Genomic DNA, 53357 nt, shown 5'->3' on the forward strand with positions numbered 1-53357 from the left:
GAATTTGACAAGATTCTCGAGGCAATTAACGGTTTCCGCGAAAAAAGTACGAATGAGCAAATGGTGAAAGAAATAACCCCATGGCTTCATAGTTTGGAGAACGTGGTGAAGGCTGATAAACATGCAGTCCAGTCTGTTCTGGCATTGCAAAATGAGGATATGAATACAGCGTGGGAGGCACTGGGGGAGGCTTCTGCGGCATTAACTGCGTCTAAAACATTTACAATTGAAAAACTCAATTCCCCTGACGTGACAGTAGAAGCTGGTGCCAAGCGATTGGTCCCATTTGCGAAAGAGTTAATTAACAAGCTGGATGCTAAAATCTATCAAACTATCAATCCGGGAGCAACGGTAAGAGTTCCAATAACCTCCTATAATCATTCTGATTTAGGTGCAATGGTAGATGGTGATCCGGAGAGCCTGACATATATTAAAACATTGCAGGAAAACGGCGATTGGTATGGCGTGGATCTTGGAAAGAAGGTTCCGGTAACAGATATCCATATTTTACAAGGCAGAAATAATGACGACCATGATATTTTCCATAAGGGAATACTTGAATATTCAACGGATGGTGAGAGTTGGACAGCAATTGGTGAGGAGCGTTCCGGCTATAAGGTAGAGGCAGATCATCTTGAATTAGAAGCACGGTATATTCGTTATCGACTGACACATGCGGGCGTACCAGGTGGAAAGCCAGACTTGTGGACAGCTATCCGGGAATTTACAGTGAATAAAAATAGCGAGGAGGCACGTTTTTACTCCAATATCGATGGGCTTCAAGCGGAAGTGGAGAGTACAACCACGGAAGCAAGCTTAAAAAATCTGTCAGAGATAATGTTGAGGCCATCCGAATATGTGGGAATTGCGTTGCCGGGATTGGAGAAAATTAAATCCATTGAGCTGGACCGTTCCACAACAGATGCTACCCTTCAAGTATCGGAAAACGGTGTGGAGTGGGAAGAAATCAGCAAGGAAGGACCTTACCCAAATGCTGCTTATGTACGTCTGATAAATAACACCGAAGAAGAAATTACTTTTGATCTGCCAAAGCTGCAGATCGCCTTCAATAAATTTGTCGAGCCTACGGTGTCTCATAATTATGAAAGTATATACCAAGGCAAACAAGAGAATTTGTATGATGGTGATTTGACAACGAAAACTTGGTTCGGCGGGATGCAGGACAAGGGCAAATATGTCCAAGTAGATATGGGTGGTCTGGTTGACGTCAATGATATAGCTTTGGTGATTAACGACGGAGAAGGGGATTACTTTCGAAAAGGTGATCTGCAAATTTCTGAAGATGGGGAAACATGGGAAACCATTCACTCCTTTGAAAATCCAGGTGATCGCAGTTTGAATTTCCCTGATCATGAAGTCCCTTATCGTTATAAACGTGTAGAGGTGGGTGGCCAACAAGCACGCTATATCCGGTTGATTTCAACGGAAAGCCATCAAATGTGGTTAGGATTAAATGAAATCATTGTCAATGAAGGGATGGAAAAGCCTGGTCCAGAAAACCTCGCAGTGCAAGCAGAACCAAAAGGGACTGCTGGAAATGAAGAAGCTCATGTGATCGATGGCAAGCTAGCTACGTTCTATACACCGAAAGGCGATTCACAGGCTGGGCAGTTGATTTACAAACTTACACAGGAAACGAAGGTTGGAGAACTTTTGATTCTGCAAAATCCGCAAGCAATTTCAAATGCAGAGGTTTCCATAAGAGATTTGGATGGTTGGCATAAGGTTGGTAGCCTGTCTCAATCACTAACAGAGCTGGATACCTCTCGTTACGAGCATGTACTGGAAGTGAGGGTGGAATGGGCTGGAGATGTGAAGCCCCAGATCCACGAAATTATCCCAGTCAGTGAAAAGGTGGAGGAGCCAGTTGTAGCGAGCGTTGCTGATGTGAAAGCATTAGTGAAGCAATTTGCAGAAGCAGGAGAGATCACCGATGAGGAAGCTGTTCGGAGGCTGGACATGCATTTGACAACAGTAGAGCGCTTTGAAAAGGATGAGAATGTAGGGAAACTAGTAAAACATTTACAAGGCTTTAAACAGATGATTGCTTATTATTATCAGCAAGGGCAAATTAGTGATCTGGCAAATGCTGAATTGGATAGAGCGGCAGATGTGCTGATTGGGAAGTATGAGTAAGCTGTTGAGGAGGGCTTGTGCTGTCTCGGTAGTGAGAGTATGAGTCTCGGCAGGAGGGGCAAGTGTCTCAATTGAAGCGGTAGCTGTCTCGGTAGCGGAGTTCCCCGTCTCGGCTGTCTGCTCGGCAATGTCACCACAGCTCAGCACATTACTACTTAAACAGTTGGTTAATTTCCTGCAGTATTAACTCAAACAGGCTAGAGCGAAAGGAAAGAACAAACAAGGGAAGTGCAGATATTTCTCTGCATTTCCCATCCAAAAGGAGGATGTGTTCTTTTGAAAAAGCGGTATTTTTATTTGTTGATGCTTCTATTACTTTTGTTACCACTTTCCACTGCAGCTGAAAGTCAGGCAGAAGAAAAATATGAAATTTACCCTATACCTCAAAATGAAAAAGATTTAGGAACAGATTTTACACTTACAAATGAAGTGAACCTTGTGGCAGAGGATGGGATTGATACACCGACAAAGGAGTTTTTAGAGGGGATTCTTTCCTCTAAATCGATTGAGGTAAATACTTCAAACCAAATTGTCCCTGGTCAAACGAATATTTTACTTGGTACAAAGGGGTCCAATGGATATGTAGACAATTATTTTAATGAAAACATAGCCTATGATTCTACTATTTTTGAAAAAATCGATCCGTACGTGTTAGCAATGGCTACAGATTTAGAAGAGAATGGTACGATTGCCATTCTTGGAAAAGATACAGAATCCGCTTTTTACGGCTTGGAAACATTGAAAATGATCACGGATCAAATTTCTGGAAAGAAGATTCATGCAATGCAGTACGAGGATTATGCTGATAGCAAGTGGCGTGGATTTATCGAAGGATTTTACGGTTTTCCTTGGTCACATGAATCACGGATCAGTTTAATGGAGTTTGGCGGCAAGATTAAAATGAATGCCTACATCTACGGTCCGAAAGATGAAAAATATCATAACAGCCAATGGAGGAAGCCGTATCCGGAAGAGGAGCTTGCAAAGATTCAGGAGCTTGCCGAAGTTGGACATAAGACGAAGACACAATTTATATGGGCGATTCACCCTGGTTTTAGCATGATTGACTGGGACAATTATGATCAGGAATTAGAAACATTATTGGCAAAGCTGGACCAGGTATATGGTGCAGGTGTACGGCAATTCGGTTTGTTTATGGATGATATCAGTACTGCGCAATCATTAAAGGATACAGAAAAACATATGAAGCTCGTTAAAGATATCGCTGATTGGGTGGAGGCTAAAGGTGATGTAAAACCACTTATTTACACACCGCCATTTTACAATAAAGCATGGACGGGTGAGGCAGGAAAGCCTTATTTGGAAGCAATGAGCACACTGCCAAAAGATGTAGAAATTATGTGGACAGGCGACGATGTCATTGGCACTGTAAATCAGCCTGATATGCAATGGGTGAAGGATTTTATTGGTCGGGACCCGTTTGTATGGTTGAACTGGCCAGTTAATGGGTATGCAGGATCAAGGTTATTGCTTGGAGAAGGAGAGCATTTTCTTGAAAAAGGTACACATAATATTTCAGGAGTTGTTTCCAATCCACTTGAACAAGCTGAGTTATCTAAGGTAGCTATTTTTGCTGTAGGTGACTTTGCATGGAATGTCGATGATTACAATAGTAAGCAAAGCTGGGAGGATTCTTTTAATTATATTGCACCGAATGCTGCGTCAGAATTAAGAACAATTGCACACCATGCAAGTGATCCATCACCAAATCGACGAGGCGTTGTATTGGAGGAATCCGAAAATATAAAGGTTGAGCTTGATGAATTTATGAGTAAATTTCAACAAGAGGAACCCGTTGAGGTAATTGGAGAGCAGCTAATTGATGAATTTAATCAAATTTTGGATGCCATTACTGGCTTTAGAGAAAAAAGCACGAATGAGCAAATGCGAAAGGAAATAGAACCATGGCTGAACAGCTTGGAAGAAGTCGTTCAAGCAGATAAATATGCAGTTCAATCGGCAATCGCTTTTCAAGGAGATGATTTAAACACCGCCTGGGAAGAATTGGGGAAAGCAGCCAATGCCATGGATAGGTCGACTACATTTCCTATAGAGAAATATAACGGCAAGGATGTCCCAGCTGAAATTGGAGCGAAACGTCTTGTTCCATTTGCTAATAAACTGATTAAGCAATTAGATGCTGACATCCATCTCGAGATAGATCCGGAAGCTATGGCCAATATTCCCACCTCCTCTTATGAAGGTCAAAATCTGGATAATATGGTAGATGAAGATCCAGATACGTATGCATATGTAAAGGTTCTTCAGAAAAATGGGGACTGGTATGGTCTGGATCTTGGAAAAACGGTGGCAGTCAAAGATATTCAGATCGTTCAAGGAAGAAACAATAATGATCATGATATTTTTCATCGAGGAATCCTTGAGTATTCTACAGATGGTGAAAGCTGGCAGGCGATTGGTGAGGAACAATCTGGCTATAACGTAGAGGTGAATAATGTAGAAATTGAAGCACGCTATGTCCGTTATCGATTAACACATGCAGGCGTCCCTGGTGGCAAAGATGATTTATGGACAGCAGTTAGAGATTTTCGTGTTAATGGAAAACAGGCGACAAGTCAGATATATACAAATGTTGCCGCATTACAGGAGATAGAAGTGAAAACAGAGGAAAACCTCACAAAAATACAGGATGTTCCAGCAATTACGTTGAAACCGTCAGACTATATTGGTGTCTCCCTACAAACTATTGAGCAGATTAAGGAAATTTATTTTCAAGGAACAACAGATAAGTTAACACTTGAGGTCTCTGGAAATGGCGTCGAATGGCAGGAGATAGCTGAAGAAAATTCTTATCCAAATGCTGCGTATGTTCGGTTGATTAATAAAACAGATAAAGCAATTACCTTCGATTTAGAGCAATTCACTATCCAAACAGAAACATTTACAGAACCTGTTGTATCCCATAACTACCCAGGCACGTATACAGGGAAGGCACCTGATCTGTACGATGGTGATTGGGATAGTAAAGTTTGGTTTAACGGCAGTCAGGATGCAGGAAGGTATGTACAAGTCGACATGGGTGGACTCATTCATGTGAAAGATATTGCAGTCGTGATTGATGACGGTGAAGGTGATTATTTCCGGCAGGGAGACCTGCAGATTTCCAAGGATGGGGAAACATGGAAAACCATTCATACGTTTGAAAATCCAGGGGACAGAAGTTTAAACTTCCCGGATCATGAAGCACCATACCGACTCAAGCGGGTGCAAGTGGACAATGAAGAGGCAAGATTTGTCCGACTTGTATCGACAGAGAAGAACAGCAAATGGCTGGCGTTGAATGAAATTATCGTCAATGAAGGCATGGAAAAACCGGGAACAAAAAATCTTACTGTACAAGCAGAGCCAAAAGGTGCACCCGGAAATGAAGCAGCCCAAGTAATCGATGGCAAGTTAGCTACATTTTATACACCAGAAGGAGACGCTCAGGCTGGCCAGTTGAATTACAAGCTTTCTGAGAACACGAAGGTTGGTGAGCTCCTGATTCTGCAAAGTCCACAGGCGATTTCGGATGCGGAAGTTTTTATTAGAGACTTGGATGGTTGGCATAATGTCGGCAGCCTGTCTCAATCACTAACAGAGCTGGACACTTCTGGTTACGAGCATGTACTGGAAATAAAGATAGAATGGTCTGGCGCTGTGAAGCCACAGATCCATGAAATTATCCCTGTAAGGAAAAAGGCTGAGGAGCAGCTGTAGAAAGTGTTGCTGATTTGAAAGCATTAGTGAAGCAATTTGGTGAAGCAGGAGAGATCACGGATGAGGAAGCTGTCCGGAAACTGGATACGCATTTAACAACTGTAGAGCTACTTGAAAAGGATGAGAATGTAGGAAAACTAGTAAAACATTTGCAAGGTTTTAAGCAGTTGCTTGCTTATTATCATCAGCAAGGAAAGATTATTGATCTGGCATATGAAGAGCTGAATAAGGCTACAGAAGCATTGATTGTGAAGTATGAATAAATGGCTCAATCCAGTTTAATCGCATTCTTATAGAGAGGTGAATAACATTGAAAAAATGGATTGTACTTCTTTTTTGCATCTTGTTAATTGTTTTTCTTCGTCCATCACAGGAAGTAAAAGCCAAAGAACCAAATACAAAACCTAAGGTGATTCCGAGTTTACAGGAGTGGACTGGTTCGAATGGATATTTCACTTTAAATGAAGATTCACGTATTATCGTTGATCTGGATGGTAAAGGAAAATTAATGAATACGGCTAATGTCTTTCAAAAGGATTTAAAGGAAATGACTGGTAGTACTCTTCCAATTGAAACAGCAAAAACACCTGCTGAAGGAGATTTCTTTCTCACCCTAACAGAGGAGAAAGATCAAACAATTGGAGATGAGGGTTATCATTTTGTTGTGGAGAATGCAGTGACGATAAGAGCTAACACAAAGACTGGAGTGTTCTACGGGACAAGGACAGCACTACAAATTCTCGTTCAGGACCCAACAAAAAAGAAACTTCCTAATGGTACTGCCAAAGATTATCCGAAATATGGCGAAAGGGGATTTATGCTTGATGTTGGTCGAAAGTATTTCCCGATGGAGTTCTTAAAAGATTATGCAAAAGTGATGGCATGGTATAAGATGAATGATTTTCAACTTCATTTAAATGATAATGCAATTTTTAAAGATAACGACCGTAGCCATTGGGATAAATATTCTGCATTTCGAATGGAAAGTGACACCTACCCGAAATTGACTGCAGAGGATGGTCATTATAGCAAAGCGGAATTCAGGGAACTACAGGATTTAGCTGAAGTGAATGGTTTAACGATCACACCAGAATTTGATACTCCGAGTCACTCACTGGCATTAACGAAACTGCGACCAGATCTGGTACATCCGGATCTACCGGTAGATCATTTAGATATTACGCGCCAGGAGACCGTGGATTTTATTAAGTCTGTGTGGGATGAATATTATGATTTGTTCAGCACAGAAACGGTTCATATCGGTGCAGACGAATTTTACCGAAATGACAAAGAAATGAGCAATGTCTATCGTAATTTCATTAATACACTAAATGATCAGGCTAAAAGTAATAATAAGAAAGTTCGTGCGTGGGGTGGTTTATCATACTATAAAGGGGATGTGGTTGTTGATAAAGATGTGACCTTTAATATTTGGAATGTTGGTTGGTACAATCCAAACGAAGCCGTAAACAGTGGATATAATATTATTAATTCTGATGATGGCTTGCTCTATATTGTGCCGAAAGCAGGGTACTATCATGATTATCTTGACACAAAGTGGCTTTATAACAATTGGGAGCCTACCATTTTTAGTGGTGGAATTGCATTAGAAGAGAATAATGAACAGGTACTTGGTGGTATGTTCGCACTATGGAATGACATGCTTGGTAAAAAAGTAAGTATCTCTGATGCACACGATCGGATTAGCAAAGCTATGCCAACATTAGCTGAAAAAATGTGGCGTGGTCATTCAGATGAAACAACCTTTTCTCAATTTCAAGAGCTAACGAGTGAAATTGGGGTGGCACCAGGAACAAATCTTGATTATAACGTGAAAAGTAAGACAGATAAATTGATTGACTATCCATTTGATGAGGAGAAGGTTATTGACCATTCAGGAAATAATTATGATGGAGAGATACAAGGTGCGAAACTCATCAAAGAAGGAAAGCAAGGTAACGCATTATTATTTTCAGAGAAAACGGATCATGTAACAACAGAAGTAGACACAAAAGGTTTTCCATGGACTGTTTCGGCTTGGGTGAAGTTAGAGGATACAAAAGAACCAGAAGCAGTTTTAATGGAATCCAGTTATAGTAGTTTAAAACTTAAACAGAAAGAAACTGGTAATGCTGGATTTACAAGGGAAGGATTCGATTTCAGTTTTAATACAGCAGTTCCAACTGGAAGATGGGTACATGTTGCGTTTCGAGGGGATTTAAAAGGAACTTCTTTATTCATCGATGGGGAGTTGAAGGATACGCTAGCTGATAACACATTACTGCCAGTACAAACAATTGGAAGTAAAACAAATTCCTTTACTGGTGTGTTAGATGAACTGCAAATCTATAATCGTTACCTTTCTACAAGTGAAATAGCAGAGGTATCAAATGCACCAGCATGGACAATTAATATTGCCGCTGGCAAAAAGGCTACAGCTTCTTCAAATGAGACAGAAGCGTTTACACCCAATCTTGCAGTAGACGAGAATGATACAACACGCTGGGCATCCGGTTATACGGACGAAGAATGGATATATGTGGATCTATTAGACAAACAACCTATCAATAAAGTTGTGTTGAATTGGGAGAATGCATATGGCAAAGGGTATAAAATTCAAGTTTCTAATGATGCCGAATCCTGGAAAGATGTCTACAGCACTGAAAACGGTGACGGTGGGAAAGATATTATACACTTTCCAGAAGAAAATGCACGATATGTGCGTATGAAAGGCACAGAACGAGCAATTGATTGGGGATTTTCTTTGTATGAATTCGAGGTATACCAGCCTGTTACTGCTTCGGGAATGATTAAGTGGATTGAACAGCTGCAGGATAGAAGTGAAATAACGAATCAGACAGCTAGAAAATTAACTATGCACATGACAACAGTTAGCCGTTATGCCGATCAACAACGTACTGATAAGGTATTAAAGCACGTAGAAGGTTTTCTGAAATTGAATAAGAAACTGCTTGAAGAAGGCGATCTTACCGATGAGGTTTATGAGAAACTAAAAGCTGCTGCAATTGAACTTCAAATTAAGTGGCAGATGAATTAATGTGAGCAGGGGCATGGCGAGCTCGGTTTAATGTTTATAATTATGCTTCTCATTTAGATTAAATAATCCGAGCTTGCTTCACAGCCTTACATATCCATAGTTATATAGAAGAATATACCTACCAGTTGATGGTAGTTATACGTTACTAGTACGTGTAACTCTTTTGACAGACTTATCAAGACTTATTGACAGGGAGGGGGGATAAAATGAGTATAAAAAGTAAATTAATCTTTGGAACCGCAACAGCTATTTTAGGTTTATCCCTGGTAGGAGCACCAACTTACGCTTATTTCTTTCATTCTGAAAATCCTGACAAAATTTCGGAGGAGAATAAGATAGATTTGAATACGAGCACAAATACGATCATCCAGGTGGATCAGTTGAAGCCGGGAGATAAGATGACGCGTTCCTTTAAACTAAGTAATGATGGAAACACGAATATAAAAAATGTGTTATTAGATACAACTTATACAATTGAAGATGCAAATCATAATAATATAGAAGATTTTGGGAAACACATCCGGGTGAACTTCATGTGGAATGAGGATAAGGCGCTTAGTAGGAAGTGGCCCCCAGATAATATCATCTATAAAACAACACTTTATGATTTACAAAAAATGACACCAGATGCGGTCAACAACAAGCTTTTTATTCCGTATTTTGAAGAACGTGGTGGGATAGAAGCGGGTGATACAGATAAGCTATTCGTTCAATTTGAGTTTGTCGACAACAATCAAAAACAGAATGAATTTCAAGGAGATAAGCTGGAGCTGACATGGACGTTTGAAGGGATTGCTGAGTAACAATAGAAGATAATTAGATGAACAACAATTATGGTGAGCGATAAGCCAATCTAAATGTTTTATAGAAAATGAGCATTTTGAGTTTGTTTCGCAAGCTTCCGAAAGTAATCACCTAAGCTAGGAGGTAGAGAAATGTTTAACGAGCGAGGGAAGAAAGCGGGTAGAAAAAAGTTAGTAATAGCATCAAAACTAGTAGTAAGCATGTATGTGCTTTTATTTACCATCGGTTATTTAACTTCCAATACTGGAGCCTATTTCAATGACAAGGAAAAAGAGGAGCAAGTGATCCAAGCTGGAACGTGGTGGGACGGTAGTAAGCTTGCTTTTACTGGTGAGCAAGACCAATCAGGGACATGTCCAGGTAAAACAATTTCTGTGACATTGCAAAACGTAGGTGCCAAGATGCTTGGAAGTACAACATATAAAATTTATTTTGCAGAAACTGGCGATCCCAAAACAGGTGAGATAATAAAAAGCGGAACAATTGCGGAGTTAGAAGAAACTGGAAATAAAGTGTTGGACTATGAAAATGTGAAAGAAGGAACCTACCAATTTTCTGTTCTGCAACGAGAAGGATTTCCAGATGAAAAACACCAGGAAATCTGGAGTGAAGAGATTGTTGTAACTTGTGAAGAGCCCGAGGCACAGCCAACAGAGGACGATGTTAAAGCTTCAGAGGAAACCTCCTCTAACCAAGTAAAGGAAGACGAACCGAAGCAAGCAGACGAGTCAGAGAGTAATCAAAATCAAGCCTCCTATGAGCAAGAAGAGTTAAAGGATAAGAAAGCAGAGACTGAGGCGAAAGAAACAACAAAGAGTAAGCAAACAACAGATGCTCAAGCAAAACTGCAGGAGAAAAAAGCAACTGATGGTGCACAGCAAGAAAGCGAATCGAAGGAGCAAGATCAAGCTGCGTCTTTAGCGGATGAAGAGACAAAAAAAGGAGCAAATGAAGATACAGGAAAGGAGCAAAAAAATGAGCCGGCAAACTAAAAAGAAGATAGGCAGATGGTTAAATAGCCTCTCCACAGGAATTTTATTTGCTGTACTAATTGCTTTCATGCTTGTAGTCATTTCTGCCAAGGCATCTGGTGGAGAGCCTCAAGTGTTTGGCTATCAATTCAAAACTGTTCTTTCCGGATCAATGGAACCCGACATTAAAACAGGTTCACTTATTGCAGTTGAATCGATCAAGGATGCGAACGGGTTAACCAAAGGCGATGTCATCACATTTAAAAAAGATGAAAACATGCTCGTTACACACCGTATTATTGAAGTTGTGAAAAATGAAAGTGGAGTGAGTTACCGAACAAAGGGCGATAACAATGATGGTCCTGATTTAAAGCCAGTCCCTTCGGAAAATGTTGTAGCCACATACACTGGCTTTACTATTCCATATGTAGGTTATTTTATTAATTTTGCCCAATCAAAAAATGGCGCATTGTTGCTTCTTATTCCTGGGTTTTTACTACTTTGTTATTCAGGTATAACAATCTGGAGAGCATTAAAAGAAATAGACTCGAAATCATCAAATAAAATGGAAGCATAGAAAATACTGTAAAGGAATAATTTGCAACTGAAAAGAAGACTTTCTACCCGCTCCTGTGAAATTTTTCAGGAGCTTTTTTATATAAATTAACTTCGTGAATGAATTTTATCAATTGCATTAAAAGACTTATTACGTGATACCCTATTACTAAACCACTACGTAGGAGTCGGGAAACGACAAATACTGCCTAAATATTTCCTGGGAAATAAATTAGGAAATAGTGTCGAAGGTTGAGGGATATGTCGACGTTTGATATGGAAGCTCGTAATGCTACGATAGTGGACTGCTGAAGAAGCCTTCATAATTTACAATTTATGTATATTAATTGGTCTTAATCTGATTCGCGTATCTTTTGTTCCCACCTTTTGAAAATAAAAAATGAAAAAAGAATCGGTTTGCTTTGACCGATTCTTTTTTACTGTAAATTCAAGTAGTCGCTTATTTTCGAAGCCATTTTCTTGCTTCATCAACCTCTTCCAATGAAAAGCGTTCGATTTCTACACCAGGAATGACTTTATTTTGATCTAAGCTCATAAATGTATCATCTGCAACAATTGCACTCTTCTTGATGCTCTTTAAATGAACAACAACCTTAAATGCTTCCCATAATGCTTTTGGTGTATTACCCTCAATGTTTTTAAAAATAAATAAAATGTTGAGTGGTTCCTCTTGCAGCTTTTTCGCCTTTAATGCTTCTTTAAATAAATGCAAATCATCCTCTGTTGCTGTTCCCTCTGTCGTTACTTCCAACAATTCACCTTGTTTTTCTCCATCAAGTTTTAGCATGTTATTCATCCTTTCGAGTAGCTTTATATATTATTTTCCTTTCCAAGGAGGGAATGAAACGTAATTTGACAATTGTATCTTAGATGTGTGTAATTCATCTAATAATAGGATAGCTTTTTCAAGCTTCTTTCATACAAATTGGATAGTTGAATGTTATTAGAAGAAGATGACTTTGTCTTTAGACTCATAATTAAGCGAAAAACTATTGAGAACCATCTGAAAGAAAAAAGAATAAGCTTGATTAATAAACGGACAATTATAAAAGGCTGACAAAAATTTCACTTTTTGTCAGCCTTTTTTCACTTATTTGTCTACTAGTTTCTCTTCTACATCATCTAACATGAGATTAGCTGCGATAACTCCACCAGCAGTGTTCCATATTGTATCACTCACTTCATATGCTTTACCTGCTTTTACAGCACTTAGGTTTTTCCATAATGGATCATTTACCCATTCATCTTCTACTTGCTGTCCTTCTCCTTCTTCCGGTTCATATGTGAAGTAGAAAATAACGTCCCCGTCCATTTCATCAATTCTTTCTTTCGTTACTCCTTTTGCAGCGAAATCATCTACATCCTGTGCTTCAGGGCGATCCAAACCGATTTCCTCGAGAATTACTCCTGAGAAAGAATCTTTATGGTAGATACGGACATCACTTGGCATGAAACGAACCATAGATACTTTGGTATTAATTTTGTCGCCTAAATCCTCTTGCAGGGTTTTAATACGGTTATTGTAATCATCCAATACTTCTTGTCCTTTTTCTTCTTTCCCAACTGCCTCCGCTATTAGTTCGAAGTTTACTTTCCAGTCTCCACGAAGTGTTTCTTCGAATACGGTTGGGGCAATATCTGATAATGCTTGGTACTGTTCTTCCTGTCTCATTTTATTACCAATAATCAAATCAGGCTCTAGTGCTGCAATTGCTTCCAGATTAATATCACTTTCTGTTCCAACAACTTCTACACCTTCCATTTGATCAGCGATATGCTTATACCACTGATCCCCTGTCCAGGATTGAACTGCTCCAACTGGCTTTATTCCTAAAGATAATAATGCCTCTGTACCGTGATTAGTAAGCATGACAATTCGCTCTGGCTTTCCTTCAATAGTTGCTGTTCCCATGGCATGTTCAATTTTATAGCTTTCTCCAGCTGCTTCTTCCGTCTTGTTATCTCCGGATTTATCTGTGCTTCCTTCTTTTTTGTCAGAATCACCCGCGCCACATGCTGCTAGAAGAAAGATAAGTGAGAGTGCAATATAAAATAATGATTTTTTTAACAAAATGGATTCCTCCTATGTAAATTGAATTGAGAATGATTTTCATTTGCTGTAGTTAATATAAGCTGTATTGTCTGGCTTGTCAATAAAATTTATGAAATTAATTGAAAATAAATTTTAAGTTCATTGACAATGATTCTCAATTATTTTAAACTGAAAATGGTTAGATGTGTACGTAACAGTTTTAGTTGAGAAAGGTATACAACAATGATAAAAAGTAACGCAAATAAAATCATAGTATTAACTATAGGTGTATTATTGGTTGTCTTTCTAATGTGGGCAAGCACGATTTTTGGACTCACAAAAGTGACAACTCAAACGTTAGTTAATTCTATTTATCATTTTGATGGTTCGAATGAACACATTATTATACAACAAGCAAGAATTCCCCGGGCATTAATTGCAGCTGCCGTTGGTGGTAGTCTTGCCATAGCCGGAGCAATTATGCAAGGGTTGACGAATAATCCGTTGGCATCCCCGAGTTTGTTTGGAGTGAACGCCGGGGCAAGCTTTCTAGTTGTTGTGGGAATCAGCTTTTTAGGATTTACCTCTTCCGGAAGCTTTACCTGGCTGGCATTTGCAGGGGCTGCTGTTTCTTCAATTATTGTCTATGTTCTAGGTTCGATGGGAAGGGATGGAATAACACCAATTAAAATTACTTTAGCAGGTGCAGCAATTGCTGCATTATTTTCTTCCCTGACCCAAGGAATTTTAACCTTGAATGAAAGTGCTCTAGACCAGGTGCTTTTTTGGCTGGCAGGCTCTGTACAGGGAAGGGACTTAGACGTCTTGATAGGGGTCCTTCCGTATCTCATTTTAGGTTGGTTAGCTTCTATTTTTATTGGAAAACAAATGAATGTATTGACAATGGGAGAAGATATAGCGAAGGGCTTGGGGCAAAAAACCTTACTTATTAAAATAGTAGGTGCAATAATCGTTGTTTTATTAGCGGGTGGGTCTGTAGCTATCGCAGGTCCCATTGGTTTTATCGGGATTGTCATTCCACATATTTCAAGATGGTTTGTTGGTATAGACTATCGCTGGATTATACCATATAGCGGATTGCTTGGTGCCATGTTATTGCTTATGGCAGACATTGCAGCAAGGTATATCATTATGCCAGCTGAAGTTCCAGTAGGTGTTATGACTGCGTTTATCGGAGTTCCCTTTTTTATCTACATTGCTAGGAGGGGAATAAACGAATGAAGAAAAACGTATCCTTCAGATTAGGCAAATTATCTTTTTTAATTAATAAAAGATCCTTTATTACAACAGTTGGATTAACGCTATTAATCATACTTCTAATGATTGTCAGCTTAGGAATTGGGCAAATGAAAATCTCTCCAATTCATGTGGTAAAAGCAATATTTAGTGCGAGTACAGATATGGAAAACTTGGTAGTCCAGTCTTTTCGAATGCCGAGGATTCTTTTGTCTATACTGGCGGGTGCTGCATTGGCCATGTCTGGTGCCATATTGCAAGGAATTATCCGTAATCCGTTGGCCTCACCTGATATTATTGGAATAACTGGTGGAGCATCATTTACAACGGTGGCTTTTCTCGCTTTATATAGTGATCGAAGTAATACATTAACATTGAGTATTCACTGGCTCCCATTAGCTTCCTTTATTGGAGCAGTCGTAATTGGCTTTCTTGTATACTTTTTGGCGTGGAAAAATGGTGGAATTGCTCCCATTCGTCTAGTGCTAATTGGTGTAGGGGTCTCAGCGGCCGTGCAGGCGCTCACTACGATGATGATGTTATTAGGACCAATTTTCACAGCATCCCGGGCAAATATTTGGATTACTGGTAGTGTAAATGGTACAAATTGGACAGAAGTTGCTACACTTGCACCTTGGATCCTATTCTTAACCTTTATTTTATTTGTTTATTCAAGAAGGTTAAACATGCATGATTTAGGAGAAGAGTTAGTGACGAATGCTGGAGGTTTTGTTCAAAAAGATCGTTTTATCCTACTATTGTTAAGTACAGCACTTGCTGGTGGAGCTGTTGCGTTTGCTGGAGGAGTTGGATTTGTCGGTTTAATGGCACCACATATGGCTAGACGGCTGGTGGGTTCCTCGTATGGGGTACTATTGCCAGTATCTGCATTACTTGGAGGGACGATCGTACTTGTTGCAGACTTAATTGCACGAACGGCATTTGCTCCACTTGAAGTTCCAGTCGGTGTATTCACCTCAGCAATCGGTGCTCCTTATTTTATATATTTATTGTTTAAAAGCAGGAATAAGTAAATCGTACAGATTAAAAGGACGGCCTAGATGGAAAGGGGAATGTAGGATGCATGCAATTTCAACAAAATCACTAACATTAGGCTATGGTGAAGAAAATATTATCGATCAATTGGACCTGTCTATTCCTAAAGGCAAAATAACCGTTTTTATAGGAAGTAATGGAAGTGGAAAATCTACATTACTCCGTTCATTAGCTCGTCTTTTAAAGCCCAAGAGCGGATCCATTGTCTTAGACGGTAACGATATTGCTCATACCTCTACGAAAAAAATTGCAAGAAAGCTGGCTATTCTTCCTCAGTCGCCGGTAGCACCAGAAGGATTAACAGTATTACAGCTGGTAAAGCAAGGGAGGTATCCATATCAAAATTGGTTGCAGCAATGGTCTGAAAAAGATGAAGAAGCGGTAGTAAATGCAATGAAAGTAACTAGAATGAGTGAATTTGCAGATCGGAAAGTGGACTCCTTATCAGGTGGGCAAAGACAAAGAGCGTGGATCGCTATGACACTTGCACAAGATACGGAAACAATTCTGCTCGACGAGCCAACGACTTATCTGGATATGACGCACCAGATAGAGATTCTTGATCTGCTTTATGATTTAAACCAATCAGAGGAACGAACGATTGTGATGGTTCTTCATGATATTAATTTAGCTTGCAGATATGCAGATAATATTGTAGCTATTCATGATAAAAGAATATACAAACAGGGCGATCCGGATACAATAATTACACCAGATTTGATTCATTCGGTATTTGGCTTACAATGCCATGTAGCTTGTGATCCGCTTTGTGGTACACCGATGTGTATCCCATTTAGTAAAGGGAAGCATTTAAGAGCTGGTCGTCAGCAGGTGAACGAAGCAAACTCTTACTAGGTTTATAAGAATAATTTTCGAAATGAAAAAAGGCTGCTCCTGTATATGGTTGGGAGTAGCCTTTTCATAACCTTTCGATAAATGAGAGAGGAGAGCCTCGTTTACAGGGACTCCATTAGTTCGTTGCCAGCAGGGAATATCACTTGTGCTCTATCTTGAAATTGTGGGGAATTTTTAGTTAATGAAGTGTCCCGTGGATAAACTTCCAGCCTTTTTACATCATAATCATGGATAATAAAACCGCCACCTAACCCTTCGTTAATCATTCGGTCAACCTCCAATTGATCATCCCGGTCAGAAAAAGCAGCCAATCAAGATCACCTCCTTGTCATAAGTATAGCATAAATTATCATATTTTTCTGTAAAATAAAGTTTTTGAGAAGCTGACATTGTACTTATTGCGCACTAACCCCTTTCCTACAATACTAATAAAAATTTTTAAAAATTTATTCAAACCGTTTAACGATTACCTCCGTTACCTTAAATGAGAATAAATTATTAGGAGGGAATAAAATGAAGAAGTGGATATTTTTTGTGGCAATGATGATTACTGTCCTCATGCTGAGTGCATGTGGTAATGACGCGGAAGAGGAATCCCAGGATAAGAGCAATGACACGGAAACTTCAGCGACTAGTGAAGATACAAGTGAAGGCACAAGTAGTGAGGCTGATACAGATACAAGTAGCCTACAACTTTTGGAAAATGACGACGTAGGAAAATATTTGGCAGATTCAGATGGGATGACACTGTATTATTTCACCAAAGATGAGGAAGGTAAAAGTAATTGTAGTGACAAGTGTCTGGAGAATTGGCCTGCGTTCACAACTCAGGATTTCGAGGTGCCTGAGGGATTTAGTAAAGATGATTTTGGTACGATAATGCGGGAAGATACTGGTGAGGAACAAGTGACGTATAAAGGCTATCCTCTTTATTATTTTGTAAAAGATAAGGAAAAAGGCGATGTAAATGGTCAAGGTGTTAAGGATGTCTGGTATATTGTAAACAGTGATACAACATTTAAGAAGTAAACTATACAATAAGCGCTAAAAGGAACGGTCACTATGTGATGGTTCCTTTTCTTCTCTTCAGCTAGTATAATACAGGAATAATAGAAATAGTTCGAAAATGTGATGGGGGAGGAGAGTGTGATATCTGTGAAAGACCGAACGGATGCTGAACTGATCGTTTTAATAAAACAACGACATCGTCCTGCATTGGAAGAAATATACGAACGATACATTAAATTAATTTATAGTTTTGTTTATAAATTCTGTAATGGAAATGAGGAAGCTGCCAAAGAAATGGTTCAGCTTACCTTTTTGCGACTTTGGACTACAAAAAGTAATTATGATCCCTCTAAAGGCGAGTTTGTAAATTGGTTGCTGACAGTTGTTCGAAGTGTGTGTATCGATCATATCAGAAAAGAGAAAAAGCATGCATATCCAAATCAATATGTTGATACTGACCGAACGAAGGATGTGGCAGATCCGGAAGATCAAATAGAGGGTACACTACTAGAAGCAGAGATAGCTAAAGCGAAAAGTAACTTATCCGCAAGGCAAAGGAGATTAATTGACTTGCTCTATTGGCGGGGATATTCGCTAACGGAAATAGCTGAGATGGAAAACACACCAGTGGGAACCATCAAAAGCAGGCTTCATCAATCACTTAAACAATTAAAGAAATATTTAGAACTGGAGGGTTCATAATGGAAAGGAAATGTGAACACCTACTTTCTTATATGGCAGATACACTTAAGGAGGAAGATAGAGAGAGCTTCGAAGCACATATGAAGAAGTGCGATGCTTGCAGGAGAGAGTATGCAGAGCTGATTGATTCATGGGAAGCATTACAGTTTGATTTTGAAGAACAGCAAGTACCAGAGTCGCTCAAGGCCGACGTCTTTGATTTTGTTTTTAACGACAAGAAAGAAGAGGAAAATAGAAATTTTAAAGATAAAATCAGGGATTGGGGAATTCTGTTGAGAAATCAATTTACTCCATTATCAGCAAGTCTTGTTTTTACATTGGTTTTAGCAACAGCTATTTTAATGTTTATAAATGGACAATCAGGAAACGTGGAGCAAATGGCAGGTAACCAGCAGGCTGAGATTATGGCATCTGTAAATCTGAAATCTTCTAATGACGAGCTGCAAGGGGCAGACGGTTATGCCTATGTTGTTCAGCAGGATAATTCAAAGAAATTGGTCGTGCAGGTAGATGGTTTGCCTAAATTAGCAGGCTCACATACCTATCAGGTTTGGTTGTTAAAGGACGGAGAACGTGTAAATGCCGGCATTTTTAACACAGATGATTCAGGAGCCGGAATTCTAACCTATACACTACCCGCTGACGAAGACTTTGATCAAATTGGTATTACTCGGGAACCAGCGTTAGATAATACACAGCCGGAAGGACAAAAAGTAATGGGATCATAATAGAGATAACGCTTCGTTGCCAATACAAAATCAGAGGAAAAAACTATAAAAAAATCTTCCATTTAAGCAAACCGTTTACTTCTTTTATTCGTTTACTAAGATAAATGAGTTGTTTAGGAGGGTTTTTTTATGTGGAAAAAGATTATTTTGTTATGTCTATTCATACTACTACCATTTACCATGCTGGTTGCTTGTACAGGAAATGAGGAAGAGGATTTAAATAAGCCCGCAGAAGATAAACCAAAAGAAAAGACTACCAGCACGGATGATGAGCCAGGAGCTGAAGTTTATGTGAATAATCGTGACGCGGGTAACATCCAGGTTATTGATTCAAGCACAAATGAAGTGTTGGATACGATTCGTGTTGGTGAGAAACCTACATATAATGAAATCGGCCAAAGGGGAAATATGTTTATGTAGCTAATAGTCAATCAGAGGATGTGTCCATTATTTCTACGGACAATAATGAAGTGGTAAAAACGATTCCGGTTGGCAAGACACCAAAAGGGATCAATTTTACGCCTGACGGGGATTGGGTTTTTGTTATCAATGAAGGGGAAGGAACGGTAACGGCAATTGATACCGCGACTATGGAGAAAGAAGCAACGATTGAAGTTGGGGATAAGCCGCATAATGGGATAGCTAGCCCGGATGGAAGTAAGTTTTATGTTACTAACACGGCCTCCAACTCAGTATCTGTTATTAATGTTGTTTCCAAAAAAGTCACCAACACCATCGAAGGAATTGAAGGGGCTCCGCATAATTTGAATATTACTCCAAATGGAGAGACATTACTCGTGACACTGACACAAAAAGGGGAACTGGGAGTTATTGATTTAAATAAAGAGAAACTGACCGCAACTATCCCAGTTGGCACAGGCCATCATGTATTGGATATTACTGCAGACGGAAAATTTGCATATGTAGGAAATATTGGGGCCGATTATGTGTCTGTTGTGGATATGAAAAAACAAAAAGAAGTTGACCAAATTAAGGTAGGTATGGGCCACATGGAACGACAATATCCAATGATGGGAAGAACGTTTATGTAGCTGTAACGAGCAAAGATCAGGTTGCAGTGATTGATCGTAAAGAGAATGAAGTAGTAAAACGAGTGAATGTTGAATCATTTCCGTTTTTTATTAGTACATTAGAGAATACTGACGCAATAGAGTAGATAGTAAGAGTAAATTTTATGTTGCTGTCACTTGCCGAATTAATTATTGGTTTCAAGCATTATTATGCAGAAGTGTGGCGCAAAGTACTCGAATTCCCCCCTTACATTTTGTATACTAGCAATCAATCTATTAATTTCTATGGGGGTATTGCATGTCAAGGGAGATTTTTTATTCCGGATTAGTTCAATTGGAAAAACCGGTTAAAACAAACTTACAAGCGTTTGCTGACTATGGGGCAGATGGGGTTGAATTATTTTTGGATGGCCCCCAATGGAACGATAAGGATGCCAGCTTTTCTAATGTAAAAACATACCTCAATTCTTATCCTTTTACCTATAGCGTACATGGTCCAATGTTCGACTTGAACTTGACCAGTGAAAATGCTGCAGTCAGACAAACGGCCTTAAACGAATTGAAGAAAACGATTGAAATTGCGGATGAGATACAGGCACATCATGTGATTATTGACCCGGGAATTTGCATGTTTCAAATCTTCGATAAGCATCAAGCACAAAGGCGGGCTTTGGAAGCTATAATGGACTTGCAACAACATGCAAAACAATACAGGCAGCCTATTGCTATTGAGAATATCGGACATAACGGCACAGAACTTTTCAATCAGGAAGAGTTTTGTCGTTTATTGGATCATTTTCCCGATAAAGAGATGCTTGGACTGGTGTTGGACACAGGTCATGCCAATTTGAATAACTGGGATATCCCGGAAGTGCTCGAGGCCACTAAAGACCAGTTGCTTGCGATCCATCTAAACGATAATGATGGGCATACGGATAACCATTTAGCCATTGGTGACGGAAATATTAACTGGGAGCCAATATTCAAGAAGCTTCAACAGATACCAAAAAAATGTCGTTTCATTTTGGAATATAACACAGTTATGCCGTACGAGAAACTTCAGGAAGGGAAGAAGTTGTTAAGGGAATATTTATAGGCGATTCGAATCAAGCTGTGGTTAGAAATTTTTACAGCCATTGACACATTCATAACAGGGAGATAATAAGCAGTCTATCTCCCAACCCGAAAAAACAGCTTGGCCCTTTTTTAACGGTCCAAGCTGTTTAATCATGTAAATTTCTATTTAGGGGGGTTTTTTGACTTATAGAATCATCTTGATAAACTATCGACTTATATTTCCTTTACGATAACTCTATTATTCTTCACCAACACTTGCCCACTTATATTCATAAGTCGGACCAATTGGATTTGTAATAACGCCCTTCAACTTAGGGGATGCAAGAAGGGATACGTATTCTTGATATAATGGAGCGATTGCTGCATCCTCAAATAGTATTTTTTCGGCTTCAATAAAGTTATTATAACGCTCAGCAGCTTTTCCTGGTTTTGCAAGTTCATTTTGTGCTTCAGTTAAAAGCTGATCGTATTCCTTGTTTGAGTAACCCATCTTGTTGTATTCTCCATCCGTTTCCATCAGGCTGAGGAAGGAATATGGATCCATGTAATCCGGTCCCCATGCGGAAAGCTGGATGTCATAATCCATCTTGGAATCTAGCTCTAATTTTTGCTTTCCTGGTACTTGCTTTAAGTCTACTGTTAGCCCTTCGAGGTTTGTTTCCAATTGATTTACGAGATATTCCTGCATCGTTTTGGCATTCTCCCCATCACCACCAAGAAATTCAAGCTCGATAGAATCTTTACCTAACTCCTCCAAGCCTTTCTTCCAATACTCCTGGGCTTTTTCTATGTCATATTCAACTAACTCGCCATTGACATCTCTGATCTCTTCTCCATCATGCTCAGTCCCCTCAGGAAGTGGAGCAAAGTCATTTGGAATTAGCCAATTTGCCGGAATGGAGCCATCGTTTAAAAGTTCGTCAGCAAGTGCCTGTTTATTAAATGCACGACTGATTGCTGCTCGGATATTTGTGTTTGCCAATGCCTCATTACGCGTTTGGTTTAATTTTAAGTAATAGACAACTGGTTTGGATCTAGTCGTATAATCTTCATTAGTAGAATAGTTATCTACTAAATCGGAATTTAATTGTACTCTGTCCAATTCACCAGTGTCATATAAATCGACAGCAGTTTGTGGATCTTTCACTACGGTATAATTCATTTTTTCGATTTCAACGGTATCTGCATCCCAATAATCCTCATTCTTTACCATTTCCCAGGAATCACTTGTGCTCTCCCAATCTTTTAGCTTGAATGGTCCGTTAAAAACCAGGTTGTCCGTGCTCTGGGCATAGTCATCGCCTTGTTCTTCTACGAAACTTTTATTCAGCGGCAGGAATGTACCAAAGGTCATTAATGATTCGAAGTAAGGAACTGGTTTTGCTAATTCAACAACCAATGTATGATCATCTTTCGCAGTGACACCTAACTCGTCTACAGCTTTCTCACCTTTACTGACTTCTTCAGCATTTTTAATAACACCTTTCATCATGTAAGGGCCATACTCGGAGCCTGTATTCGGGTCTACTGTACGTTGCCATGCATATACAAAATCCTCTGCGGTTACAGGGTCACCATTCGACCATTTTGCATCTTCTCTTAAATGAAATGTCCATACCATGCCGTCTTCACTTTCTTCATGGTCTTTTGCAATGCCTTCAACTGTTTTTGCATTTTCACCTAAACGGTACAGACCTTCCATTGTGGCACCAAGGAATTGAAAAGAAAGTTCATCTGTTGCCATCGACGAATCCATTGTAGTAATGCGGTCTTTTTTGGATAGATTCAATACTTGTTCATTTGCTCCGTCTGTTGTGCTACCATCTCCACTGCCGGAGGTCTGGTTATCATCCTCTCCAGAGCATGCTGTCATTACAGCAAGAAATACAATACCAATCATCATCCATACGATTTTCTTCAAATTATTATTCATAGTGACCTCCCTTTTACTAAAAAAATTACTAATAGTTGCATTTTACATTAAGGTTTAACCGTTTGCAATATTTATTCTAAATTTTATTAATAATTCAACTTTGTTGTTATGACAACGAAATAAGAAAATAAAATGAAGCAGAGCTGTTGTTGATGCTTTTGGTAAATTTTTTACTAAAATTTTCCGATTTTAATTTTCGTTTGATTTTACTTGATAAATGGAATGCTTTTAAAGGTAGGGAACTTACTTATATGTAGGAAGGTTTTGTTCGTCTTTTACATGGGAATGTGCTCCATAGCGAATGGGAAAAGGAAATGATGAAATGAGAATTGTTGCTATGATCTGTTGGTCGTTAATCATGTTTGCATTTATATTTAACTCGAATCTATTAACATTATTGGAAGAAGGAAATATTAATTTAAATATAACGGAACAACCGCAATTTGCGTTTTTTGAAATTTATCAATTAAGGGCGGAGGTAGTAATTCGGAAGGTCGGGCATTTATTTATGTTCGCCATGTGGCTGTTATTTATTTATATTGGGGTAAAACGATTGAAGGTGGCTATCTGGGTTACGCTTAGTCTTGCGCTCGTTACAGAAATTCTTCAGCCTTACTTTACCAGAGATGGACGCTTGCTTGATGTTTTGTTTAATAGTGCTGGCGTGTTACTTATGGCTTTTTTAATTCACGTTTTTTTGGTAGCGATAGGGAATGTGAAGGGAGAGAGATGATCCTTAGCGGGTGAAGTCCATATAATTGGGTGAAAAGAACATAAAAAGGGCCAAATTAATTCCCCATAATACAATGTTTTACAACCACGAAAAACATGAGGAGGAATTAATATGACCCAATTACATTTTAATCTAAATTTGGATTTTTTAAAAGACTTTAATTTGAATTTAAATTACGTCGGCAGAAGGAAGTAATCCGCCGGAGAGAAAAGTAATCGACTGTAAAAGATATCCTATTCTAAACCAAAAAGAGCTGTCTTTTCATCAACGTGAAAAGACAGCTTTTTTCTTATCGTTTAAATGGCCACCAGTTAGCTTTGCCAAACATGCGCACCATTAATGGAATGAACAATGGAAGCATGACGAAGGCGTATAGAAATAGTCCTGCAATTACGGCAGTAGCAATCTGCAATAAGGAAAGTACACCGGATGGAAGCATGGCTCCAAATGTACCACCTAAAATGACTGCTGCTGATATGATCACAGTACCCATGTTTCGCATCGCTGCGAATAAGGCTTCTTTTATATCGCCATTCTTATACTCGTTAAAACGTGCCATAAGGAAAATGCTGTAATCAATTCCTAAAGCAACGAGCATGACAAATGCGAAGAATGGTATTGCCCAGGTTAGTCCGGAGTAGTTAAAGATATGAACAAAGATGAACTCCGAAAATGCCATGGAAGTAATATAGGTAATAATTAGTGAGCCAATTAAATATAAAGGCATCACGAGCGAGCGCAGCATGATGACAAGAATAATGAATATACCGGCAATCATCAGGATAGCTGTACGGGTATAATCTTCATTGGAGATGTGCTGCAGATCATTGTTTGTACTGCTGACACCACCAATTTTTTGATCACTCTTTGCGAATATTGTCTCTTTTTTTGCACTATCAACCGTGTTGTTTATATCCCCAATCAGATTCATTGCTTTCGTTGAATAAGGATTATCACTGAGAATGACTTCAAATTTAGTGATCTTTTTGTCCTCGGAAAGGTATGCCTCAGTACCTTCCTGGAAGCTTTCATCATTTAACGTATCCTGAGGAATGAATACATAATCCTCATTACCGTTCTCACTAAAATCTTGTAGGAAGTCCTCGACTCCAGTTAAGCCTTCGTTCACTTGTTTCAGGCCGTCAACACTATCCTGAAGTCCACTGGATAATTCCTTTAATTGACTTTGCATATCCGCAAAAGCTTGCTTTAATTCTTTTTGTCCTCCGTAAATTTGGGAAAGACCTTCCTGTACTTCAGGAATTTTACCAACAACCTGTTGCTGGCCGTTCCCAGCTTTGTTTAATCCGGACTGAAGCTCTCCTACAGCGCCTGATAAACGATTAATTCCTCCTGTGAGCTGTTCCTGCGCAGTAACGGTTTGCTGTAAATTAGAATTTAGTTGATTCATTGAACTGGCAAGTGGAGCTGCACCAGGAATATTTTGCAGCTGCTTGGCGAGTTGTTGATATCCTTGCACTAATTCTTTATTTCCAGATACTGTTTGGTTCAGGTTCCCTTGAATTGTTTGAAGGTTTTTTTGAATTTCACCCACACCTTGTGCCCCAGATTCGATTCCATTTTGAATATCTGTGAGGGCGGTTTGCATTTGGCTTATTCCATCTTTGGTATCCTGTGTGCCCTGCATAAGGTCATCCACACCATTTTCAGCTTCCTGAAGCTGTGGTTGTGATTTGTCGAGTTCCTTGGAAGCTTCATTAAGTCCATCTTGGATATCCTGAAGACCTTCTTTACTTTCCCCAATGCCATCTGCCAGTTTATCAGTTTGATTGATTAATAGAAAATCATCAATAACCTCACCAGTTGGGCGTGTTGCACTACGGACCTGTTTTACTCCGTCCATTTCTGCAATGCGTTGCGTTATTTTGGCGATATCCTGATAATCCTGCTGAGAATCGACGGGCTTATCTGTTTTAAATACAACTGTTGCAGGCATGGTTTGCCCCGGACCAAAGCTATCAGCGATTAAATTAAATCCTTTTACAGAATCATAGCTATCACCGATTTCTTCTAAGGAGTTATACGATTTATCTCCACTATATGTTAGCATTGCCGGCACGGTAATAACTGCGACAATGATTAATGCGATGATCGGCCTTTTCCATGCAAAGGCTCCTGCAGTACCCCAAAGCTTACTTTCTTTATGTGCTGCGTTTTTATCAAATGGCCAAAATAATTTCTTGCCTAGCACGACAAGGAAAAATGGCACGAGTGTAGAGAGTGCGAGTAACACAATTGCCACACCGACAGCCACCGCTACCGCAGATTGATAGAGTGAAAAGGTGGATAATCCGATGGTGGAAAAACCAATTAACACGGCTAATCCAGCAAAGAAAATCGTTTTCCCGCCTGATTTATATGTTGCTATCACGGCATCCTTTGTTGATTCATGTTCCGCCATTTCTTCTTTGAAGCGGCTAATCAGTAGAATACAATAATCGGTTCCGATCCCAAACATGACTGCCACCATAAAAATTTGTGTGAACGTGGAGAGTGGGAAGTTGACCGTATCTGCTAAGATGGCAACAATCCCTTGTGCAGCCAGATAACTGATCCCAACAGTTAGTAGTGGAATGAATGGTGCTACAAAAGATTTAAATACAATAAATAAGATAATTAAAATCAAGCCAACAGTAATAATCTCTGTTCGCTTTAACCCTTCTTGGGAGTTTTTTACGATGTCCTGTTCAATGTATTGCTGTCCTGTTACGTAATGATCAATGGAAGTATCGTCTGCAATGTCATAAATTTTTTCACGTGCTTGATCAATGTCTTTATTTTCCAAAGAAATATCAAAAGGTACCAGAATGGTTTGGTTATCCTCGGAAACGGTTTGTTCCTTTATTTCTTTGCTCTCATTGAAGTTAAGTAAATTACTAATTCCAAGCTCGTCTTTCTTTTCCTTAAGGTTTTTGATGACTTGCTGAATCTCGTCCTTATCTGCCTTATCCAATTTATTTTCATCATGAAAAACAAGTACAGAGCTGGCATTGTTTTTCCCACTATCCTTGGACATCTGATCAATTAAGTCCTGTGCTTCATCGGAAGGAGATCCTTCTGGTACGGAAATTTGCCCTTTATCTGCAACCAACTCTTGGAGATTTGGTGAAAATATGAATAGTCCGGCAGCCGCAATTACCCAAAATGCAGCAATTAACCAGCGGAATCGAATAATCTGTTTCATTACTGGTCTCCTTTCTTATCTGTTGCCATGACATGTGCTAATTTTTCCAATGCATGGATGAAGGTATGAATTTCTTCTTCATTAAAATTGCCAAGATAGGTGCCAATTTCTTTAGTTAAATTGTTCCTTGTGTAATCGACGAGTTCATTTCCTTTTTCCGTCAACTGGAGATACACAATTCGTCTATCCTGCTTGTCACGCCTTCTTATAATTAAGCCTTTCTCATCTAATCGATTAATTTGCGCGGTGATGGCGCTTTTTCCAACACCTAAAAAGGCGGCAATTTCTGAACTTGTGCATTGCTGATGCTTTTGAATGTATTGCAGTGTAGGAAATTGATCTGTCGTTATTTCTGTATGGATTTTTTCTTTAAGTATTAGATTAACATTGCGATCAATAGTATTCATTGCATCCTGATACCGATTGATTAGTTCGAGTAAATCCATTAAATACACCTCCGTTTATAGTTCATTAGGTGAATAGTTTCATAAGTGAACTATAATAGTTTAACAAAGGAGGGGGAGTGAAGCAAGAATTTTGGTATAGGGAGGAGGTGAATTAGCTAACAAAATGAATCTTGTAGACGAATGGAGTCATAGATAGCTATCTAAAATGAAAATGATTAGTTCAATTTTTCAGTCTTCAGGTTATGCAAGTTCATATCTTTTACAGCTTTGCACTATATACCAAAATATGCATTTTAAGAACTAAAAAACGGATACAATTTAGGGGGAGATTCACCTAAATTATATCCATTCCTGAAGCCATATAGAATTATTTCGTGTAGCGATTGGCATAGCTTGAGGCGACGAAAGCATCTGGTTTTATTTTTGGTTCCACTCCGATTGCTTCCAATCTAGTTACCATTTCCTGAACAAATTTCCGTGTTTTGTTCTTTTTTCCTGCACCGATATCGATATGTCCTTCCATGGTAAAAGAGGCTCCTTGGTAAATATGTGGGAGGACAATATCAATGAGCTGCCTTTTTCTTTCTTCGGTAAAGAGGGAGACAACCTCTTCGGATAAGGAGGTTTCATAGGAAATTCGTTCATGCAATTGTAGCATTTTCCGTGGAACAGTTACTTTTCGTATACATGCCCACACACCTTTTCCCTTATTGCGGATCACAATTCCTGTAATGAAAATGGTTTTCTGTGGATGAATTTGCGAATCTGTCCCCACAATCAGACGGTAGTTCCCAGCAGGTCGTGAGCGCATAAAGGCGACAATGTGTTCAAAGACCTGATTAAATGTCATTTGATCTTCCTGCAAGTTTTGAAATCGAACGTGTTGAGCAGAGTCATTTTCCATGCTGGCACATCCCACTTTGTGAAATTTAGAGATCTGCTTTCCATTATTTATTTTATGATATGCGTAAGGGAGAGGTGAAAATAACTGTATACTTACTTAAAGTTAAACGTTATGAACATAGCTTCATATAGTGAGGAACAACAAAGGTATAGAACTTGGAATTTCAACAAATACTGCACGCATGCTTTACATACACTAGCTGGAAAAAATTATTTTTCACTGATAAAGAAACAAAAAATTTCGGAACTATGACTTAATGCGGATTTTAAGGAACTAAAGTGGTGATTTGCTTAACTCCCCCGGTGACTCAAATCAGGTTACCGGGGGAGTTTTCTTATTGCCTTGCCTAGTCTAGTGGTGTTTTGTTGGAGAGGGCTTAATTCTCCATGTTTAGATCCATTTATAATGATTTGGAATGGTGAATAGTTTTAAAGTTATTTGTAATAAGTTCTATTGTGCGCATCACAATAGGTGAATTATATCTTTTTTTATCATAAACCAAATAGACGGTCCGCATAACATTTGGGTCATGGATTCGTTTATAGCGGATTGCTCTATGTTGAATATGCTTTACATAATTTTCGGGGACGACGGAAATACCAAGTCCTTCCTCTACTAGATCACAGGCCGTTTCAAGTCGGCCAATCTCAAAATGAATATTTGGTCTCACACCAGATTTGCTGAATGCTTTCAATATATCTTCTCTCGTTTGAAATCCTTTTTCCGAAATAATAAAGTTTTCATCTTGTAAATCTCTTACCGTAATAAAGCTTTTGCGTTCCAATTTATGGTCATAAGGTAAAAGGGCTACTAATTTTTCATCGTATAACGGGATTGTTTCAATATGTTTATGGTTTACGTATTGATTGGTAATTGCAAGGTCCACTTCGAAATTATAAAGTGAATGCTCAACGTCTTGTAAACTAAGTACCTCTAATAGTTTTATGAAGACATTTTCATGCTCCAGCTTCAATTGGGTTAGCACCCTGGGAAACCAGACCTTCGATGACTCAATAATACCTATAGATAGCTTTAATGGTCCTTCCTTTTTTAAGCGTATCATTTCATTACTCACTTGTTCATGGTGTAGTACCAGTCGCTTAGCTTCCTCATAAAGTAACTTACCTACCTTTGTTAATTGAACACCTTTCTTACTTCTGTCCAAAAGAGGCAGCCCGACTTCTTTCTCCAATTTTTTTATGGCAGCACTTAAAGAAGGTTGAGATATTAACAGTTTTTCTGCAGCAGCCGTATATGTTTTTTCTTCAATAATTGTTATGAAATAGAGTAATTTGTTCATCTCCAAAGAAAACAGCCTCCTTACTATAGCTTAAAACTATAACAATATAGAAAAGTAGTATTGGTAATTATAATATAAACTAATTACAATATTATTGAAAGTAGATATTTTCTGAATTAACAAAACAGTAAAAGGGAGAACGATGGTACTAAACATTATAAAAGTCAATAATGTTTGGAGGGAATGTAAGCGTTTAATTAAACAGCGCATTACCGAATCATTCAGTTAACCCTATAACCAATCATTGAAGGAGGAAAACAGAATGGCGCAACAAAATACGAAAGAAAAACCGGAGATTTTATATTCAGTAAAGGCACAAAGAGGCTCTGAGTTACGTTGTAAGGGATGGAGACAGGAAACAATCCTCCGAATGCTTGAGAACAATATGGAAAACGCAGAAAAGCCGGAAGAACTTGTTGTTTATGGAGGCATTGGTAAAGCAGCACGTAACTGGGAATCCTACCATGCCATTGTAAAATCCTTAAAAGAATTGGAAGATGATGAAACATTAGTAGTGCAATCCGGAATGCCGGTTGCAGTATTTAAGACACATAAGTACGCACCGACCGTAGTAATGGCAACAACGAATATTATGAAGCCATCATGGGATACATTTTATGATCTGCAGGATAAAAACCTAACCATTTTTGCACAGTATACAGCTGCGCCATGGGAATATATTGGGACACAGGGGGTTATTCAAGGAACGTTTGAAACTTTATCAGCAATTGCAAGAAAGCATTATAATGATTCCCTTGTTGGAAAAATTATGCTCACTGCCGGTGCTGGTGGAATGGGGGGTAATCAGACAAGAGCAATGGCAATGCATGGCGGTGTTTGTATTCTTGCTGATTCCAATGTAGAAATTATTAACCGTCGTATGGAGGTAGGCTATATTGACGTCCTAGCTGATTCTCTTGACGAAGCAATTGAACTTGCTGAAAAGCATGCCACTGAAGGAAAGCCACTCGGCATTGGAGTAGTAGGAAATGCTGCAGACATTTTTGAAGAGGTATATGAAAAGGGGTTTCGTCCAGATATTTTAACATCGATGACTCCAGCCCATGATCCAATTTCATATTTGCCTTCTGGATACACTGTTGAAGAAGCGGATGGGTTAAGGAAAAGAGATCGTCAGCTTTATTTGAAAAAAGCACAAGAAACGATGATTCGTGAATTGCGTGTGACAAATAAATTCTTTGATGAAGGTGTACATGCTTTTGAATATGGCACGAGCTTAAGAAAGGAAGCAAGAGATGGCGGCATGCCTGAAGAAGAAGCTATGAAAATTCCAGGGTTCGTAGCGGAATATATTCGTCCGTTGTTCTGTGAAGGTCGCGGGCCTTTCCGTTGGGTATGTATGTCAGGTGATCCGGCAGATCTTGAGAAAATCGACAACATGGTACTTGAGAAATTTAAGGATGATTTGCTTGTAACCCGCTGGATTAATCTTGCGAAGGAGCATATTCCAATTGAAGGACTACCCGCTCGTATTTGTTATCTCGGATTTGGCCAACGGAAAGAATTCGCTTTAGAAGTAAATGAGATGGTAAAACGTGGAGAGTTAGCTGGTCCTGTAGCATTCTCTCGTGATAATTTGGATTCTGGTTCGATTGTTAACCCAACATTTGAATCTGAAAACATGCCTGATGGAGGAGACTTGATCTCTGACTGGCCAGTACTAAATGGGCTATTGAACGCTGTCGGTATGTGTGACTTAATCGCACTCCAAGCGAACTATTCTATGGGAGAAGCTGTACACACTGGGGTAACTATGATTGCAGACGGAACGGAGGATGCAGCAATGCGCCTGGAAGTTTGTATGACGGTAGACTCTGGAATCGGTGTAGTACGGCATGCGCAGGCAGGATATGAAAGCGCAAAGGATGTCGCTAACGGAAAAGGTAATCTAACAGACGAAAGTATCAAAATTCCATTGTGGTGGGAGCCTACAGCGACATTTGGTCCTGATGATCTAGATAAATAACCGATCCGGAAAACAAAAGGGTATGCAATATATACCCTTTTTTCCTTAATCGATAAGTAGTGAGAACCCGCTTTCTGTAAAGGAAGGCGGGTATATCCTCATGAAAACCAGGTGGAACTATCATTGTCAGGAGGGTAATAAGGTTTGGCTAAACAAAAAGCAGATTTAATTATAGCTAACGCAAAAGAAATACTCACATGTACGGGTGAAGCAGCTGACTCTATTGGAAAGCTCAATGATAGTTGGATTGCCATTGCTGGAGAGAAAATAATTGCCGTAGGGGACAAAAAGGAAGTAGACAATCAAGTCGACAGCAGTGGAGCAAGGATCATTGATGCTAGAGGTAAAGTTGTTGTACCTGGTTTTGTGGATAGTCATACACATGCTATTTTCGGTGGTTCCCGTGTGGAAGAGTATGCGGCCAAAATGACGGTAAGCGATCCGAAGAAGTTAGAAGAAATGGGTATTAAAACAGGTGTAATGGTATCTGTCAATAAAACACGGGATGCAAGTAAGGAAGAGTTATTTAATATTTCCAAAGAAAAGCTAGATCGGATGCTACAAGCTGGAACTACTACCGTAGAAGTGAAAAGTGGATATGGACTGACGACGAAGGATGAACTGAAAATTCTTGAAGTGGCGTCTGAACTCAATGAAAGTTTGCCTATCGATGTTGTCAACACTTTCCTTGGAGCGCACGGCTGGCCGGAAGATATGAGCAAGGAAGCATATATAAAAGAAATTATCGAAGAAATGATACCCCAGGTAGCTGAGAAAAAACTAGCAACGTTTTGTGATGTATGGACAGAGAATAGTCATTTTAATGCAAAGGAATCAAGGGACATATTAGAGGCAGGGCTTAGTTATGGTATGCAACCTAAGATTCATACGGATGCCTATTCTTATGTGGAAGGTTCAGATCTGGCAGCTGATATAAAAGCAGTATCTGCAGATCATTTAAATTACACTCCACCTGAAGTAATGAAAAAAATGGCGGATGCAGGTGTAGTTGGTGTAGTAATGCCAACCCTTGATTTTGCAGTGGCACATCCCCGTCCATTTGATGTAAGAACAATGATAGAACAAGGATTGCCAGTTGCTCTTGCAACGAACTTAAACCCAGGCAATTGGACAGAATCGATGCAGTTTGTCATGGTTCTAGCCTGCCGTCTATATCATATGTCTCCTGAAGAGGCGATTCGTGCAGCGACAATAAATGGAGCAAAAGCCCTTCAGCTTGAAAATGAAGTAGGCTCCATTGAGGTTGGGAAGTTGGCCGATCTCCAAATTTGGGATGTACCTTCTTATAACCATGTTATATACAGACTTGGAAGTAATGTCGTTGATCAGGTAATAAAACGAGGAAAAGTTATTGAAAAATAGAAGGGATGATGAATTTTGGTTAAACAATCGACACAGATACAAATAAATAATGATCGGTTATTAGATAGTTTCATGGAATTAGCTAAAATTAATGCACCAAGCGGGCATGAAAAGCCGATGGCAGAATTTCTCATTCCAATATTTAGAACAACTCGGTTTTTCTTATACTTTTGATGAAGCTCATAAAGAATTTGGTGGTAATTGCGGGAACTTGATTGCGTATTGGGAAGGTACTCATCCTAGTGTAGAACCAATGTTTCTCTCCACACATATGGATACGGTGTTGCCAACAGAAGGTTTAAAGCCGGAAATACGAGATGGAATTATCCATTCTGATGGCACAACCATTTTAGGAGCCGATGATCGTGCAGCACTCGCAGCATATTTGGAGGGGATTCGGTACATTCAGGAAAATGACATACCTTGTGGACCAATCGAGTTGGTATTGACCGTGAATGAACAGCCTGGGCTTGTAGGAGCAAGCTACATGGATTATTCAAAAGTAAAAAGTAAGAAAGGTTTTGTATTTGACAGCAGTGGCGATATTGGACAAATTATTTTACAAGGACCTTATAGCAGCAGAATTTATTGTGACATTCAAGGAAGATCTTCCCATATTGGATTAAACCCGGAAGAAGGAATTAATGCATTTTTGATCGCCGCCGATGCTCTGAAGAATATGAAGCTCGGTAAGATCAGTGAAATAACGCTGGCCAATATCGGCCAAATGAATGGTGGAAAAATGTCTTCCATCATTCCAGGTGAAGTTAAGCTGGTAGGCGAAGTGCGTTCCTTTGAAGCCAAAGGTTTAAACGAGCAATTGGAACATATGAAACAGTCCGTGGAGGAAGCTGCAAAACAGCATGGAGGAAAGGCTGACATCAGATACGAGAAAAAATATCTTGGCTGGAAGATTGATGAAAAATCCCCTCTCGGACAAACGGCATTACAGGCTGCCGATGAGATTGATGTTAATAAATATACGACACAAACCCTAGGAGGAGCAGATACCAATGTGCTTAATGAAAATGGACTTGAATGTATCACATTAGGGAACGGCTTCCGTAATATTCATACTTTCCAGGAACATATTAGTGTAGAGAATTTGATGAATGGTGGGAGATATGCTGCCTCTTTGATTAAGAAATGGTATGAGCTTCATAAATAAATAGATTGATCGGGGGACTGCTTCCTAAGGGGGCGGTTTTCCTCCATAACCAGGAATTCGTAAAAGGGGTGTAACGATGGCAATGGAAATGGAAGAAAAGAAACCGATTCAACTGGAACAATCAGGAAAAGGAAATATAAAACCTAAATTTTGGCTGACATTTATTTTAGGACTGCTATTTTTCCTTGGACCCATAAAAGCGAATGGCACGTGGACGATCCCCTTTGATGTGCTTATAAGTACGATACGGAGCAGTGCACCAGAAGTAGTATCTTTTTATTGTATGCTCATCATTGTAATAGCAGCCGGGGTCACTATTCTGGCAGAGTTTCAGAAACGCGGAATCCTCCAAATGAAATATGACCTTTCTTATTTTGTGACAAGTCCCGTTTTTTTGTTCTTCCGTGTTCTTGGTGCGGTGTTTGCTATACTTATCTATTTCTCAATTGGCCCTGAAATTCTGCGGTTACCGGAAACAGGTCAGTTAGTTTTTACAACTACGATTGCATCTGTAGCTGTAATTGTGCCGATTGGTGCTGTATTTCTTACATTGTTCGTCGCTTTTGGAGGATTGGAGTTTGTAGGCGTGCTAATGCGTCCATTTATGCGTCCATTATTTAAGTTGCCTGGACGTTCAGCCTTAGATGCAGTTGCTTCCTTTGTTGGCAGTTATTCTGTGGGTATTTATGTTACGAATAAAATGTATTTGCAAGGACGCTATTCATTAAGAGAAGCAACGATTATTTCGACTTGCTTTTCAACGGTTAGTATTGGTTTTTTTGCAGTAGTAGCAAGCACACTTGATCTTCTGCCTTATTTTCCAATATTATTTATAGCTACATTTATTGTAAGCGCTGTAGCGACAATGGTGCTAATCCGTATTCCCCCGTTATCCAGGATTCCGGACGAATATAAAGGTGTTCCAAAACCGGAGGCACTCCTTGAAAAACGTTCCATCTGGAAACAGGCTTACGAGGTTGGAATCAAACAGGCAGAAGACTCTGGAAAAGTTGCAGTTGAATTAAAAAATGGTTTTGTAGATGGGTTGAAATTGGCAATGGTAATTCTTCCGCCAATCCTTTCTATTGGCTTAACAGCAATACTTCTGGCAAATTATACGCCGATCTTCACCTGGGTCGGAGCACCAATGGAGCCATTTTTGCGGATTTTGGGGATTCCAGATGCAGGGTTGATTGCACCAGCGACAATTATTGGGCTTGCCGATATGTTTTTACCTGCTTTAATGGTAACTGGAGCTGCGCTAGGGGCTAAATTCTTCATTGCGGTTTTATCATTAAGTCAGATATTATTCTTTTCAGCTGTTATTCCTCTTCTCCTGGAGGTAGACATACCGATCAAATTGAAGGATCTTCTTATCCTGTTCCTTTTACGAACGCTTATATCCATTCCAATTATCGCTATCATCATGCATCTAATTTTCTAACATAATCAGAACTTTACTAACTACAAGGAGTGAAACACATGGAACAGAAAGTAATCGAACTGGATGGCTATACATTGAACCGGCATCAAATTGAAAAAGTAGCTTATGGCGAGTATCAAGCGGAAGTACCTGAACAAGCGCTTGAACGAGTTAGGAAAAGCCGGAAAAGAATTGAAACACAATTGGATGAAGGAAAAATAATCTACGGGGTTAATACAGGATTTGGAAAGTTAAGTGATGTTGTTATTGAAAAAGAAGATATCTCCAAGCTGCAGCTTAACCTGCTTCGGGCGGATGCTGTGGGGATTGGTGATCCACTGCCTACACCTGTTGTGCGTACCATGATGGTACTACGGGCAAATGCTTTGGCAAAAGGCTTTTCAGGGATTAGGGAGGAAACATTAAATCTTCTTATTGAAATGATTAATAAACGAGTACATCCTGTCGTACCAAGTAAGGGATCTGTAGGCGCAAGTGGAGACCTTGCCCCACTTGCACATATAGCTATTGTACTCGTAGGTGAAGGAAAGGCTGAATACGAAGGAGAAATTTTAACAGGGAAAGAAGCGCTGTGGAAGGCAGGTTTGCAACCAGTTGAACTTGCAGCAAAAGAAGGTCTGGCATTAATCAACGGCACACAAGCTATGTCAGGCATAGGAGTAGTTACTTTAAATGAAGCAGAGCGTGTTGGTCTAGCAGCAGATATGGCTGCAAGCTTAACAATGGAAGCATTGCATGGGGTAATTACAGCTTTTAATAAAGATTTACTTGCAGTTAGACCACATCCCGAGTTTGAGCTTGTCGCTTCACGTATAAGAAACTGGCTTGAAGGAAGTAAGCGGATAACGAAGCAGGGGGAAGTTCGTGTGCAAGATGCTTACTCGATCCGAGGTATCCCACAGGTTCATGGAGCCTCCTGGCAAACAATTAATTATGTGGATGAACGGTTAAAAACAGAAATAAATGCAGCGACAGACAATCCAATTATTTTGGAAAATGGGGAGATCTATTCAAGTGGTCATTTTCATGGGCAGCCAATCGCATTAGCAATGGATTTCTTAAAAGTAGCAACAGCAGAGTGGGCGAATATTTCAGAAAGGCGCATTGAACGATTGGTGAATCCTGCACTAAGCGGATTATCTCCATTCCTGGCAACAAATCCTGGTCTGGAATGTGGACTAATGGTTGCCCAGTATGCAGCAGCAGCGCTCGTATCAGAGAATAAAGTTCTAGCACATCCGGCAAGTGTTGACTCTATTCCTACTTCTGCAAATCAGGAAGACCATGTAAGTATGGGGACAATTGGCTCACGTCAGGCGAGAGATATTGTGCATAATACTGCAAAGGTAATTGCAATTGAATTAATTAGTGCATCCCAAGCTATTTATCTTGATGAAGCAGAGGATATGCTAGCGCCAGCTACTAAAAAATATTTGGATATGGTGAGAGAAATATGTCCTCCATTGAAAGGAGACCAGGATATCTCAGAAGAAATTGAGAAATTAGCTGCGTTTATATTAAGGGAGGATGTATTGAAATAGGGTAGGAGGGAGAACGGATTATAGCCATGGTTAATTAATTTTGTAAATTAAATGTAGTATTTTTCCTTGGTACTTCAAAGTAATGCTGGAACTATGGAGAGAGGTGTGTAATTCAGATGAAAAGAATACAAATTTTATACATGGTTCCAGCATAAAAATTTATACCTTTTGAATATGAACAGCCATTTCATGTTGTTGTAATTAAGGCAATTTGCGAAAGTACATTCTCAAAAAATTATCTGAATATTTAGATATAATTGGAAACTAAAAAATTAAGAAGGCAGGTGCTTTATGATTCTATTAAACCCGGTAGTTTTATCTGTTTTGACTCTTACCATTCTGTGTTTGTGTCGTATACACGTCATTTTTGCTTTATTACTCGCTGCCATTGTTGGTGGTCTAACAGCAAATTTATCGTTAAGTGAAACAATAACCACATTAATAGGCGGGATGGGTGGACAGGCAGAAACAGCATTAAGTTATATTTTGCTTGGTTTCTTTGCTGCCATGATTGCCCATTCCGGGATAACGGAAATACTGGTACAGTACCTATTGCGCGTAATGAAAGAAAAGAAGTTCCTACTTATATTTTTAATTGCTTTTCTTACTTGTTTTTCTGGTACTCTCATTCCAGTCCATATTGCGTTTATCCCAATACTGATCCCACCATTATTAATTTTGTTTAATCACTTAAAAATTGATCGGCGTGGGATAGCAAGTGCTTTAACTTTTGGGCTGAAAACACCGTATATGGTTATTCCTATCGGCTATGGGTTAATTTTTCATGGTATTATTGCAAAAGAAATGGAATCAAATGGGATGCCTATTGCTATGTCAGATATCTCACTGGCAATGAGTATACCAGCAATTGGTATGATTGTGGGTCTTCTTATTGCTGTATTATTTACTTATAAGAAACCACGCGAATACAAGGATATCGATTTATCGAAGACATCAAGTTTACCTGAAGAAGAAACAGCAGCTGGGTTAGAAAAGCAAAAAACACCACGTACTACTTTCGAAAAGAGAAACCATTTTTTCACAATAATTGCGATCGTCGTTGCTTTTGTTCTTCAGTTAACATTTGAATCGATGGTAATTGGCGCAATTGGTGGAATAACAGTAATGTTTGTTACTCGTGTTATTTTTCTGGAATCGGGTGAAAAGGTAGTACAAGAAGGTATGGTCATGATGGGGGTAATAGCCTTCATTATGTTAATTGCTTCCGGCTATGCTTCTGTATTAAAGGAAACAGGGGCAGTCGAAAATTTTGTTAATAATGCTACGAGCTGGTTTGGTGACAGTAGTCAACTAGTATCTGCCTTTGTCTTATTGTTGGTAGGTCTGTTTATTACGATGGGGATTGGAACGTCATTCGGAACGATCCCAATTATAGCAGCAGTTTTTGTACCGTTATGTGCCACGTTGGGCTTCAGCCCGTTAGCTACATGCGCATTAATCGGTACAGCAGGTGCGTTAGGTGATGCAGGTTCACCAGCATCTGACAGTACATTGGGGCCAACTGCAGGTCTCAGCGTAGATGGACAGCATAATCACATATGGGATACTGTGGTCCCAACCTTTATTCATTATAATATTCCATTACTTATATTTGGAACCCTAGCGGCGGTGATCCTTTAAAGTATGGAGTATCTATTTTGTGAATCATTGGGATACCTCAGCATATATTTAAGGACATAAATTAAAAACTCCCCCGGTGACTCAAAGCAGGTTACCGGGGGAGTTTTCTTAGTGTCCTGCTTGCCAAGGCCTAGAGACAGCTGTTTTTTTGTAAGGATTTTTCGGCATATTCTCCTTTTTAACAACACGAGGCTTCATTCCGTTTTCAATTCGCTTTTTCACCTTTGAATCCATCCGCAATGTCATCGGAGGCTTAAACACACGTTTGGCAATTGTATTACATGTTGGACAAGCCGTGCTTTGCTTATTATCCCTGGTCATGTTTAGCAACAAAGTAAATTCTCCACATGCTGGGCATAGAAAAGTGTAGTTTGGCATTACCTATTCCTCCTGGCTATTTTGGTAAAATATCTTTTGTGAAGATATCTTTTGGTAAAGCGATGGTGCAGCAAGAATTTGGAATGTCCACAACACCAGCTAAATGACCTTCAACGGGAGCTGAGCCAAGTAGCATATATGCTTGTTCTCCAGTAAAACCTTGTGTTTTTAAAAATTCAATCGCATTCAAGCACGCATTACGATAGGCTATATTTGCATCTAAATATGTACATGTACACGATTTAAAATTACATTTTTTATGTCAGAAGGGTCATCGTAATTTTTAATTTGTCCATCTGTTCAATCCAGATATTCCATCCGAAATGTCTCCCCAAAGTCAACAGAGAAAGTTGCTGGTATATCAGTATGCCAACGGTTATGTCCAGATACGTCCTGTTTACCCATGGTTTTATTTAAGTCCACTTTTTAAAAAAAATTTTGGCATTATTCTACCATTCCTTTCTATATATTTATTTTATCTTGCTAACGTAGTGAGTCACCTCCTACACCAATTACAAATCGTCTCCCTTATAAGTAAAAATAATTAAATTGAATTTTTAGATATAATTTTCCGTATAAACCTATAATTAGCTATGTAAAAGAGTTCTGGTACAAAACTTTAAAAAATTGATGTGTTATGGTTGCTTTTCTCCGCCAAATGACTAAAATAGGGTAGTACTATTAAATCATTGTGTATTTGCTATACCTATTTTATTTGCGTAAAATTATGAATCTCTTAACGCCCTCCCTCGGAAGAAATTATGTAGTAAGGATTCAATGTTACGTGAGTAGACCAAAAATGGCTTGCAAATTATTTATTTGTTAAAACAGAAGTGATTTAATAGTTTTCCCAACCCCTTATTACATCGGTTAATCTACCAAATGTAAAAGGGAAGACCCTCACATATACCCGTTGTTCAGGAGAAACACCGTCTCTATCAGTAGAAATAAAACTGAAAATGAACAACACCCTGACTACTTTTATACTAAAAAACAAATTGAATAGAAGATTGCAAAGCTGACTATTTATGATCATTGCATTCATGAGTGGTGGTTATGTGAATCTATTCACAAACAAGGAGGAATGATAGTCGAAACTCGTATTTACGGTGTGTCTCGAAGATGTAAACCGTTGCATCCTGTCTAAGGGATAGCAATACAGTTAATTATTTTTTTAAAGGAAAGGCATAAATGAATTCACATTGTAAAGAAACGTTTCTAAAAGCATAAAATTGGAAATGCTTTTGAGTATATTAAATTTAGTTTATGGAGGAGGCATGTAACCATGCAATTATTACCCCGTGAAATGGATAAACTGTTAATTGTCGTTGCTGCAGATCTTGCAAGGCGCAGGAAGCAAAGAGGTTTGAAATTAAACCACCCTGAAGCGATGGCTCTTATTACCTATGAAGTAATAGAAGGTGCTCGGGATGGAAAAAGTGTTGCAGAACTAATGGAATACGGAGCGACCATTTTAACAAGGAACGACGTGATGGATGGGATTCCAGAAATGATTGATGATATACAGGTTGAAGTAACTTTCCCTGATGGAACGAAGCTTGTTACCGTACATGACCCTATTCGCTAAATGGAAAGGAGGAGAAGCAATGATTCCAGGAGAATATATTTTAAGTAAAGAAGATATTGTTTGTAATGCAGACCGTACTAGCTCAAAGACAACCGTTATTAATACTGGTGATAGACCAATTCAAGTTGGATCACACTTTCACTTTTATGAAGTGAATGAAGCATTAAAATTTAACAGGGAAGAAACATATGGCAAAAGATTAAACATACCAGCCGGAGCAGCGGTGAGATTTGAACCAGGGGATGAAAAAGAAATAGAATTAATTGATTATGCTGGTGAGCGCAAAGTTTATGGATTTAATAATAAAGTGGATGGACCATTAGAAGGTGGGGATTCAAAATGAGTTTTAGAATGTCAAGAGAGCAATATTCGCAAATGTACGGTCCTACAACTGGTGATTCGATCCGTTTGGCAGATACAGATTTATTTATCAAAATCGAGAAAGATCATACAAAGTATGGCGAAGAGGTCGTATTTGGCGGTGGAAAGGTAATCCGTGATGGAATGGGACAGCATCCGTTAGCAACACGTGATGAAGGTGTTCCAGACACAATTATTACGAACGTAATTGTTCTTGACTATACAGGGATTTATAAAGCTGATGTGGGAATCCGGGATGGCCTGATTTGCGGAATTGGAAAAAGTGGAAATCCGCTGGTCATGGATAAAGTTGATATTGTCATTGGGGCTTCAACTGAAGTAATTGCAGGTGAGGGGAAGATTGTTACAGCAGGTGGCATTGATACACATGTGCATTTCATAAATCCTGCGCAAGTCGATGTGGCATTAACCGCGGGGCTCACTACATTAATAGGTGGAGGAACTGGCCCAGGGGCGGGTTCACGTGCTACTACTGTAACTCCAGGAGAATGGAATATGCATCGGATGCTGCAAGCCGTAGATGGTCTTCCGATTAATGTTGGTTTAACCAGTAAAGGACATGCCGCCTCTGAGGCGCCATTAGCTGAACAAGTGCGTGCTGGAGCAATTGGCTTAAAAGTGCACGAAGATTGGGGAGCAACTTCTTCCTCTTTGGATCATGCATTACGTGTTGCAGATAAGTTCGATATTCAAGTTGCTTTACATGCGGATACATTAAATGAAGCTGGTTTTATGGAGGATACCATGCGAGCAGTTAAAGATCGCGTCATTCATATGTACCACACAGAGGGCGCAGGTGGCGGTCATGCGCCGGATTTAATTAAATCTGCTGGCATGATGAATGTGCTGCCATCTTCTACAAATCCTACATTGCCATATACTGTTAACACCATTGATGAGCACCTGGATATGTTGATGGTTTGCCATCATTTGAATCCATCTGTACCAGAGGATATCGCCTTTGCAGATTCCCGTATTCGCAGTGAAACAATTGCAGCTGAAGATATTTTACAAGATATGGGTGTCTTTAGTATGACGAGTTCAGATGCCCAAGCAATGGGACGTATTGGGGAAGTCGTTCTCCGGACATGGCAGACCGCCCATAAGATGAAGAACCAATTGGGTACAATGAAAGGTGATGTAAAGTACGCAGACAATAATCGGGTAAAGCGTTATATAGCCAAATATACGATAAACCCTGCAATCACCCATGGAATATCTAACTATGTTGGTTCAATTGAAGTAGGTAAAGTGGCCGATTTAGTATTGTGGGATCCAAGATTTTTTGGTGTGAAACCTGAGATGATTCTTAAGAATGGGCTTGCCGTTCAAAGTCTGATGGGAGATGCTAATGCATCCATTCCAACACCACAGCCAATGATATATCGTCCAATGTACGCTACGATCGGAAAAGCCTTGGCTAAAAGTTCATTTACATTTATTTCACAGGCAGCCTATGACGATAAGGTGCATGAAAAACTTGGCTTAGAGAAAAATATCCGCCCTGTTGGTGGTATTCGAAATCTTACGAAAAAAGATATGAAGTTGAATACGGAAACACCTGAAATTGAGGTTGATCCGCAGACATATGAAGTAAGGGTAAACGGAGAAAAAATCACATGTGATCCTGTTGATGAAGTACCAATGGGACAACGCTATTTCTTATTTTGAGGTGGATGACATGATAATAGAAAAAATTGTAACAAATATAGAGAAGTTAGACCAGGAGGAACTGAATAAACGACATAAAGAAAAAGTATATTTAGAGAGTGCCCATCTGGTAAAGCGAATTCAACGTGTGGAAACAGACCATGGCCGGGAGCTTGGAATTCGTTTAAAAGAGCCTCGTGATTTAGAAGCTGGTGATGTGCTTTATATGGATGAGAAAAATATCATCATTGTTGATGTATTATCAGATGATCTATTGATTATTTGCCCTAGAAGCATAAATGAAATGGGTACCATCGCTCATCAATTAGGAAACCGTCATTTGCCTGCACAGTTTGAAGGGGAAGAAATGCTCGTACAATATGATTATCTTGTGGAAGAATTACTTCTAGAGCTGGGTATCCCATTCAAACGAGAGAAGCGCAAAGTAAAACAGGCATTTCGTCACATAGGACATAGTCATGGATAAGAATGTGCTATCTTTATTCCAATTATGTGATTCTAATTTCCCTACAGGGGCGTTCAGCCATTCCTTTGGTCTGGAAAGCTATATACAAGAGGGAGTTGTACACGATAAGACGACATTCTCGAAATGGCTGGAGGTTTATTTGTTTGAGCAGTTGGTCTATGTAGACGGACTGGCTGCTAGAATGATTTATGATGCTCTTTGTAAGGGAGACCTGGAGAGAATTTGGCAGCTTGATCGCTTATTAACTGTGCAAAACCTTCCAAGAGAAACACGTGACGGAACAAGACGGATGGGAGAGCGGATGGTAAAAATCGCAGAAACTTTATATGAAGCACCCATCTTAACGAAGTACCGAGAGAGGATCAAGGCAAAAGCGTCTTTTGGACACCCGGCAATTGTGTTTACAATGGTCGGCCATTATCTAGGCGTAAAGAAAGAAATAACTATTTTGTATTATTTGTATTCATCCATAGCTAATTTAGTCCAGAACGCGGTACGGGCTATCCCACTTGGACAGACTGTGGGACAAAAAATAATATATGTGTTTCAAGAAAACTTATCCCAGGCCGTCCGGAGAATATTGAAATTGAATGAAGAAGATTTTGGTGTCGTTTCTCCGGGCTTGGAACTATCCCAAATGCAGCACGAAAGGTTCATATACGAATCTTTATGTCATAAAAATCTTATATAAAAGGAAGTGTCACAATGGAACCAATTAAAATCGGTGTTGGGGGACCTGTTGGCGCAGGTAAAACGATGCTTGTTGAAAAGCTTACACGTGAACTAAGTGATGAAGTGAGTATTGCTGTCATTACGAATGATATTTATACAAAGGAAGATGCCAAGATTTTGGTTAAAACGGGGATTCTTCCTGAGAACCGAATCATCGGGGTAGAGACAGGTGGTTGTCCACATACAGCTATTCGTGAAGATGCCTCCATGAATTTTGCAGCAATTGAAGAACTGGAGGAAAGACATCCGGATGTGGAGCTCATTTTTATTGAAAGTGGTGGGGATAATCTTGCTGCTACTTTCAGCCCCGAGTTAGTTGATTTTTCTATCTACATTATTGATGTCGCCCAAGGGGAAAAAATTCCTCGTAAAGGTGGACAAGGAATGATTAAATCAGACTTGTTTATTATTAATAAAACTGACCTTGCTCCATTTGTTGGGGCAAGCCTTGAGGTAATGGAGTCAGATACGAAGGTATTTCGTGGTAGTAAACCATTTGCACTTACAAACCTAAAAGATAATACGGGCCTGGATCAAGTTGTTGATTGGATTAAACAGCATGTACTGTTAAAGGGATTAGAGAAGGATGTCTGATTGGACGGGAATCCTTGAGCTTGATATAGAGGATCGGCAAGGGAAAACCGTCACAAACAACGTATACTTTCAAGGAGCATTTAAGATTATGCGTCCTGTTTATCATAATAATTCGCAACAACCAACCTATTATATACTTAATCCCGGCGGTGGTTATTTAGACGGTGACACATATCGAATGAAAGTAACGCTTGGTGAACAGGCTAAAGCAACCGTGACGACCCAATCAGCAACAAAGGTGTACAAAACACCGCAGAAACATGCTTACCAGGAAACAGAAATCATTTTTAAAAAAAGATAGTTTTTTAGAATACTTGCCTGATCCGCTTATAGCATATAAGGATGCTCGGTATCATCAGAAGAATATTGTTCATATGGAGCAGGGGGCGACATTGATTTATTCTGATATATTGACTCCTGGTTGGTCACCTGAGGGCGAGCATTTTAGCTATGATAGTCTTCGCTTAATCAATGAAATTTATATGGAGAATGAGCTAGTTCTATTTGATCACATTAAGCTAAATCCTAAGGAACAGTATATGGACGGACTAGGCGTGATGGAAGGTTACACACACCTTGGATCTTTTATTGTTATTTCCGAAATATCAGACTCTGAGATTCTGGATCGTTTATATGAAGAAATTCAACATGAAAATAGTGATTTTAAGGCTGGATTATCTGCCCTCATCATACCAGGATTTACTATTCGGATAATGGCTAATTCAACCCAGTTGATCGAACGAATATTAAAGAAATGCCATCATATAATAAGTAAGGAATGGTATAAAACAGAACCGAGTTTTCTAAGAAAATATTAAATTTTAGAGCCCGGCAAATAATTGAGATTGCCGGGCATGTTTTATCATTTTGCAATAAGAGTATAAATAATGATGCACAATCAAGCTTCTGACCACTTTAGAGATGAGTCTATGTTATGTCCTGTTCTTACCCATTTGTAATGGCGAAGTAATAGTATTTCAATTTTTGAAATGTAGCATTTTTATTTAAACGAGAGAATAGTGGGGAATGTATATGAATCATATAAATAAATTATTTATGTTCATAGTTGTAGTTGTACTGACAACTATGTTAGTTGCCTGTGGTTCCGATAAGGAAAAACAATCCTCTGCACCCTCAGATATGGACAAGAATGAATTGATATTGGCCATTGGCGGAGAGTCAGATGAAGGCTTTGATCCAACTACAGGGTGGGGCCAATACGGTTCGCCTCTTTTCCAAAGTACCTTATTAAAATATGATAAAGATTTTAATGTGCAGCTGGATTTAGCGGAGGACTACTCGGTAAGTGATGATGGTTTGGAATGGACCATCAAGATTCGGGATGGTGTGAAATTCTCTGATGGAGAAGAATTGACAGCCGAAGATGTAGTATTTACTTATCAAACAGCTGAATCGAGCGGGTCTGTTATTGATTTAAGTAATATGAAAAAAGTGGAGAACTCGGATTCTCATACAGTTATATTTACATTAAAAAAACCTGCATCCACTTTTATCAATTTGTTAACTACAATTGGAGTTGTACCGGAACATGCCTATGATGATTCGTACAGTCAAAATCCGATTGGCTCTGGTCCATTCCAATTAGTACAATGGAATAAAGGTCAGCAGTTAATTGTTGAAGAAAACCCGTATTATTATGGGGAAAAACCTTATTTCAAAAAATTAACATTCCTCTTTTTAGCGGAAGATGCCGCATTTGCTGCTGCTAAGTCAGGTCAAGCTGATGTGGTGTCTGTACCTTCGACATTTGCGAAAGAGAAAATTCCGGGGATGCATTTGATCAAACTGAGAAGTGCTGATAACAGGGGCATCATGTTTCCATTTGTGCCAGCAGGTGAAGAAACAAAAGAGGGCTATCCAATCGGAAATGACGTGACATCTGATCCTGTTATCCGTAAAGCAATCAATTTTGCAGTGGATAGACAAGCATTGGTAGACGGTGTGTTGGATGGATATGGCACTCCTGCGTATACGGTCGCCGATCAATTGCCATGGTGGAACCCTGAAACAGTCATTAAAGATAATAACATGGATAGTGCCAAGCAGATGCTCGATGAAGCCGGATGGAAAGAGAATGAACAAGGTGTACGAGAGAAAGATGGTGTCCAAGCATCATTTAATTTGTTATACCCGGCTGGTGACCAGATCCGTCAATCTTTATCCATTGCATTTGCAGATATGATCAAGCCACTTGGTCTTCAAGTGAAAACAGAAGGGCAGAGCTGGAATGAGCTCGAGAAAACGATGCATGCCAATCCTGTCATGATGGGGTGGGGAAGTCATAATCCGCTGGAAATGTATAATATTTACAGTGGTGACACGAGAGGCGAAGGATATTACAACTCTAATTATTATTTTAACCCAACGGTTGATGCATATATGGAAAAAGCGATGCGTGCAACCTCCCAGGAAGACGCCAATACGTATTGGAAAAAGGCACAATGGATGGGGAAACAGGATTCTCTGCCAAAGGAGATGCTGCATGGGCTTGGCTAGTAAATATACAACATTTGTATTTTGTTCGTGATAATCTGGAAATTGGTGAACAAAAAACACAGCCGCATGGACATGGCTGGCCGATAACCGATTTCATTGAGAAATGGCATTGGAAGGAAGAAGGGTAAACATTGCAATTGAAACGAGTAAGTCTATATGTCATTAAAAAAACGCTGAAACTGGTTTCCTTGCTTATTGCAATTAGTGTTCTATCTTTTTTACTTGTAAGCTATTCACCAATAGATCCCATCCAAAGCTATATCGGAGCTGATATGGTAAGGGTGAGCCCGGAGCAACGGGATAATATTGCAGCATATTGGGGTCTGGATGACTCGAAAACAGAGCAGTTTTTGAATTGGAGTAAAGCGGTCCTGCAAGGAAACTTGGGAACATCGCTAATTTACAGGGCTCCTGTTGCTGATGTCATTGCAGAGCGATTTCTTGCATCACTTATATTAATGGGCATTGCTTGGCTTATGTCCGGTTTTATCGGATTTATATTGGGAATCATTTCAGGAATACAGGAAGGATCATGGGTCGACCGAATAATAAAAGGATATTGTTTTATCCTTGCTTCGACGCCTGCCTTTTGGCTGGCCTTATTATGTTTAATGCTATTCTCTGTTTCACTTGGTTGGTTCCCTGTTGGACTGGCTTCCCCTGCAGGTATATTAACTGAAGATGTAACCTGGTTAGAACGAGCCAAACACCTGGTTCTTCCTGCATTGACATTAAGTATTATTGGTGTAGCCAATGTAGCCTTACACACGAGACAGAAATTAATTGAAGTACTTGGCAGTGAATATGCTCGTTTTGCCAAAGCAAAGGGAGAAACAGGCTTTTTGCTTCTCTGGAGACATGGGCTCCGCAATATTTCTTTACCTGCTGTATCTCTGCATTTTGCTTCATTTGGTGAGCTTTTTGGCGGAGCGGTACTTGCCGAACAGGTATTTTCTTATCCAGGTCTTGGTCAGGCGGTAGTACAGGCAGGGCTTGGTGGAGATATCCCACTATTACTTGGAATTGTGCTATTCAGTACACTTTTTGTATTCGCAGGTAATTTACTTGCTGATCTTTTGTATCAATTCATCGATCCGCGGATGAGAAAGGAAGAATTACAATGATCGGTCGTACAAGCTTTCCTATGAAAGTAAAAAAATGGAACTTGCGCCAGCGAACATTAGCTGTAACTATTCTTTCATTCACACTACTTGCCGGGATGATCGGGAGTGGAATCCTAATTGGACCGGAAAAAATGGGAGTGGATTTCTTGTCAAAGTACCTACCACCCTCGTTTACTCACCCTTTTGGGACGGATTGGCTGGGAAGGGATATGCTTACACGTACTTTAAAGGGACTAACATTAAGTTTTTCTGTCGGTCTGTTGGCATCCACAGTAAGTACATTTATTGCTCTTATCTTAAGTCTTCTTTGTTCCGTAAACAAAAAGCTGGACGCGGTGGTAACATGGTTCATTGATCTGTTTCTCAGTGTTCCTCACATTGTCATTTTGATTCTAATTTCCTTCGCGGCAGGCGGCGGTTTTAAAGGTGTTGTTATTGGACTTGCCTTAACACATTGGCCAAGTCTTACACGCTTGCTCCGGGCTGAGGTTTTGCAGTTGAAAAACACAGATTATGTAGCAGTTTCCAAAGCATTTGGGAAATCACGTATGTGGATTGCGAGACATCATTTGCTTCCACACCTAGTACCACAATTGATTGTAGGATTTATCCTGTTATTTCCACACGCCATTTTGCATGAGGCTGCCATTACATTTCTGGGATTCGGACTATCTTCGGAAGTTCCGGCCATCGGGATTATTTTATCAGAATCGATGCGCTATTTGGCAACCGGTATGTGGTGGCTGGCATTTTTCCCTGGATTGGCACTGCTGGTTATGGTTAGTATTTTTGATTTGTTAGGACGTAGTATCCGCAAATTAATTGACCCTTTCCATGGTCAGAAATTGTAAAGGAGATGAGAAGATGGAGATACAGCAATCGCAAAAAAAAGAAAACATACCACTAGCACAGAATGAGAAGAGTCCTCCCCTTTTTGAAGTGAACCATCTTGCTCTGACTTTTCGACAATACGAAAAAGGACTCCGGGAGTCGAATCTTCGGGTCATTCGAAACTTTGACTTATCCATTAATCAAGGAGAGATTGTGGCAGTAGTGGGTGCAAGTGGTTCAGGGAAAAGTCTGTTGGCAGACACCATTCTTGGCATTTTGCCGGAACACGCAGAGACTAGTGGCAACATACTATTTCAAGGAAAAATACTGACAAAAGAAAATCAGATTCGCCTCCGTGGAAAGGACATTGTGCTAATTCCTCAATCCACTAATGCACTCGATCCTTTAATGAAGGTTGGGAAACAGGTTCAATCTGTTGTAAAGAATAAGCATAAAAAGGCAGTCCAGGAACGTATCTTTCAAAAAGTGGGGTTAGCTAAGGATACCAGTGACAGATATCCTTTTGAATTATCCGGTGGAATGATCAGAAGGGTTCTGGTTTCCACTGCCATGGTAAGTGATGCGAAATTAGTCATTGCCGATGAACCAACACCCGGGCTCGATGAGCAGGCCAGGGATGAAGCGATTCAATATATGAAAAAGCTTGCCACGGAGGGGAAAGCAATCATGTTCATCACACATGATATTACAGCCGCACTGGAAATTGCAGATAAAGTCGCTGTCTTTTACGCAGGGGAAACCGTTGAAATTGCCAACACAGAAGATTTTTCAGGAAAGGGTGAAAACCTGCGTCATCCCTATACGAAAGCATTATGGAATGCATTGCCACAGAATGATTTTATCCCATTAAAAGGTATTCAGCCGTTGCCGGGTGAATCGGTATCAGGCTGTGTTTTTGCAGCAAGATGTCCGATTGCCACGGACGTCTGTACAGAAGATGTGCCACAACTTCGCCCACTTAATCATGGGATGGTGAGGTGTTATCATGCTTGAAGCCCGTGAAGTCAGTTACCGTTATCGAAATCATCCATGGTTGTTACAGCATGTCAATCTGCAAATTCATCCCGGTGAAGTTGTTGGTTTGTATGGGAAGAGTGGTGCAGGTAAAACAACCCTTGCTACTATTTTGGCTGGATTAAAACAACCGAAACAAGGATTTATTCAAATAGATGGCCACTCCTATCCCATGGAAGGTTTCCATCCGGTGCAGTTGGTTTGGCAACTACCTGAAAAAGTAGTTAACCCTAAATGGCGGATGAAAAAAATTTTAACTGAAGCTGGTCCATTGGATAGTGACTTATTGGCTATGTTAGGAATCAATAAAACATGGCTAAATCGCTATCCCAGCGAACTTTCAGGTGGTGAGCTGCAACGCTTTTGTCTTGCCCGTGCACTTGGTCCAAAGACAAAGTATCTGATAGCAGACGAAATGACTACAATGCTGGATGCTATTACGCAGGCACAAATTTGGCATACAGTCCTGGAATTGGTGCAACAACGGAATATCGGAATTCTGGCAATCAGTCACGATTCCTCATTGTTGGAGCGTGTCTGTGACCGGGTAATAAATTTTGATACACTTCATTCTGTATGAAAGCATGCAAGGAAATTTTTATAAAAGGGTTTTAATTGACTTCTTGATAGGGAATACTTAATCTATAGAAGACTTACAAATTCGCTTAAAATTATTTACATGATGAGGTGTCTCGATTGGTTGACAATTTTGAGGTGAAAAAACTATATGAAGACCGTCCACATGAGCGGCATCGCTTTAGCTTTACCATTGATGGTAAAGAATTTAAAGGTAATTTTCATGAAGATGACATTCAGTGGCTGCATCCCCACCCAAAACAAGATGTCGAAAAAAATCATTTGGAGTGGATTGAAGCTGAAGTTCGCCGATTACTGAATGAGCATGATACCAAAGATGAATTGGAAAGCATGGAAGGTGTAGAGGGAATTAAAGTTACCCCTATGCTAGAAGATCAATCTCATGAAGCACATCAGTTTAAATTGAATATAGATGGAGAAGAATTTAAAGGTATGGTACGAGATGGTAAATTAGAATGGTTTCATCCAAAGCCAAGACGAAAACTAAAAGATGCCCGTGTAGACAAAGTGGAAGAAAAAGTGTATCAAAAAATGAAAGAACATAATAAGGATTGACATGAATGCCACCCGCTCCAATTAGGGTGGCATTTTATAATGAAAATAGTATGTCCATGGAAAAAATCCAGATTTTTTATACTTATATATATTTATATCAAACTAATATTTGTTGTGTTGGATGATTAGTTCCATTATTTTAGATACATACCAAGCATAGGAAGAAGGAAAAAACATGTTAAAACAACTAGCCCTAAACGTTTACTATATGCCTCATTATTCGGAAACAGACCGGCCTGCATTAGGTTTAGTCTGTGGGGAGAATTTTAGTGTGGCGATTGATGCTGGTAACTCTCCTGCACATGCGCAGGATTTTCTGGGATTGGCTGAAAAGATGGACATTTCTCCAATTCAATATGTACTAGTAACGCATTGGCACTGGGACCATATTTTTGGTATGAAAATAATGGACCGCACTGCAATCAGTCATCATGATACTAAGAAGAAGGTAGCATATTTAAAAACGTTGAAGTGGGATGATGCTTCTATTGATGCCCGTGTAGAATCTGGCGAAGAGATAGAATTTTGCCGTGATATGATTAAGCGAGAGCTGCCTGTCCGGGATAATCTGAAGCTGTGCGCGCCGGAAATAACGTTTCAAAATCAAATACAGCTCGATCTTGGTGGCATTACCTGTGTGATGGAGCATGTCGGTGGGGAGCATGCACCAGATTCGTCCATCATCTACATTCCAGAAGTAAAAATCATGTTTTTAGCTGATTGTCTTTATCAGGATTTTTATAGTGGCGAATGGAGCTATGATTTGAAAGAAGTACAGACCTTATTGGCAAAAATTAAGAAGTATGATGTGGAGCATTATGTCCTTGGTCATCAGTCACCAAAAACATATGCCGAGCTATGGGGCTTTCTTGATGAGCTTGTAGCTATCGGGGAGGTCGTTGGAAGGGAAGCTTCACTCGATCAAGCAGTAGAAGCCTTTACACTTGCAAGAGAGAAGGAGCCTACAGAAGAGCAGCTTGAATTTATACAAAATTTCGTTGCAGGCAACCAGAAGAAATCTATGTAAATTTACAGAAATAATAATAGAGGTGATAAGAATGAGACGTGTAATTATCGATACAGATACAGCAGGGGATGACACGATCGCCCTTTTAACTACACTCCATCATTTTCATGTGGAGGGAGTAACAATAACTGGTGGTAATGTTGATTTCGATCAAGAGGTAGAAAATGCGCTTTATACAATTCAAGTTGCCAATCCAAAGAGCTATGTTCCTGTCTATAAAGGACTGGAGAGACCGCTCCATGCTACGGGCATGGCTCAGCATCGCAATGTAGAGGATGTGCATGGCAAGGACGGAATGGGTGGGGCTTATTTTGAAAAAGCAAAACAGCGTCCCGAAACTGCCCATGCCATCGATTTTATTATCGATACAGTGAAGAAAAGTTCTGGAGAAATTGAGCTATTGGCGATCGCCCCTTTAACAAATATTGCAATGGCAATAAAAAAGGAACCCTCCATCATCAAGGATATTCCCCATATTTACATTATGGGTGGTACAAATAATTCTCTAGGAAACATTACGGCAGCAGCAGAGTATAACTTTTACGTTGATCCTGAGGCAGCAAATATTGTTCTTCAATCCGGAATCCCACTCACGATGGTAGGGTGGGATATGTGCGTAAATTATTCGATTATGGATGATGCGGATCATGAAGATATTAGAAAGCTTGCCACGAAAGGCTCGCAATTTTTTATGGATATTAATCAGGTTGTAATGAAATTCAACAAGGAGGTTCATCGCCTGCCAGGGACTACCCACCCAGATACACTTCTTGCAGCCATCGCCGCAGATGAAAGCATCATGACGAAATCTACGGATTACTATGTCGAAGTGGAAACACAAGGTAAGCTGACTCGTGGTTACAGTCTAGTTGATATTAATAACCGAAGCGGAAATAAACCAAATGTACGTGTTTGTGAAGCGGTTGATAGAGAAAAGTTTAAAACAGTGTTGCTTGATGTGTTGCGGGCAATTGATTGATTTTGGAGGATGAAGATGAAAAGGCTGCAGAATTTTTATGGATTCTGTGGCTTTTTAAATGAGAGTAGATGTGTTGAAATGAGAGAGTCGCCCAAAATATGAGAGAGCAGGCCACCAAAATGAGAGACCCGTCCAAAATATGAGAGAGCAGGCCGCTCAAATGAGAGACCCGCCCAAAATATG

At 39.5% G+C, this 53357-nt stretch carries 48 protein-coding genes and 2 pseudogenes (1 of these 50 only partly in view); 39 read left to right on the forward strand and 11 right to left on the reverse strand.

Features of this window, described 5'->3' with window-relative positions; all coding sequences use genetic code 11:
* The 7 genes from JCM12304_RS06990 to sipW form a co-directional block, all read left to right on the forward strand.
* Positions 1-2157, forward strand: the 3' portion of a protein-coding gene (locus tag JCM12304_RS06990) for a glycoside hydrolase family 84 protein (RefSeq protein WP_019377445.1). It extends 1578 nt beyond the left edge of the window; the window shows 2157 of its 3735 coding nt (coding positions 1579-3735); the start codon falls outside the window, past its left edge; its stop codon occupies positions 2155-2157.
* A 276-nt stretch (positions 2158-2433) separates the two neighbouring features.
* Positions 2434-5898: a glycoside hydrolase family 84 protein gene (locus tag JCM12304_RS06995; protein ID WP_060679321.1), complete on the forward strand. Its 3465-nt coding sequence runs from the start codon at positions 2434-2436 to the stop codon at positions 5896-5898.
* Between the two features lie 14 nt (positions 5899-5912).
* Positions 5913-6161 (forward strand): FIMAH domain-containing protein, encoded by a 249-nt coding sequence (locus JCM12304_RS19975; protein WP_060679323.1) that lies wholly within the window; start codon positions 5913-5915, stop codon positions 6159-6161.
* Positions 6162-6208: 47 nt separating this feature from the next.
* Positions 6209-8956, forward strand: coding sequence for a family 20 glycosylhydrolase (locus JCM12304_RS07005; RefSeq protein ID WP_060679325.1), 2748 nt, complete (start codon positions 6209-6211; stop codon positions 8954-8956).
* 206 nt (positions 8957-9162) lie between these two features.
* Positions 9163-9759: a TasA family protein gene (locus tag JCM12304_RS07010; protein WP_060679327.1), complete on the forward strand. Its 597-nt coding sequence runs from the start codon at positions 9163-9165 to the stop codon at positions 9757-9759.
* 132 nt (positions 9760-9891) lie between these two features.
* On the forward strand, positions 9892-10752 hold the full coding sequence (gene tapA / locus JCM12304_RS07015; protein ID WP_060679329.1) for an amyloid fiber anchoring/assembly protein TapA: 861 nt from the start codon (positions 9892-9894) through the stop codon (positions 10750-10752).
* Positions 10736-11308, forward strand: coding sequence for a signal peptidase I SipW (gene sipW, locus JCM12304_RS07020; protein WP_060679331.1), 573 nt, complete (start codon positions 10736-10738; stop codon positions 11306-11308). The genes tapA and sipW overlap by 17 nt, the downstream gene beginning before the upstream one ends.
* Positions 11309-11746: 438 nt before the next feature.
* On the opposite strand, the gene JCM12304_RS07025 is transcribed toward sipW, so the two are convergent.
* Positions 11747-12094 carry a SpoIIAA family protein gene (locus JCM12304_RS07025; protein WP_019377438.1) on the reverse strand — a complete coding sequence of 116 codons (348 nt, stop codon included), beginning with the start codon at positions 12092-12094 and terminating at the stop codon, positions 11747-11749.
* A 303-nt stretch (positions 12095-12397) separates the two neighbouring features.
* Positions 12398-13378, reverse strand: coding sequence for an ABC transporter substrate-binding protein (locus JCM12304_RS07030; protein WP_060679332.1), 981 nt, complete (start codon positions 13376-13378; stop codon positions 12398-12400).
* A 204-nt stretch (positions 13379-13582) separates the two neighbouring features.
* Here JCM12304_RS07030 and JCM12304_RS07035 point away from each other — a divergent pair, with 204 nt between their 5' ends.
* The 3 genes from JCM12304_RS07035 to JCM12304_RS07045 are packed head-to-tail and all read left to right on the forward strand — an operon-like array spanning position 13583 to position 16507.
* Positions 13583-14581: a FecCD family ABC transporter permease gene (locus JCM12304_RS07035; protein ID WP_060679334.1), complete on the forward strand. Its 999-nt coding sequence runs from the start codon at positions 13583-13585 to the stop codon at positions 14579-14581.
* Entirely contained in the window at positions 14578-15630 is a 1053-nt protein-coding gene (locus tag JCM12304_RS07040) for a FecCD family ABC transporter permease (RefSeq protein ID WP_019377435.1), read from the forward strand. The genes JCM12304_RS07035 and JCM12304_RS07040 overlap by 4 nt, the downstream gene beginning before the upstream one ends.
* Positions 15631-15676: 46 nt before the next feature.
* A complete protein-coding gene (locus JCM12304_RS07045) occupies positions 15677-16507 on the forward strand; it encodes an ABC transporter ATP-binding protein (RefSeq protein ID WP_060679336.1) in 831 nt (276 codons plus the stop codon).
* A gap of 101 nt (positions 16508-16608) precedes the next feature.
* Here the strand turns inward: JCM12304_RS07045 and JCM12304_RS07050 are convergent, their stop codons facing one another.
* Positions 16609-16818: a hypothetical protein gene (locus JCM12304_RS07050; RefSeq protein ID WP_060679338.1), complete on the reverse strand. Its 210-nt coding sequence runs from the start codon at positions 16816-16818 to the stop codon at positions 16609-16611.
* A gap of 202 nt (positions 16819-17020) precedes the next feature.
* Between JCM12304_RS07050 and JCM12304_RS07055 the strand changes: the two genes are divergently transcribed.
* From JCM12304_RS07055 to JCM12304_RS07080, 6 genes are all read left to right on the forward strand, one after another.
* Positions 17021-17536, forward strand: a complete 516-nt coding sequence (locus tag JCM12304_RS07055; protein ID WP_060679340.1) for a hypothetical protein — start codon at positions 17021-17023, stop codon at positions 17534-17536.
* 126 nt (positions 17537-17662) lie between these two features.
* On the forward strand, positions 17663-18217 hold the full coding sequence (locus tag JCM12304_RS07060) for an RNA polymerase sigma factor (protein ID WP_060679395.1): 555 nt from the start codon (positions 17663-17665) through the stop codon (positions 18215-18217).
* The gene (locus JCM12304_RS07065) at positions 18217-18945 is read left to right on the forward strand and encodes an anti-sigma factor (protein WP_060679342.1); all 729 of its coding nucleotides are present in this window, start codon (positions 18217-18219) and stop codon (positions 18943-18945) included. Before JCM12304_RS07060 ends, JCM12304_RS07065 begins: the two co-directional genes overlap by 1 nt.
* 129 nt (positions 18946-19074) lie before the next feature.
* Positions 19075-19365, forward strand: coding sequence for a YncE family protein (locus JCM12304_RS07070; protein WP_060679345.1), 291 nt, complete (start codon positions 19075-19077; stop codon positions 19363-19365).
* Between the two features lie 20 nt (positions 19366-19385).
* A complete protein-coding gene (locus JCM12304_RS07075; RefSeq protein WP_082388001.1) occupies positions 19386-19997 on the forward strand; it encodes a YncE family protein in 612 nt (203 codons plus the stop codon).
* Positions 19998-20274: 277 nt separating this feature from the next.
* The gene (locus JCM12304_RS07080) at positions 20275-21072 is read left to right on the forward strand and encodes a sugar phosphate isomerase/epimerase family protein (protein ID WP_060679349.1); all 798 of its coding nucleotides are present in this window, start codon (positions 20275-20277) and stop codon (positions 21070-21072) included.
* A 219-nt stretch (positions 21073-21291) separates the two neighbouring features.
* Here JCM12304_RS07080 and JCM12304_RS07085 read toward each other — a convergent pair whose 3' ends face one another.
* Positions 21292-22986, reverse strand: coding sequence for a peptide ABC transporter substrate-binding protein (locus JCM12304_RS07085; protein ID WP_060679351.1), 1695 nt, complete (start codon positions 22984-22986; stop codon positions 21292-21294).
* A 301-nt stretch (positions 22987-23287) separates the two neighbouring features.
* Here JCM12304_RS07085 and JCM12304_RS07090 point away from each other — a divergent pair, with 301 nt between their 5' ends.
* A complete protein-coding gene (locus JCM12304_RS07090; RefSeq protein ID WP_060679353.1) occupies positions 23288-23719 on the forward strand; it encodes a VanZ family protein in 432 nt (143 codons plus the stop codon).
* Between the two features lie 289 nt (positions 23720-24008).
* Here the strand turns inward: JCM12304_RS07090 and JCM12304_RS07095 are convergent, their stop codons facing one another.
* The 4 genes from JCM12304_RS07095 to JCM12304_RS07110 all read right to left on the reverse strand — a co-directional run bounded on the left by JCM12304_RS07095 (position 24009) and on the right by JCM12304_RS07110 (position 29535).
* On the reverse strand, positions 24009-26924 hold the full coding sequence (locus JCM12304_RS07095; protein ID WP_060679356.1) for an MMPL family transporter: 2916 nt from the start codon (positions 26922-26924) through the stop codon (positions 24009-24011).
* Entirely contained in the window at positions 26924-27370 is a 447-nt protein-coding gene (locus tag JCM12304_RS07100) for a MarR family winged helix-turn-helix transcriptional regulator (RefSeq protein ID WP_019377423.1), read from the reverse strand. The genes JCM12304_RS07095 and JCM12304_RS07100 overlap by 1 nt, the downstream gene beginning before the upstream one ends.
* Before the next feature lie 328 nt (positions 27371-27698).
* Positions 27699-28235: a ribonuclease H-like YkuK family protein gene (locus JCM12304_RS07105; RefSeq protein ID WP_060679358.1), complete on the reverse strand. Its 537-nt coding sequence runs from the start codon at positions 28233-28235 to the stop codon at positions 27699-27701.
* A gap of 400 nt (positions 28236-28635) precedes the next feature.
* Entirely contained in the window at positions 28636-29535 is a 900-nt protein-coding gene (locus JCM12304_RS07110; protein WP_256200781.1) for a LysR family transcriptional regulator, read from the reverse strand.
* A 262-nt stretch (positions 29536-29797) separates the two neighbouring features.
* On the opposite strand from JCM12304_RS07110, the gene JCM12304_RS07115 reads away from it, so the two are divergent.
* The 6 genes from JCM12304_RS07115 to JCM12304_RS07140 all read left to right on the forward strand — a co-directional run bounded on the left by JCM12304_RS07115 (position 29798) and on the right by JCM12304_RS07140 (position 38699).
* Positions 29798-31522 carry an N-tau-methylurocanate hydratase gene (locus tag JCM12304_RS07115; RefSeq protein ID WP_060679361.1) on the forward strand — a complete coding sequence of 575 codons (1725 nt, stop codon included), beginning with the start codon at positions 29798-29800 and terminating at the stop codon, positions 31520-31522.
* Positions 31523-31666: 144 nt separating this feature from the next.
* Complete coding sequence (gene hutI / locus JCM12304_RS07120) at positions 31667-32905, forward strand: imidazolonepropionase (protein WP_019377419.1); 1239 nt, start codon at positions 31667-31669, stop codon at positions 32903-32905.
* Between the two features lie 106 nt (positions 32906-33011).
* Entirely contained in the window at positions 33012-34073 is a 1062-nt protein-coding gene (locus JCM12304_RS07125) for a M20/M25/M40 family metallo-hydrolase (RefSeq protein WP_256200779.1), read from the forward strand.
* Between the two features lie 76 nt (positions 34074-34149).
* A complete protein-coding gene (locus tag JCM12304_RS07130) occupies positions 34150-35517 on the forward strand; it encodes a YjiH family protein (protein ID WP_060679365.1) in 1368 nt (455 codons plus the stop codon).
* Positions 35518-35555: 38 nt separating this feature from the next.
* Positions 35556-37058 (forward strand): histidine ammonia-lyase, encoded by a 1503-nt coding sequence (gene hutH / locus JCM12304_RS07135; protein ID WP_019377416.1) that lies wholly within the window; start codon positions 35556-35558, stop codon positions 37056-37058.
* 291 nt (positions 37059-37349) lie between these two features.
* Positions 37350-38699: a Na+/H+ antiporter family protein gene (locus tag JCM12304_RS07140; protein ID WP_060679367.1), complete on the forward strand. Its 1350-nt coding sequence runs from the start codon at positions 37350-37352 to the stop codon at positions 38697-38699.
* 108 nt (positions 38700-38807) lie between these two features.
* On the opposite strand, the gene JCM12304_RS07145 is transcribed toward JCM12304_RS07140, so the two are convergent.
* The 3 genes and pseudogenes from JCM12304_RS07145 to JCM12304_RS19985 all read right to left on the reverse strand — a co-directional run bounded on the left by JCM12304_RS07145 (position 38808) and on the right by JCM12304_RS19985 (position 39500).
* Positions 38808-39077: a zinc ribbon domain-containing protein gene (locus tag JCM12304_RS07145; protein ID WP_060679369.1), complete on the reverse strand. Its 270-nt coding sequence runs from the start codon at positions 39075-39077 to the stop codon at positions 38808-38810.
* Positions 39078-39093: 16 nt separating this feature from the next.
* Positions 39094-39306: pseudogene (locus JCM12304_RS19980) on the reverse strand (acetamidase/formamidase family protein); the annotation flags it as partial.
* Positions 39307-39377: 71 nt separating this feature from the next.
* Entirely contained in the window at positions 39378-39500 is a 123-nt protein-coding gene (locus JCM12304_RS19985) for an acetamidase/formamidase family protein (RefSeq protein WP_256200780.1), read from the reverse strand.
* An 862-nt stretch (positions 39501-40362) separates the two neighbouring features.
* Between JCM12304_RS19985 and JCM12304_RS07150 the strand changes: the two genes are divergently transcribed.
* The 16 genes and pseudogenes from JCM12304_RS07150 to JCM12304_RS07220 all read left to right on the forward strand — a co-directional run bounded on the left by JCM12304_RS07150 (position 40363) and on the right by JCM12304_RS07220 (position 53174).
* Positions 40363-40665, forward strand: coding sequence for an urease subunit gamma (locus tag JCM12304_RS07150; protein WP_060679371.1), 303 nt, complete (start codon positions 40363-40365; stop codon positions 40663-40665).
* Positions 40666-40684: 19 nt separating this feature from the next.
* Positions 40685-41008 (forward strand): urease subunit beta, encoded by a 324-nt coding sequence (locus tag JCM12304_RS07155; protein WP_060679373.1) that lies wholly within the window; start codon positions 40685-40687, stop codon positions 41006-41008.
* Positions 41005-42717: an urease subunit alpha gene (gene ureC / locus JCM12304_RS07160; protein ID WP_060679374.1), complete on the forward strand. Its 1713-nt coding sequence runs from the start codon at positions 41005-41007 to the stop codon at positions 42715-42717. The genes JCM12304_RS07155 and ureC overlap by 4 nt, the downstream gene beginning before the upstream one ends.
* Positions 42718-42727: 10 nt before the next feature.
* Positions 42728-43183 (forward strand): urease accessory protein UreE, encoded by a 456-nt coding sequence (gene ureE, locus JCM12304_RS07165; protein WP_060679376.1) that lies wholly within the window; start codon positions 42728-42730, stop codon positions 43181-43183.
* Positions 43176-43861, forward strand: a pseudogene (locus JCM12304_RS07170) (urease accessory protein UreF). The gene ureE and the pseudogene JCM12304_RS07170 overlap by 8 nt, the downstream one beginning before the upstream one ends.
* Before the next feature lie 27 nt (positions 43862-43888).
* Positions 43889-44509: an urease accessory protein UreG gene (ureG, locus tag JCM12304_RS07175; protein WP_060679378.1), complete on the forward strand. Its 621-nt coding sequence runs from the start codon at positions 43889-43891 to the stop codon at positions 44507-44509.
* Positions 44502-44810, forward strand: a complete 309-nt coding sequence (locus JCM12304_RS20315) for an urease accessory protein UreD (RefSeq protein ID WP_369813142.1) — start codon at positions 44502-44504, stop codon at positions 44808-44810. The genes ureG and JCM12304_RS20315 overlap by 8 nt, the downstream gene beginning before the upstream one ends.
* The gene (locus JCM12304_RS07180; RefSeq protein ID WP_369813143.1) at positions 44770-45327 is read left to right on the forward strand and encodes an urease accessory protein UreD; all 558 of its coding nucleotides are present in this window, start codon (positions 44770-44772) and stop codon (positions 45325-45327) included. Before JCM12304_RS20315 ends, JCM12304_RS07180 begins: the two co-directional genes overlap by 41 nt.
* Before the next feature lie 214 nt (positions 45328-45541).
* Complete coding sequence (locus JCM12304_RS07185) at positions 45542-47026, forward strand: ABC transporter substrate-binding protein (RefSeq protein WP_369813144.1); 1485 nt, start codon at positions 45542-45544, stop codon at positions 47024-47026.
* A 131-nt stretch (positions 47027-47157) separates the two neighbouring features.
* Positions 47158-48150 (forward strand): ABC transporter permease, encoded by a 993-nt coding sequence (locus JCM12304_RS07190; protein ID WP_060679380.1) that lies wholly within the window; start codon positions 47158-47160, stop codon positions 48148-48150.
* The gene (locus tag JCM12304_RS07195; RefSeq protein ID WP_060679382.1) at positions 48147-49001 is read left to right on the forward strand and encodes an ABC transporter permease; all 855 of its coding nucleotides are present in this window, start codon (positions 48147-48149) and stop codon (positions 48999-49001) included. Before JCM12304_RS07190 ends, JCM12304_RS07195 begins: the two co-directional genes overlap by 4 nt.
* 13 nt (positions 49002-49014) lie before the next feature.
* Positions 49015-49995: an ABC transporter ATP-binding protein gene (locus tag JCM12304_RS07200; RefSeq protein WP_060679384.1), complete on the forward strand. Its 981-nt coding sequence runs from the start codon at positions 49015-49017 to the stop codon at positions 49993-49995.
* Complete coding sequence (locus JCM12304_RS07205) at positions 49988-50596, forward strand: ABC transporter ATP-binding protein (protein ID WP_369813145.1); 609 nt, start codon at positions 49988-49990, stop codon at positions 50594-50596. Before JCM12304_RS07200 ends, JCM12304_RS07205 begins: the two co-directional genes overlap by 8 nt.
* Before the next feature lie 116 nt (positions 50597-50712).
* Entirely contained in the window at positions 50713-51168 is a 456-nt protein-coding gene (locus JCM12304_RS07210; RefSeq protein WP_060679387.1) for a DUF5342 family protein, read from the forward strand.
* 175 nt (positions 51169-51343) lie between these two features.
* Positions 51344-52195 (forward strand): MBL fold metallo-hydrolase, encoded by an 852-nt coding sequence (locus JCM12304_RS07215; RefSeq protein WP_060679389.1) that lies wholly within the window; start codon positions 51344-51346, stop codon positions 52193-52195.
* A gap of 31 nt (positions 52196-52226) precedes the next feature.
* Positions 52227-53174 (forward strand): nucleoside hydrolase, encoded by a 948-nt coding sequence (locus JCM12304_RS07220; protein ID WP_060679391.1) that lies wholly within the window; start codon positions 52227-52229, stop codon positions 53172-53174.
* The last annotated feature ends 183 nt before the right edge of the window (positions 53175-53357 follow it).

The organism is Virgibacillus halodenitrificans JCM 12304, from assembly GCF_001310895.1.
In the GTDB taxonomy this organism is placed as follows: domain Bacteria; phylum Bacillota; class Bacilli; order Bacillales; family Amphibacillaceae; genus Virgibacillus_Q; species Virgibacillus_Q halodenitrificans.

Bases quoted from the DNA above. Each gene is read 5' to 3' on its own strand.
- JCM12304_RS07010 (WP_060679327.1), top strand. From the start codon at position 9,163: ATGAGTATAAAAAGTAAATTAATCTTTGGAACCGCAACAGCTATTTTA.
- tapA (WP_060679329.1), top strand. From the start codon at position 9,892: ATGTTTAACGAGCGAGGGAAGAAAGCGGGTAGAAAAAAGTTAGTAATA.
- sipW (WP_060679331.1), top strand. From the start codon at position 10,736: ATGAGCCGGCAAACTAAAAAGAAGATAGGCAGATGGTTAAATAGCCTC.
- JCM12304_RS07025 (WP_019377438.1), bottom strand. From the start codon at position 12,094: ATGCTAAAACTTGATGGAGAAAAACAAGGTGAATTGTTGGAAGTAACG.
- JCM12304_RS07035 (WP_060679334.1), top strand. From the start codon at position 13,583: ATGATAAAAAGTAACGCAAATAAAATCATAGTATTAACTATAGGTGTA.
- JCM12304_RS07040 (WP_019377435.1), top strand. From the start codon at position 14,578: ATGAAGAAAAACGTATCCTTCAGATTAGGCAAATTATCTTTTTTAATT.
- JCM12304_RS07045 (WP_060679336.1), top strand. From the start codon at position 15,677: ATGCATGCAATTTCAACAAAATCACTAACATTAGGCTATGGTGAAGAA.
- JCM12304_RS07055 (WP_060679340.1), top strand. From the start codon at position 17,021: ATGAAGAAGTGGATATTTTTTGTGGCAATGATGATTACTGTCCTCATG.
- JCM12304_RS07065 (WP_060679342.1), top strand. From the start codon at position 18,217: ATGGAAAGGAAATGTGAACACCTACTTTCTTATATGGCAGATACACTT.
- JCM12304_RS07070 (WP_060679345.1), top strand. From the start codon at position 19,075: ATGTGGAAAAAGATTATTTTGTTATGTCTATTCATACTACTACCATTT.
- JCM12304_RS07080 (WP_060679349.1), top strand. From the start codon at position 20,275: ATGTCAAGGGAGATTTTTTATTCCGGATTAGTTCAATTGGAAAAACCG.
- JCM12304_RS07085 (WP_060679351.1), bottom strand. From the start codon at position 22,986: ATGAATAATAATTTGAAGAAAATCGTATGGATGATGATTGGTATTGTA.
- JCM12304_RS07090 (WP_060679353.1), top strand. From the start codon at position 23,288: ATGGGAAAAGGAAATGATGAAATGAGAATTGTTGCTATGATCTGTTGG.
- JCM12304_RS07095 (WP_060679356.1), bottom strand. From the start codon at position 26,924: ATGAAACAGATTATTCGATTCCGCTGGTTAATTGCTGCATTTTGGGTA.
- JCM12304_RS07100 (WP_019377423.1), bottom strand. From the start codon at position 27,370: ATGGATTTACTCGAACTAATCAATCGGTATCAGGATGCAATGAATACT.
- JCM12304_RS07105 (WP_060679358.1), bottom strand. From the start codon at position 28,235: ATGGAAAATGACTCTGCTCAACACGTTCGATTTCAAAACTTGCAGGAA.
- JCM12304_RS07110 (WP_256200781.1), bottom strand. From the start codon at position 29,535: ATGAACAAATTACTCTATTTCATAACAATTATTGAAGAAAAAACATAT.
- JCM12304_RS07115 (WP_060679361.1), top strand. From the start codon at position 29,798: ATGGCGCAACAAAATACGAAAGAAAAACCGGAGATTTTATATTCAGTA.
- JCM12304_RS07125 (WP_256200779.1), top strand. From the start codon at position 33,012: ATGAAAAGCCGATGGCAGAATTTCTCATTCCAATATTTAGAACAACTC.
- JCM12304_RS07130 (WP_060679365.1), top strand. From the start codon at position 34,150: ATGGCAATGGAAATGGAAGAAAAGAAACCGATTCAACTGGAACAATCA.
- hutH (WP_019377416.1), top strand. From the start codon at position 35,556: ATGGAACAGAAAGTAATCGAACTGGATGGCTATACATTGAACCGGCAT.
- JCM12304_RS07140 (WP_060679367.1), top strand. From the start codon at position 37,350: ATGATTCTATTAAACCCGGTAGTTTTATCTGTTTTGACTCTTACCATT.
- JCM12304_RS07145 (WP_060679369.1), bottom strand. From the start codon at position 39,077: ATGCCAAACTACACTTTTCTATGCCCAGCATGTGGAGAATTTACTTTG.
- JCM12304_RS07150 (WP_060679371.1), top strand. From the start codon at position 40,363: ATGCAATTATTACCCCGTGAAATGGATAAACTGTTAATTGTCGTTGCT.
- JCM12304_RS07155 (WP_060679373.1), top strand. From the start codon at position 40,685: ATGATTCCAGGAGAATATATTTTAAGTAAAGAAGATATTGTTTGTAAT.
- ureC (WP_060679374.1), top strand. From the start codon at position 41,005: ATGAGTTTTAGAATGTCAAGAGAGCAATATTCGCAAATGTACGGTCCT.
- ureE (WP_060679376.1), top strand. From the start codon at position 42,728: ATGATAATAGAAAAAATTGTAACAAATATAGAGAAGTTAGACCAGGAG.
- ureG (WP_060679378.1), top strand. From the start codon at position 43,889: ATGGAACCAATTAAAATCGGTGTTGGGGGACCTGTTGGCGCAGGTAAA.
- JCM12304_RS20315 (WP_369813142.1), top strand. From the start codon at position 44,502: ATGTCTGATTGGACGGGAATCCTTGAGCTTGATATAGAGGATCGGCAA.
- JCM12304_RS07180 (WP_369813143.1), top strand. From the start codon at position 44,770: ATGCTTACCAGGAAACAGAAATCATTTTTAAAAAAAGATAGTTTTTTA.
- JCM12304_RS07185 (WP_369813144.1), top strand. From the start codon at position 45,542: ATGAATCATATAAATAAATTATTTATGTTCATAGTTGTAGTTGTACTG.
- JCM12304_RS07195 (WP_060679382.1), top strand. From the start codon at position 48,147: ATGATCGGTCGTACAAGCTTTCCTATGAAAGTAAAAAAATGGAACTTG.
- JCM12304_RS07200 (WP_060679384.1), top strand. From the start codon at position 49,015: ATGGAGATACAGCAATCGCAAAAAAAAGAAAACATACCACTAGCACAG.
- JCM12304_RS07205 (WP_369813145.1), top strand. From the start codon at position 49,988: ATGCTTGAAGCCCGTGAAGTCAGTTACCGTTATCGAAATCATCCATGG.
- JCM12304_RS07215 (WP_060679389.1), top strand. From the start codon at position 51,344: ATGTTAAAACAACTAGCCCTAAACGTTTACTATATGCCTCATTATTCG.
- JCM12304_RS07220 (WP_060679391.1), top strand. From the start codon at position 52,227: ATGAGACGTGTAATTATCGATACAGATACAGCAGGGGATGACACGATC.